At 73.3% G+C, this 56,348-nt stretch carries 50 protein-coding genes and 1 pseudogene (2 of these 51 running past the window's edge); 35 read left to right on the top strand and 16 right to left on the bottom strand.

The window, feature by feature from the left end; all coding sequences use genetic code 11:
- The 3 genes from tatC to ABTZ54_RS14310 all read left to right on the top strand — a co-directional run.
- Positions 1-496, top strand: partial view of a twin-arginine translocase subunit TatC gene (gene tatC, locus ABTZ54_RS14320; RefSeq protein WP_502997246.1) — the 3' portion only. 452 nt of this gene lie to the left of the window's left edge; 496 of the gene's 948 nt are visible here — the last part of the coding sequence; the start codon falls outside the window, past its left edge; its stop codon occupies positions 494-496.
- A gap of 139 nt (positions 497-635) precedes the next feature.
- The gene (locus tag ABTZ54_RS14315) at positions 636-3,464 is read left to right on the top strand and encodes a DEAD/DEAH box helicase (protein WP_351661898.1); all 2,829 of its coding nucleotides are present in this window, start codon (positions 636-638) and stop codon (positions 3,462-3,464) included.
- Positions 3,465-3,619: 155 nt separating this feature from the next.
- Complete coding sequence (locus ABTZ54_RS14310) at positions 3,620-5,002, top strand: cytochrome P450 (RefSeq protein ID WP_351661895.1); 1,383 nt, start codon at positions 3,620-3,622, stop codon at positions 5,000-5,002.
- A 19-nt stretch (positions 5,003-5,021) separates the two neighbouring features.
- On the opposite strand, the pseudogene ABTZ54_RS14305 reads toward ABTZ54_RS14310, so the two are convergent.
- Together ABTZ54_RS14305 and ABTZ54_RS14300 are read right to left on the bottom strand one after the other, a co-directional pair.
- Positions 5,022-5,746, bottom strand: a pseudogene (locus ABTZ54_RS14305) (ADP-ribosylglycohydrolase family protein).
- A gap of 68 nt (positions 5,747-5,814) precedes the next feature.
- Entirely contained in the window at positions 5,815-6,771 is a 957-nt protein-coding gene (locus ABTZ54_RS14300) for a hypothetical protein (protein ID WP_351661892.1), read from the bottom strand.
- A gap of 119 nt (positions 6,772-6,890) precedes the next feature.
- Here ABTZ54_RS14300 and ABTZ54_RS14295 point away from each other — a divergent pair, with 119 nt between their 5' ends.
- On the top strand, positions 6,891-7,523 hold the full coding sequence (locus ABTZ54_RS14295) for a MerR family transcriptional regulator (protein ID WP_351661889.1): 633 nt from the start codon (positions 6,891-6,893) through the stop codon (positions 7,521-7,523).
- Between the two features lie 93 nt (positions 7,524-7,616).
- On the opposite strand, the gene ABTZ54_RS14290 is transcribed toward ABTZ54_RS14295, so the two are convergent.
- Together ABTZ54_RS14290 and ABTZ54_RS14285 are read right to left on the bottom strand one after the other, a co-directional pair.
- Positions 7,617-8,453: a siderophore-interacting protein gene (locus ABTZ54_RS14290; RefSeq protein WP_351661886.1), complete on the bottom strand. Its 837-nt coding sequence runs from the start codon at positions 8,451-8,453 to the stop codon at positions 7,617-7,619.
- Between the two features lie 80 nt (positions 8,454-8,533).
- The gene (locus ABTZ54_RS14285) at positions 8,534-9,445 is read right to left on the bottom strand and encodes a 5'-3' exonuclease (protein ID WP_351662368.1); all 912 of its coding nucleotides are present in this window, start codon (positions 9,443-9,445) and stop codon (positions 8,534-8,536) included.
- A gap of 264 nt (positions 9,446-9,709) precedes the next feature.
- Between ABTZ54_RS14285 and ABTZ54_RS14280 the strand changes: the two genes are divergently transcribed.
- The 4 genes from ABTZ54_RS14280 to ABTZ54_RS14265 all read left to right on the top strand — a co-directional run bounded on the left by ABTZ54_RS14280 (position 9,710) and on the right by ABTZ54_RS14265 (position 14,023).
- Positions 9,710-10,780 (top strand): quaternary amine ABC transporter ATP-binding protein, encoded by a 1,071-nt coding sequence (locus tag ABTZ54_RS14280; RefSeq protein WP_351661883.1) that lies wholly within the window; start codon positions 9,710-9,712, stop codon positions 10,778-10,780.
- Complete coding sequence (locus ABTZ54_RS14275; protein ID WP_351661880.1) at positions 10,773-12,581, top strand: ABC transporter permease/substrate binding protein; 1,809 nt, start codon at positions 10,773-10,775, stop codon at positions 12,579-12,581. The genes ABTZ54_RS14280 and ABTZ54_RS14275 overlap by 8 nt, the downstream gene beginning before the upstream one ends.
- Positions 12,582-12,752: 171 nt before the next feature.
- Entirely contained in the window at positions 12,753-13,304 is a 552-nt protein-coding gene (locus tag ABTZ54_RS14270) for a helix-turn-helix domain-containing protein (RefSeq protein ID WP_329419158.1), read from the top strand.
- Entirely contained in the window at positions 13,301-14,023 is a 723-nt protein-coding gene (locus ABTZ54_RS14265; RefSeq protein WP_351661877.1) for a helical backbone metal receptor, read from the top strand. Before ABTZ54_RS14270 ends, ABTZ54_RS14265 begins: the two co-directional genes overlap by 4 nt.
- Here ABTZ54_RS14265 and ABTZ54_RS14260 read toward each other — a convergent pair.
- The gene (locus ABTZ54_RS14260; RefSeq protein ID WP_351661874.1) at positions 13,962-15,107 is read right to left on the bottom strand and encodes a TDT family transporter; all 1,146 of its coding nucleotides are present in this window, start codon (positions 15,105-15,107) and stop codon (positions 13,962-13,964) included. The genes ABTZ54_RS14265 and ABTZ54_RS14260 overlap by 62 nt on opposite strands.
- A 70-nt stretch (positions 15,108-15,177) precedes the next feature.
- On the opposite strand from ABTZ54_RS14260, the gene ABTZ54_RS14255 reads away from it, so the two are divergent.
- Complete coding sequence (locus ABTZ54_RS14255; RefSeq protein ID WP_351661871.1) at positions 15,178-16,107, top strand: LysR family transcriptional regulator; 930 nt, start codon at positions 15,178-15,180, stop codon at positions 16,105-16,107.
- Positions 16,108-16,321: 214 nt separating this feature from the next.
- On the opposite strand, the gene ABTZ54_RS14250 is transcribed toward ABTZ54_RS14255, so the two are convergent.
- Positions 16,322-17,941, bottom strand: a complete 1,620-nt coding sequence (locus ABTZ54_RS14250) for an amidohydrolase (RefSeq protein ID WP_351661868.1) — start codon at positions 17,939-17,941, stop codon at positions 16,322-16,324.
- 75 nt (positions 17,942-18,016) lie between these two features.
- Positions 18,017-18,652, bottom strand: a complete 636-nt coding sequence (locus ABTZ54_RS14245; RefSeq protein ID WP_351661865.1) for a TetR/AcrR family transcriptional regulator — start codon at positions 18,650-18,652, stop codon at positions 18,017-18,019.
- Between the two features lie 70 nt (positions 18,653-18,722).
- Between ABTZ54_RS14245 and ABTZ54_RS14240 the strand changes: the two genes are divergently transcribed.
- Positions 18,723-20,180, top strand: coding sequence for a purine-cytosine permease family protein (locus ABTZ54_RS14240; protein ID WP_351661862.1), 1,458 nt, complete (start codon positions 18,723-18,725; stop codon positions 20,178-20,180).
- On the opposite strand, the gene ABTZ54_RS14235 is transcribed toward ABTZ54_RS14240, so the two are convergent.
- The 3 genes from ABTZ54_RS14235 to ABTZ54_RS14225 all read right to left on the bottom strand — a co-directional run bounded on the left by ABTZ54_RS14235 (position 20,161) and on the right by ABTZ54_RS14225 (position 23,245).
- Positions 20,161-20,853, bottom strand: a complete 693-nt coding sequence (locus ABTZ54_RS14235; protein ID WP_351662365.1) for a gamma-glutamyl-gamma-aminobutyrate hydrolase family protein — start codon at positions 20,851-20,853, stop codon at positions 20,161-20,163. The genes ABTZ54_RS14240 and ABTZ54_RS14235 overlap by 20 nt on opposite strands.
- A gap of 75 nt (positions 20,854-20,928) precedes the next feature.
- Positions 20,929-22,398 carry an ethanolamine permease gene (eat, locus tag ABTZ54_RS14230; protein WP_351661859.1) on the bottom strand — a complete coding sequence of 490 codons (1,470 nt, stop codon included), beginning with the start codon at positions 22,396-22,398 and terminating at the stop codon, positions 20,929-20,931.
- A 118-nt stretch (positions 22,399-22,516) separates the two neighbouring features.
- Positions 22,517-23,245: a FadR/GntR family transcriptional regulator gene (locus ABTZ54_RS14225; RefSeq protein WP_351661857.1), complete on the bottom strand. Its 729-nt coding sequence runs from the start codon at positions 23,243-23,245 to the stop codon at positions 22,517-22,519.
- Positions 23,246-23,323: 78 nt separating this feature from the next.
- Here ABTZ54_RS14225 and ABTZ54_RS14220 point away from each other — a divergent pair, with 78 nt between their 5' ends.
- The 4 genes from ABTZ54_RS14220 to ABTZ54_RS14205 all read left to right on the top strand — a co-directional run bounded on the left by ABTZ54_RS14220 (position 23,324) and on the right by ABTZ54_RS14205 (position 28,196).
- Positions 23,324-24,688, top strand: coding sequence for a glutamine synthetase family protein (locus ABTZ54_RS14220; RefSeq protein ID WP_351661855.1), 1,365 nt, complete (start codon positions 23,324-23,326; stop codon positions 24,686-24,688).
- Positions 24,689-24,696: 8 nt separating this feature from the next.
- Positions 24,697-26,076, top strand: a complete 1,380-nt coding sequence (locus ABTZ54_RS14215) for an aldehyde dehydrogenase family protein (protein ID WP_351661853.1) — start codon at positions 24,697-24,699, stop codon at positions 26,074-26,076.
- Entirely contained in the window at positions 26,073-26,858 is a 786-nt protein-coding gene (locus ABTZ54_RS14210; protein WP_351661851.1) for a 3-oxoacyl-ACP reductase, read from the top strand. The genes ABTZ54_RS14215 and ABTZ54_RS14210 overlap by 4 nt, the downstream gene beginning before the upstream one ends.
- Positions 26,859-26,939: 81 nt before the next feature.
- A complete protein-coding gene (locus tag ABTZ54_RS14205) occupies positions 26,940-28,196 on the top strand; it encodes a haloacid dehalogenase-like hydrolase (protein WP_351661848.1) in 1,257 nt (418 codons plus the stop codon).
- Positions 28,197-28,203: 7 nt separating this feature from the next.
- Here ABTZ54_RS14205 and ABTZ54_RS14200 read toward each other — a convergent pair whose 3' ends face one another.
- Entirely contained in the window at positions 28,204-29,406 is a 1,203-nt protein-coding gene (locus ABTZ54_RS14200) for an amino acid deaminase/aldolase (protein WP_351661846.1), read from the bottom strand.
- A 122-nt stretch (positions 29,407-29,528) separates the two neighbouring features.
- Between ABTZ54_RS14200 and ABTZ54_RS14195 the strand changes: the two genes are divergently transcribed.
- Genes ABTZ54_RS14195 through ABTZ54_RS14185 form a run of 3 tightly spaced genes read left to right on the top strand, consistent with a single transcriptional unit; the run spans position 29,529 to position 32,536 of the window.
- The gene (locus ABTZ54_RS14195) at positions 29,529-30,605 is read left to right on the top strand and encodes a hypothetical protein (protein ID WP_351661844.1); all 1,077 of its coding nucleotides are present in this window, start codon (positions 29,529-29,531) and stop codon (positions 30,603-30,605) included.
- Positions 30,602-31,768 carry a type VII secretion-associated serine protease mycosin gene (gene mycP / locus ABTZ54_RS14190; protein ID WP_351661841.1) on the top strand — a complete coding sequence of 389 codons (1,167 nt, stop codon included), beginning with the start codon at positions 30,602-30,604 and terminating at the stop codon, positions 31,766-31,768. Before ABTZ54_RS14195 ends, mycP begins: the two co-directional genes overlap by 4 nt.
- A 24-nt stretch (positions 31,769-31,792) precedes the next feature.
- A complete protein-coding gene (locus tag ABTZ54_RS14185) occupies positions 31,793-32,536 on the top strand; it encodes an SseB family protein (RefSeq protein WP_351661838.1) in 744 nt (247 codons plus the stop codon).
- Here ABTZ54_RS14185 and ABTZ54_RS14180 read toward each other — a convergent pair.
- Positions 32,533-32,901, bottom strand: a complete 369-nt coding sequence (locus tag ABTZ54_RS14180; RefSeq protein WP_123955278.1) for a DUF1844 domain-containing protein — start codon at positions 32,899-32,901, stop codon at positions 32,533-32,535. The two genes, ABTZ54_RS14185 and ABTZ54_RS14180, sit on opposite strands and share 4 nt — an antisense overlap.
- 310 nt (positions 32,902-33,211) lie before the next feature.
- On the opposite strand from ABTZ54_RS14180, the gene infC reads away from it, so the two are divergent.
- The 10 genes from infC (at position 33,212) to ABTZ54_RS14130 (ending at position 44,406) form a co-directional block, all read left to right on the top strand.
- Complete coding sequence (gene infC / locus ABTZ54_RS14175; RefSeq protein WP_351662362.1) at positions 33,212-33,943, top strand: translation initiation factor IF-3; 732 nt, start codon at positions 33,212-33,214, stop codon at positions 33,941-33,943.
- A 129-nt stretch (positions 33,944-34,072) separates the two neighbouring features.
- Positions 34,073-34,267 (top strand): 50S ribosomal protein L35, encoded by a 195-nt coding sequence (gene rpmI, locus ABTZ54_RS14170; protein ID WP_351661835.1) that lies wholly within the window; start codon positions 34,073-34,075, stop codon positions 34,265-34,267.
- Between the two features lie 106 nt (positions 34,268-34,373).
- Positions 34,374-34,760, top strand: coding sequence for a 50S ribosomal protein L20 (gene rplT / locus ABTZ54_RS14165; RefSeq protein WP_043227974.1), 387 nt, complete (start codon positions 34,374-34,376; stop codon positions 34,758-34,760).
- Between the two features lie 116 nt (positions 34,761-34,876).
- Positions 34,877-35,716 carry a TrmH family RNA methyltransferase gene (locus ABTZ54_RS14160; protein WP_351661830.1) on the top strand — a complete coding sequence of 280 codons (840 nt, stop codon included), beginning with the start codon at positions 34,877-34,879 and terminating at the stop codon, positions 35,714-35,716.
- 81 nt (positions 35,717-35,797) lie between these two features.
- A complete protein-coding gene (locus tag ABTZ54_RS14155; RefSeq protein ID WP_351662359.1) occupies positions 35,798-37,033 on the top strand; it encodes a sensor histidine kinase in 1,236 nt (411 codons plus the stop codon).
- 168 nt (positions 37,034-37,201) lie between these two features.
- Entirely contained in the window at positions 37,202-38,329 is a 1,128-nt protein-coding gene (gene pheS / locus ABTZ54_RS14150) for a phenylalanine--tRNA ligase subunit alpha (protein ID WP_351661827.1), read from the top strand.
- Complete coding sequence (gene pheT / locus ABTZ54_RS14145) at positions 38,329-40,860, top strand: phenylalanine--tRNA ligase subunit beta (RefSeq protein WP_351661824.1); 2,532 nt, start codon at positions 38,329-38,331, stop codon at positions 40,858-40,860. The genes pheS and pheT overlap by 1 nt, the downstream gene beginning before the upstream one ends.
- A 278-nt stretch (positions 40,861-41,138) precedes the next feature.
- Positions 41,139-42,155, top strand: coding sequence for a PP2C family protein-serine/threonine phosphatase (locus ABTZ54_RS14140; RefSeq protein ID WP_351661821.1), 1,017 nt, complete (start codon positions 41,139-41,141; stop codon positions 42,153-42,155).
- 259 nt (positions 42,156-42,414) lie between these two features.
- On the top strand, positions 42,415-43,767 hold the full coding sequence (locus tag ABTZ54_RS14135; RefSeq protein ID WP_351661818.1) for an NsdA family TPR-like regulatory protein: 1,353 nt from the start codon (positions 42,415-42,417) through the stop codon (positions 43,765-43,767).
- A gap of 108 nt (positions 43,768-43,875) precedes the next feature.
- A complete protein-coding gene (locus ABTZ54_RS14130) occupies positions 43,876-44,406 on the top strand; it encodes an NUDIX hydrolase (protein ID WP_351661816.1) in 531 nt (176 codons plus the stop codon).
- Between the two features lie 77 nt (positions 44,407-44,483).
- Here ABTZ54_RS14130 and ABTZ54_RS14125 read toward each other — a convergent pair whose 3' ends face one another.
- The gene (locus ABTZ54_RS14125) at positions 44,484-45,344 is read right to left on the bottom strand and encodes a 3-hydroxybutyryl-CoA dehydrogenase (protein ID WP_351661813.1); all 861 of its coding nucleotides are present in this window, start codon (positions 45,342-45,344) and stop codon (positions 44,484-44,486) included.
- 169 nt (positions 45,345-45,513) lie between these two features.
- On the opposite strand from ABTZ54_RS14125, the gene ABTZ54_RS14120 reads away from it, so the two are divergent.
- Positions 45,514-46,809 carry a glycoside hydrolase family 10-like protein gene (locus ABTZ54_RS14120; protein ID WP_502997245.1) on the top strand — a complete coding sequence of 432 codons (1,296 nt, stop codon included), beginning with the start codon at positions 45,514-45,516 and terminating at the stop codon, positions 46,807-46,809.
- Positions 46,810-46,833: 24 nt separating this feature from the next.
- Here the strand turns inward: ABTZ54_RS14120 and ABTZ54_RS14115 are convergent, their stop codons facing one another.
- Together ABTZ54_RS14115 and ABTZ54_RS14110 are read right to left on the bottom strand one after the other, a co-directional pair.
- Positions 46,834-47,037: a DUF1918 domain-containing protein gene (locus ABTZ54_RS14115; RefSeq protein WP_351661808.1), complete on the bottom strand. Its 204-nt coding sequence runs from the start codon at positions 47,035-47,037 to the stop codon at positions 46,834-46,836.
- A gap of 96 nt (positions 47,038-47,133) precedes the next feature.
- The gene (locus ABTZ54_RS14110; RefSeq protein WP_351661805.1) at positions 47,134-48,063 is read right to left on the bottom strand and encodes a DMT family transporter; all 930 of its coding nucleotides are present in this window, start codon (positions 48,061-48,063) and stop codon (positions 47,134-47,136) included.
- Between ABTZ54_RS14110 and ABTZ54_RS14105 the strand changes: the two genes are divergently transcribed.
- The 4 genes from ABTZ54_RS14105 to ABTZ54_RS14090 all read left to right on the top strand — a co-directional run bounded on the left by ABTZ54_RS14105 (position 48,062) and on the right by ABTZ54_RS14090 (position 51,902).
- Positions 48,062-49,498 (top strand): aminotransferase-like domain-containing protein, encoded by a 1,437-nt coding sequence (locus tag ABTZ54_RS14105; RefSeq protein ID WP_351661803.1) that lies wholly within the window; start codon positions 48,062-48,064, stop codon positions 49,496-49,498. The genes ABTZ54_RS14110 and ABTZ54_RS14105 overlap by 2 nt on opposite strands.
- A gap of 93 nt (positions 49,499-49,591) precedes the next feature.
- Positions 49,592-50,044 carry a GNAT family N-acetyltransferase gene (locus tag ABTZ54_RS14100; RefSeq protein WP_351661800.1) on the top strand — a complete coding sequence of 151 codons (453 nt, stop codon included), beginning with the start codon at positions 49,592-49,594 and terminating at the stop codon, positions 50,042-50,044.
- A gap of 68 nt (positions 50,045-50,112) precedes the next feature.
- Complete coding sequence (locus tag ABTZ54_RS14095; protein WP_351661797.1) at positions 50,113-50,688, top strand: histidine phosphatase family protein; 576 nt, start codon at positions 50,113-50,115, stop codon at positions 50,686-50,688.
- Between the two features lie 53 nt (positions 50,689-50,741).
- Entirely contained in the window at positions 50,742-51,902 is a 1,161-nt protein-coding gene (locus ABTZ54_RS14090) for a methyltransferase (RefSeq protein ID WP_351661794.1), read from the top strand.
- Between the two features lie 9 nt (positions 51,903-51,911).
- On the opposite strand, the gene ABTZ54_RS14085 is transcribed toward ABTZ54_RS14090, so the two are convergent.
- Entirely contained in the window at positions 51,912-53,513 is a 1,602-nt protein-coding gene (locus tag ABTZ54_RS14085; RefSeq protein ID WP_351661791.1) for an ABC-F family ATP-binding cassette domain-containing protein, read from the bottom strand.
- 262 nt (positions 53,514-53,775) lie between these two features.
- Here ABTZ54_RS14085 and ABTZ54_RS14080 point away from each other — a divergent pair, with 262 nt between their 5' ends.
- The 3 genes in view from ABTZ54_RS14080 to ABTZ54_RS14070 are tightly spaced (at most 56 nt apart) and all read left to right on the top strand, a layout consistent with a single transcriptional unit that may run on beyond the window.
- The gene (locus tag ABTZ54_RS14080; protein ID WP_351661788.1) at positions 53,776-54,282 is read left to right on the top strand and encodes a helix-turn-helix transcriptional regulator; all 507 of its coding nucleotides are present in this window, start codon (positions 53,776-53,778) and stop codon (positions 54,280-54,282) included.
- Positions 54,283-54,292: 10 nt separating this feature from the next.
- Positions 54,293-54,712, top strand: coding sequence for a VOC family protein (locus ABTZ54_RS14075; protein ID WP_351661785.1), 420 nt, complete (start codon positions 54,293-54,295; stop codon positions 54,710-54,712).
- 56 nt (positions 54,713-54,768) lie between these two features.
- On the top strand, positions 54,769-56,348 hold the 5' portion of the coding sequence (locus ABTZ54_RS14070) for an ATP-binding cassette domain-containing protein (RefSeq protein ID WP_351661782.1). Its footprint extends 784 nt past the window's final position; the window shows 1,580 of its 2,364 coding nt (coding positions 1-1,580); it begins with the start codon at positions 54,769-54,771; its stop codon lies off the right edge, out of view.

Raw genomic sequence — 56,348 nt, 5'->3', positions numbered from 1 at the left:
CCTGATCAGTCTCACGCCGGAGGGCTCCGCCAACATCCTCGGGCTGAACGACGTCCTCGACTTCACCCTCCGGATGGTGCTGGTCTTCGGCCTCGCCTTCGAGCTCCCGCTGGTCCTGGTGATGCTCAACCTCACCGGCGTCCTCAGCGGCCGCCGGATGGCCCGCTGGTGGCGCGGCGTGATCATGGGCGTCTTCATCTTCGGCGCCGTCATCACCCCGACCACCGACCCGGTCGGCATGCTGGCCCTCGCCGGGCCGATCACGGTCCTGTACCTGGCGGCCGTCGGCTTCTCGCTGCTCAACGACAAGCGGCGGGCGCGCAACAACCCCGACGCCGAGCTCGACGACGACGAGGCCTCGCAGCTCGACCTCACCCCCGAGCCCGTCGGCGGGCCCGAGACCGTCAGCGCCGCCCGGGCCCTGCCCGAGCAGGCCACCGGCGAGTCGGACGGGGCCAGGTCGCAGCGGTTCAACGGGTACGACGACATCACCTGAGAACGGCACGACAGCGCGTGAAGGTCCCCCCTGACTCCGTCCGGGGGGACCTTTCGCGCTCCCTGGGGCGGGGGCCCGCCCGATCCCGTCGATAAAGATCGCGTCACTGTCAGAGGTGGCGGGTAGGCTCGACGACAAGATGACAGAGGACCTCACACCAGCCGAAGCGTACGCAGCCGCCCTCGCCCGCAACGCCGAGCAGGCCACCGCTCTGGCCCCCTTCCGCGAGATGTACGAGTTCGGTCTGGACCCGTTCCAGATCGAGGCCTGCAAGGCCCTCGAAGCGGGCAAGGGCGTGCTCGTCGCCGCCCCCACGGGCTCGGGCAAGACCATCGTCGGCGAGTTCGCCGTCCACCTCGCCCTCCTCCAGGGGCGCAAGTGCTTCTACACGACGCCCATCAAGGCGCTCTCCAACCAGAAGTACGCCGACCTCGTCAAGCGGTACGGCCACGACAAGGTCGGCCTGCTCACCGGTGACAACAGCGTCAACGGCGACGCCCCGATCGTCGTCATGACCACCGAGGTCCTCCGCAACATGCTCTACGCGGGGTCCCAGGCGCTCTCCGGCCTCGGCTACGTGGTCATGGACGAGGTGCACTACCTCTCCGACCGCTTCCGCGGCGCCGTCTGGGAGGAAGTGATCATCCACCTCCCCGATTCCGTCACCCTGGTGTCGCTCTCCGCGACCGTCTCCAACGCCGAGGAGTTCGGCGACTGGCTCGACACCGTCCGCGGCGACACCGAGGTGATCGTCTCCGAGAGCCGCCCGGTGCCGCTGTGGCAGCACGTGCTGGCCGGCCGCCGGATGTACGACCTCTTCGAGGAGGAGACCGACCACGGCGGCCGCGGCGCCTCCCGCCGCGAGGTCAACCCCGACCTGCTGCGCCTCGCCCGTACCGAGAACTCGCGCACGTACAACCCGCGCGACCGGCGCCGGGGCAAGATGGTCCGCGAGGCCGACCGCGAGCGCGAGCGGCGCCAGCGCTCCCGGATCTGGACCCCGGGCCGCCCCGAGGTCATCGAGCGGCTCGACGCCGAGGGCCTGCTCCCCGCCATCACCTTCATCTTCAGCCGGGCCGGCTGCGAGGCCGCCGTCCAGCAGTGCCTCTACGCGGGCCTGCGGCTCAACGACGAGGACGGGCGCCGCCGCGTCCGCGAGATCGTCGAGGAGCGCACCGCCGCCATCCCGGACGAGGACCTCCACGTCCTCGGCTACTACGAGTGGCTGGAAGCCCTGGAGCGCGGCATCGCCGCGCACCACGCGGGCATGCTCCCGACCTTCAAGGAGGTCGTCGAGGAGCTCTTCGTCCGCGGCCTCGTCAAGGCCGTCTTCGCCACCGAGACGCTGGCCCTCGGCATCAACATGCCGGCCCGCACGGTGATCCTGGAGAAGCTGGTCAAGTGGAACGGCGAGCAGCACGCCGACATCACCCCCGGCGAGTACACCCAGCTCACCGGCCGTGCCGGACGCCGGGGCATCGACGTCGAGGGCCACGCCGTCGTCCTGTGGCAGCGCGGCCTCGACCCGGCCCACCTGGCCGGACTCGCCGGCACCCGGACGTATCCGCTCCGCTCCAGCTTCAAGCCGTCGTACAACATGGCGGTCAACCTGGTCGACCAGTTCGGGCGGCACCGCTCCCGCGAGCTCCTGGAGACCTCCTTCGCCCAGTTCCAGGCCGACCGCTCGGTCGTCGGGATCTCCAAGCAGGTCCAGAAGAACGAGGAGGGCCTGGAGGGCTACCGCGAGGGCATGACCTGCCACCTCGGTGACTTCGAGGAGTACGCGCGGCTGCGCCGCGACCTCAAGGACCGTGAGACGGACCTGGCCCGGCAGGGCGCCCACCAGCGGCGCGCCGAGGCCGCGGCCTCCCTGGAGCGGCTCAAGCCCGGCGACGTGATCCACGTGCCGACCGGCAAGTTCGCCGGACTCGCCCTCGTCCTCGACCCCGGCATCCCGGCCGGGCGGACCAACGGCCACCGCGGCTTCGAGCACCACGACGGGCCGCGCCCGCTGGTCCTCACCGCCGAGCGGCAGGTCAAGCGGCTCGCCTCGATCGACTTCCCGGTGCCGGTCGAGGCGCTGGACCGGATGCGGATCCCGCGCTCCTTCAACCCGCGCTCCCCGCAGTCCCGCCGTGACCTCGCTTCGGCCCTGCGCACCAAGGCCGGGCACATCAACCCGGAGCGGCACCAGAAGAAGCGCGCCGCCGCCGCGGACGACCGCGAGATCGCCCGGCTGCGCACCGAGATCCGGGCGCACCCGTGCCACGGCTGCGACGAGCGCGAGGACCACGCCCGCTGGGCCGAGCGCTACCACCGGCTGCAGCGCGACACCCAGCAGCTGGAGCGGCGCATCGAGGGGCGCACCAACACCATCGCGCGCACCTTCGACCGGATCGTCGCGCTTCTCACGGAGCTCGACTATCTGCGCGGCGACGACGTCACCGAGAACGGGAAGCGGCTCGCCCGGCTGTACGGCGAGCTCGACCTGCTCGCCAGCGAGTGCCTGCGCGAGGGCGTGTGGGAGGGGCTGAGCCCGGCCGAGCTCGCGGCCTGTGTCTCCGCGCTCGTCTTCGAGGCCCGGCAGTCCGACGACGCCGTCGCGCCGAAGCTGCCGGCCGGCAAGGCCAAGGCCGCGCTCGGCGAGATGGTGCGGATCTGGGGGCGGCTCGACTCGCTGGAGGAGGAGTTCAAGCTGCACCAGGCCGAAGGCGTCGGCCAGCGCGAGCCGGACCTCGGCTTCGCCTGGGCGGCCTTCCAGTGGGCCTCCGACAAGAGCCTGGACGAGGTGCTGCGCGAGGCCGAGATGCCGGCGGGCGACTTCGTCCGCTGGTGCAAGCAGGTCATCGACGTGCTGGGTCAGATCGCGGCGGCCGCGCCGAGGGAGAACAGCACGGTCGCGAAGAACGCCCGCAAGGCGGTCGACTCGCTGCTGAGGGGAGTCGTGGCCTACAGCTCGGTCGGCTGAGGCCGACTGGGCCGGCAGGGGTCGCCTGACGGTGATCTGACAAGGGTTATCCACAGGGGTGGCGGGAGGGTGCTTCCTTCCGCTTCCATGAACTCGTACGGAAGAACGAGTACTTGGGGCGCACCGCCGCGCAACTCCTGCGGAAGGAAACGCACGTGACCACGCAAGCCGGTCCGTCCGCCGTCGCCACGACGGCGGACGGACGGAAGACAGTGCAGGGGCCGCGAGGCGTGCCCCTGCTCGGGAATCTGCCGGAGTTCGGCAAGGACCCGCTCGCCTTCTTCGAACGGCTGCGTGAGCGAGGGGACTTCGTCCGCTGGCGCTTCGGGAACAGCCCCGCGCTGTTCATCGCCCACCCGGAGTCCATCGGCGAACTCCTCACCGAGGTCGAGCGGACCTTCGACCAGCCCGACCTCGGCATCGCCTTCCGCACCCTGCTCGGCGACGGGGTCGTGGTCGCCAAGGGGGCCGACTGGCGGCGCAAGCGCTCCCTCGTCCAGCCCTCCGTCCGGCCTCGGCAGGTCAAGTCCTACGCCGCCACCATGGCCGAGTGCGCCGTCGACCTCGCCGAGCGGTGGAGCGACGGGCAGCGGGTGGACGTCAAGAAGGAGATGGCCGCCCTCACCCAGCTCATCGCCGTCCGCACCATCTTCGGCGTCGACACGGCGGCCGACGCCGAGGCCATCGGCCGGGCCATGGACATCGCCCAGCAGGAGATCGGCGCCGAGTTCAGCGGCATCGGCGCCCTCCTTCCCGACTGGGTGCCGACCCCGGGCCGGGCCAGGATCAAGCGGGCCACGGCCGTCATCGACGCCGAGGTCTCCCGGGTCGTCGCCCGTCACCGCGAGGGCGACACCGAGCGGCCCGACCTGCTCAGCCGCCTTCTCGCCGCCCAGGACGAGACCGGCGCCCACCTCTCCGACCGGGAGATCCGCGACGAGACCGTCACGCTCTACATCGGCGGGCACGAGACCACCAGCTCCACCCTCGTCTGGGCCTGGTATCTGCTCTCGCGCAACCCTCGCGTGTCCGAGGCGCTCGCCGCCGAGCTCGACCGGGTCCTCGGCGGCCGGGACCCCGGCTTCGACGACTACGCCGAACTCGCCTACGCCCAGGCCGTGGTGAAGGAGACCCTGCGCCTCTTCCCCACCATCTGGCTGCTCACCGGCATCGCCAAGGAGGGTGCCGTGCTCGGCGGCGCCCCGGTCCCCGCCGGCACCCGGGTGTGGAGCAGCCAGTGGGCCACCCACCGCGACGCCCGCTGGTACGGGGACCCGCTGGAGTTCCGCCCCGAGCGCTGGCTGGCGCCCGCGGAGGGCGAGGCGGCGGAGGAGATACCCGAATACGCCTGGTATCCGTTCGGCGGCGGCCCCCGGGTCTGCCTCGGCACCCGCTTCGCGATGGTGGAAGCCGTCCTCGTCCTCGCCGTCCTGGCCCGCCGCTTCCGCCTCGACCTCGACCCCGGCGAGATACGCCCCGTGCCGAGCCTGACCCTTCAGCCGGACCGGGAGGTGCTGGCGACGGTGCGGGCGCGGTAGCCGCCGCCCGGCGAGGCCGTCAGGCGGCCGTCAGCCTCACCGCGAGGTCGCGGAGGTCGTCGGCGCGCAGGACGCGGTCGCCGAAGCCCGGCAGCGGGACGTGCAGGGCCGACGTCCAGCGGGTGGGGATCGCGTCGGGGCCGTGGACCGCGCCCGCGAGGATGCCCGTCACGGCGGCGACGGTGTCGGTGTCCCCGCCGAGGTCGACGGCCGCGCCGACGGCCTCCTCGTAGGAGGCGGTGGTGCGCAGCGCCCACACGGCCGAGCCCAGGCAGGGCCAGACGGCGCCGTTGAACTCCGTGGCGTCCCCGGGCTCCCAGCCGGGGTCGAGCACCGTCGCCCACCGCTCCCGCTGGGCAGGCGCGACCTCGGCGAGGGCGGCGGGTACGGCGGCCAGGGGGTCCCCGCCGAGCAGGGCGACACGGACCCGCCGCCGAGGAGCACGGCCTCGGTCTGGAGGCCGATGTCCTTCGGTTCGGCGGCGGCCCAGCGGCGGAAGCGGGCGAAGACGTCCGGGAGGTCGAGCCCGCCCCGTTCGAGCAGCGACTCGCCGATGAGCACGCCCATCTGCGTGTCGTCGGTCGCCTCGCCCGGCTCCCATCCGCCGCCCCCGCACATCTCGCCCACGCCGTCCGGGAAGCGCTCCCGGAACACCCCCGGCAGTCCGAACTCGAAGGGTGCGCCGAGGGCGTCCCCGGTGGCGGAGCCGAGGAGGGCGCCGATGGCGCGGTCGGTGGAGTGCATGGGGTGTCAGGCCCTCTGTTCCTGGGGGTGCGGGTGAGGCGCGGAGGCCACCTCAGAGGGGAAGACTGTCATGCCGCGAGTTCCTGGCGGGGAGTGGACGGGGTCGGGGTGCGGAGGGACAGTGCGGTGGTCGCGAGGGTGAAGGCCGCTATGGCCGCCGCCGCGGTGAGGGTCGGGGCGTCGGGGGAGAGGAGTGGCTGGCCGCGGAGGGCCTGCCAGGTCAGGAGGGCGAAGGTCGCCGCGTACGCGGCGGAGGCGACGAGGACCAGGCGGAGCCGGATCCGGGCGTCGGCGAGCCGGACGAAGCGGGGGGCGAGTGCGGAGAGGAGCAGGAGGAGCAGCGGGATCAGCTGGAGCGCGTGCATGCCGAAGAAGTGCGCGATGCGGAGGTCGCCGCCGGTGGTGGACCAGCCGGTCAGCGGCATGCCGGGCCCGCCGTCCGGTACGCCGACGCTGTGCGCGCCCAGGGTCGGCTGGTCCTTCCGCGCGAGCTGCTCGGCGGTCGGCTTGACCATCGCGTAGCCGACGGCCGCTCCGGCGAGCGCGATGAACGAGGAGATCCGGACGGCCCAGGCGGTGGCGCGGTCGAGGATCCGGGCGCGCAGCAGCAGGACGGCGATGACGAGCGCGGCCAGCCAGAGCACGACGACCGTCATGCCCATCGTCTGGAAGAGGGCGGCGTCGAAGGGTGTCGCGTTGTTGAAGTGGCTCTGCCTGCCGCGGACGACCTGCGTGGTGATGAGCACCATCTCCAGGAGGCTCGCGGCGGCGAGGACGGTCCCGGCCCACCATCCGACCCGGCGGGCGCGGGCCCCCGGCAGCAGGGAGAGCATCCAGGCGAGCGTCAGCGCGTACGCGATGAAGGAGACCGAGAACTTGAAGGGCTTGGCCCAGATGGGGGCGTTGACGAGGACGCGGTCGTCGAAGAGGAGTCCGCCGACGGATATGAGGGCGAGCACCCCCATCGACGCGGCGAACCAGACCAGAGGCCGGTGGAGTGTGCGCAGGCGCTGTGCCGATGACATGACGATCCCCCCGTTGGGATGGAATGGATAGTGGCGCTTTCCACTATCCGATAGCGCCACTATCTATGATGGTGGTGCCGGTGGCAAGGCCGGAGTGCGATCTGGAAGGTGAACGCGCGGTGCGTATTGGAGAGTTGAGTCGTAGGGCTGGGGTGTCCGTGCCGACGATCAAGTACTACGTGCGGGAAGGGCTGCTGCCGGCCGGGCGACTCACGAGCCCGAACCAGGCCTCGTACGAGGAGACGCACGTCCAGCGCCTCCGCCTGATCCGCGCGCTGCTCGATGTGGGCGGGCTCTCGGTCGCGGGCGTCAGGGAGGTCATCGCGGCGATCGGCGACCCCGAGCGGCCCCTGCACAAGGTGCTCGGCGCGGCCGCGGACCGGGTGGTGCCGCGGTACGAGGGGGAGCGGGGCGACGACCTGCACGCGGCCCGCGAGGCGGTCGCCGGCCTGATCGCCCGCCGGGGCTGGCGCACCTACGAGCGGGCCCCCGCCGCCGAGGCCCTCGCCGTCGCCCTCGCCGCCCTGGAGAGCGTCGGCCACGGGGACTTCGCCGAGGTCCTCGACGCCTACGCCGACGCGGCGGAACAGGTGGCCCGGGTGGACCTCGACTACGTCGCGCGCAACGTGGAGCGCGAGGAGCTCGTCGAGAGCGTGGTCGTCGGCACGGTGCTGGGGGACGCCATGTTCGCCGCGCTGCGCCGGATGGCCCATGTGGACGCCTCGGACCAGGTCTTCGGCACGGGGGCGTAGCCCGGGGCCGGGGTCCTGCCACGCCGAAGGGGCGGGAGCCCTCGGCTCCCGCCCCTTCGCGGTGTCGTCGTCCGGTGTGCCCGGAGCGGCGCGTCAGCTCTCCTGCTCGCGCTCCACCTGGTCGTTCCAGTCGCGCTTGATCGCGCGCCAGGCCTCGTCCGTCTTGCCCAGACGCCAGTAGCCCGAGATGGACAGGCGCTCGCGCGGAACGGCGCGGTCCATGCGGAGATGGCGGCGCAGCTCCTTCACGAAGCCGGCCTCGCCGTGGACGAAGGCGTGCACGTCGCCCGCCGGGAAGTCGAGCGTGCGGACCGCCGTCAGCAGTGCCTCGCCGGTGGGGCGGTCGCCGCGGTGCAGCCAGGTGACCTCGACGCCCGCCGCGGTCGCGAACTTCTGCTCCTCCGAGGCGTCCGTGACCTCCAGGAAGGCGTGCACGACCGAGCCCTCGGGCAGCCGCTCCAGGGCCACCGCCACGGCCGGCAGGGCGCTCTCGTCACCGACGAGCAGATGCCAGTCGGCGGCCTCGTCCGGGGCGTAGCCGCCGCCCGGACCGAGGAACCGCACCGTGTCACCGGCCTGCGCCCGCGCCGCCCACGGGCCCGCGAGGCCCTCGTCGCCGTGGACCACGAAGTCGACCGTCATCTCGCGCTGCGCCGGGTCCCAGGCCCGTACCGTGTACGTCCGCGTCGTCGGCCACTGCTCGCGCGGGAACTCCGCGCGGATCCGCTCCATGTCGAACGGCTCCGGATAGCTGACGCCCTCCGGCGCGAAGAGCAGCTTCACGTAGTGGTCGCTGTACTCGCCGAGCTCGAACGCGTCGAGCCCCGGGCCGCCGAGGACCAGGCGCACCATGTGCGGGGTGATCCGCTCGGTACGCACCACCTGGGCCTCGTGGGCCTTCGGTGCCTTGCGCGCGGGCTGTTCTGCCACGACGTTCTCCCCGTTCCCGATCCAAAAACTTAGGTTTGCCTAAGTTAGCACCCCGGCCGGACCGGCTCCAGAGGCCTTCCTCAGCGGCCCGCCCCGAGCACCGGCAGCAGGCGCCCCACCGCCCCGCCCAGGCCCCACCGCTCCACCAGCGCGGCCAGCGCCGCCGGGTCACGGGGCGCGGACGGCAGCGCGGCGGAGAACTCCGGCAGCGGCACGTCCTGGGCCACCCGGACCACCGTCGGCGCCACGTCCAGATACTCCGCGGCCTCCACGATGCCCCGCCGCTTCGCCGGGGTCAGCTTCGACGTCCGGTCGGCCGCCGCCGCCCGGACGCCCGCCAGGTCCCCGTACTCCGTGATCAGCTGCGCGGCCGTCTTCTCGCCGATGCCCTTCACACCGGGCAGCCCGTCGCTCGCGTCCCCGCGCAGCGCCGCGAAGTCCGCGTACTGCCCGGGCCGCACGCCGTACTTCGTCAGGATCAGCTCGTCGTCCACCAGGTCGCAGTCGCCGACGCCCTTCCTCGGATACAGCACCCGCACGCCGCGCCCGTCGTCGACCAGCTGGAACAGGTCCCGGTCGCCCGTGACGATGTCCACCGGGCCCTGGGCCCGCGCGGTCAGCGTGCCGATCACGTCGTCCGCCTCGAAGCCCTCGGCGCCCACCCGGGCGATCCCCAGCGCGGCAAGGACCTCCTCGATCACCGGCACCTGCGGCGACAGGGTGTCCGGGATCTCCTCCTCGTCCGGCCCGGACTCGGTCACCTCGGCCACCCGGTGCGCCTTGTACGAGGGGATGAGGTCCACCCGCCACTGCGGCCGCCAGTCCTCGTCCCAGCAGGCCACCAGATCGTCCGGGCGGTGGTCCTGGACGAGCCGGGTGATGAAGTCGAGCAGCCCTCGCACGGCGTTGACCGGCGTCCCGTCGGGCGCGCGGACGGAGTCCGGCACGCCGAAGTACGCGCGGAAGTAGAGGCTGGCGGTGTCGAGGAGCATCAGGCGTCGCGTCACACCCCGATCATGCCGCACCCCACCGACATCGCCCCGGCCCCGCCCGCGCGGCACTCCCCGAGTGACCCCCGTCACCTTCGTGTTTGCCCCGTAAAGGCCGGGGCAGGCGCGAGCTCGGAGCGGGCCCGGTACGGGATTCGGCAACGGATGACGTACGCGACGGGCCGAGCGGACAGAACCCGCCCCGCTCCACGGCCCGGCTGCTGCGGGGGTAGCGGGCCGTTTTTCGTTGCTACCCGTGAGGTGCATGTGTCCACGCTCCAAGCCGACCACCTGTACAAGGTGTTCGGCAGGCGACCCGACGAAGCCGTCCGCAAGCTGGCCGCCGCGGAAGGCGCCGCCGACCGCGACGCCCTGCGCGCCGCCGGCACCACCGCGGCCGTCGTCGACGCCTCCTTCACCGTCGAACCCGGCCAGATCTTCGTGGTCATGGGTCTGTCGGGCTCGGGCAAGTCCACCCTTCTCCGCATGCTCAACGGCCTGCTCGAACCCACCGCGGGCCGCGTCCTGTACGACGGCGCCGACCTCACCGCGCTCTCCCCGCGCGAGCTGCGCGCCGTCCGCTCCACGAAGATCAGCATGGTCTTCCAGCACTTCGCGCTCTTCCCGCACCGCAGCGTCCTGGAGAACGCCGCCTACGGCCTGGAGGTCCAGGGCGTCCCGCGCGCCGAGCGCGAGAAGCGCGCCGCCGAGGCCCTGGAGCTGTGCGGGCTCGGCGGCTGGGAGAGCTCCTGGCCCGACGAGCTCTCCGGCGGCATGCAGCAGCGCGTCGGCCTGGCCCGCGCCCTCGCCACCGACGCCGACCTGCTGCTCATGGACGAGTCGTTCAGCGCGCTCGACCCGCTGATCCGCCGCGACATGCAGGACCAGCTCCTCGTGCTCCAGCAGAAGCTGAAGAAGACCATCGTCTTCATCACCCACGACCTCAACGAGGCCATGCGCCTCGGCGACCGCATCGCCGTCATGCGCGACGGCCGGATCGTCCAGCTCGGCAGCGCCGAGGACATCCTGGTCCGCCCCGCCGACGCCTACGTCGCCTCCTTCATCCAGGACGTCGACCGCACCCGGGTGCTCACCGCCGCCGCCGTCATGACCGACGGCGCCGTCGACCCCGGCGACTGCCCGGCCGACTGCTCCTGCCGCGCCGTCGCGCCCGACACCCTCCTCGCCGACCTGTGCGCCGTCTCCGCGCTGGCCCCGCACCCCGTGGCCGTCGAGGACGCCGACGGCACCGTCCTCGGAGTCGTACCGCAGGACCGTCTCCTCGCCGCCATGGGCAGCCTCACCGGATCCGCCCAGGAGGTGACCGCCCGTGCCTAGGCTCCCCCTCGGCGAGTGGGTCGACAGCACCGTCGACTGGCTCCAGGCCCAGCTGTCCTGGCTCTTCGACGCGATCACCACCCTCGTCACCGGCCTCTACGACGGCATCGACGCCGTCCTCTCCGCGCCCCAGCCGCTGCTCTTCGCGGGCATCCTCGCGATCGTCGCCTGGTGGCTGCGCGGGCTCACCGCCGGTCTGCTCGCCTTCGCGGGCTTCGCCCTCGTCGACTCCATCGAGCTGTGGGACGACGCCATGTCGACCCTCTCCCTGGTGCTCGTCGCCACCCTCGTCACACTCGTGATCGCCGTGCCGCTCGGCATCTGGGCGGCCCGCTCCAAGACCGTCAGCGCCGTGCTGCGCCCGGTCCTGGACTTCATGCAGACCATGCCGGCGATGGTCTACCTCATCCCCGGCATCATCTTCTTCGGCGTCGGCGTGGTCCCCGGCATCATCGCCACCATCGTCTTCGCGCTGCCGCCCGGCGTCCGCATGACCGAGCTCGGCATCCGCCAGGTCGACGGCGAACTCGTCGAGGCCGCCGAGGCCTTCGGCACCACCCCGCGCAACACCCTGCTGCGGGTCCAGCTGCCGCTCGCGCTGCCCACGATCATGGCCGGCGTCAACCAGGTGATCATGCTCGGCCTCTCCATGGTCGTCATCGCCGGCATGGTCGGCGGCGGCGGGCTCGGCGGCGCCGTCTACCGGGCCATCGGCAACGTCGACATCGGCCTCGGCTTCGAGGCCGGCATCTCCATCGTGATCCTGGCGATGTACCTCGACCGCATGACCGGAGCGCTGGGCCGCCAGGTCTCCCCGCTGGGCCGCCGCGCCCTCGCCAAGGCCCGCGCGGCGAGCGCCGCCCGCGCCGGCGCGCGCCTGTGGGACCACCGCCCGCAGCCCGTCACCGCCCTCGTCGGCGTCGTCGTCCTGGCCCTCGTCGCCGGCGGCATGGGCTTCCTCGGCTCCGGCGGCTCCTCCTCCACCACCGCGTCAGGACCGAACACCGGCCACGGCAAGAAGATCAGCCTCGGCTACATCCCGTGGGACGAGGGCATCGCCTCCACCTTCCTCTGGAAGGAGCTCCTGGAACGGCGCGGATACGAGGTCGACGCCAAGCAATTGGAGGCCGGCGCTCTCTATACCGGCCTGGCCGGCGGCCAGATCGACTTCCAGACCGACTCCTGGCTGCCCGTCACCCACGCCCAGTACTGGGACAAGTACAAGAACGACCTGGAGGACCTCGGCTCCTGGTACGGCCCCACCTCCCTGGAGCTCACCGTCCCCTCGTACATGAAGGACGTGAACTCCCTCGCCGACCTCAAGGGCAAGGCCGGGCAGTTCAAGGGCCGGATCGTCGGCATCGAGCCGAGCGCCGGAATGATGGGGATCCTGAACGACAAGGTGCTCAAGGAGTACGGCCTGGAGGGCGAGTACAAGGTCGTCGACGGCTCCACGCCCGGCATGCTGGCCGAACTCAAGCGCGCGTACGACAAGAAGGAGCCCATCGCGGTCACCCTCTGGTCGCCGCACTGGGCCTACTCCACCTACGACCTCAAGAAGCTCCAGGACCCCAAGGGCGCCTGGGGCACGGGCGACGGCATCCACACCCTCGCCCGCAAGGGCTTCGCCGCCGAGAACCCCGAGGTCGGCGCCTGGCTGAAGAAGTTCGAGCTCAGCGAGGCCGAGCTCACCGGTCTTGAGGCCGTCATCCAGGAGACCGGCAAGGGCAAGGAGCAGCAGGCCGTGCGCACCTGGCTCGACCGGAACCCCGGTCTCGCGGAGCGCCTCGCCCCGCAGTAGACCCGCCTCCCCCTGAGAGGGGAACGACTCCTGTCCGAAAAGGGGTGGTCGCCGAGCGTGTTCGGCGACCACCCCTTTTCGCCACGACGCGAAACCCCGGCCCAAAGCTGCGTAAGGTTCAGTTAACCGACCAGTACGCGTAAGGCACGAGACACGAGGGAGGGGGCCGACATGGACGACAAGGAGTCGCTGCGCGTGGGCGCGGCCGTCAAGAGGCGCCGCAGGGCGCTCCAGCTCACGCTGGCCGTCGTCGCGCAGCGCAGCGGCCTGTCCGTACCCTTCCTCAGCCAGGTCGAGAACGAGCGGGCCCGCCCCAGCGACCGCTCGCTCCAGCTGGTCGCCGTGGCCCTGGAGACCACCGCCGCCGAACTGCTCGCCGCCGCCGAGGCCGCCCGCACCGTGGACGTCGTCCGCTCCGACGAGGAGCTGTGGGAGATGCCGCCGGGCGTCCGGCCGCTGGTCCGCGGCCGGCACCAGCTCCAGGCCCTGGAGTTCACCGGCGAGCAGGACGCGGGCCGCGAATTCCTGCACCGCAACGACGAGTTGCTGTACGTGGCGGACGGCGCCGCCGAGATCGAGGCCGAGGGCCGCGCGTACCGCCTCGGGCGCGGCGACACGCTCTACCTCTCCGGCGGGGTACGCCACCGCTGGCGGGCCACCCTGCCCGGCACCCGGCTGGTCTTCGTCTCCGTCGCCGACCACATCGAGGCCGCGGAGGCATGAGCGGGACGCGGGTCGTCTCACTCGTGCCCTCCCTCACCGAGGCCGTCGCCGTCTCCGCGCCGCCCGGCACGCTCGTCGGCGTCACCGACTGGTGCGCGCACCCCGCCGACCTGGGCGACGCGGTGCGGATCGGCGGCACCAAGAACCCGGACACGGCCGCCGTCGCCGCCCTCCGCCCCGACCTGGTGATCGCCAACGAGGAGGAGAACCGGGTGCGGGACCTCGACGCGCTGCGGGCCGCCGGGATCGACGTCCTCGTCACCGAGGTCCGCACCCTGGACCAGGCCTTCGCCGAGCTCGACCGGGTCCTCGCCGCCTGTGGGGTACGGGCCCGGCCCGGCTGGCTGGACGCGGCCGAGGCCGCCTGGGCGGCCGTCACCCCGGACGGGCCGCCCCGCACCGCCGTCGTACCGGTCTGGCGCCGCCCCTGGATGGTGCTCGGCCGCGACACCTTCGCCGGGGACCTGCTCGCCCGGCTCGGCGTCCGCAACCTCTACGCCGGGCACCCCGAGCGCTACCCGCGCATCCCGCTCGACGAGCTCAACGCGGCGGCGCCCGAGCTCGTCGTCCTGCCCGACGAGCCGTACCGCTTCACCCGCGAGGACGGCCCCGAGGCGTTCCCCGGGGCCGTCGCCGCGCTCGTCGACGGGCGGTGTCTCACCTGGTACGGGCCGTCACTGGCCGAGGCGCCCCGGGTGCTGCGAGCAGCGCTCCGCTGAACAGCCCGCGCAGGGTGTGGGTCGCCGCCACCAGCCAGGCGGTGACCAGGAGCGCGTACAGTCCGATCGCCAGCCAGCGGAAGAGGGCGAGCCCGGTGTGCTGGGCCAGGCCCTCGGCGCCGGTCACGCAGGTGCCGACGGGGAAGGTGAAGGCCCAGAAGGTCATTGCGAAGCCCATGCCCCGGCGCCGCGCCCGCACCACCAGGGCGCCCGCGAACACCAGCCACAGCAGCGCGAAGCCCATCACGGGGACGCCGTACAGGACCGCGAAGGCGGTGAAGCCGTGGGCGTACGAGGAGGGCAGCACGCCCTGCGCGGCGTCGGCGAACTTGTTGGCGGCGGTCGTCGACTGGCCCAGGGGGCCGAGCACCAGGAACAGCGTGGGGGTCAGCGCCAGGGGCAGCGGGCCGTCGGTGACCAGCCGGTTGAAGACCAAGGGAAGCATCACCAGGGTCGCGAGCAGGCTGACGCCGAACATCGCGTAACAGAGGAGCAGCAGCGTCTCCTGGGCCTGGCCGGCCGCCACGTGGGGCACGAGCAGCGGGCCGACGGCGGCGGAGACCATGGGGGCGACGACGGGCAGCAGCCACACGGGGGACGCGCCCTCGATGCGGTGGCGGGCCACCATCAGGTACGGGATCCCCGCCGCGGCGGCGAGGCCGATCACCGTGCCCGTGGTGAACAGCACGGTGTCGAGGGCGATCGCCGCGGGCAGCCCGATCCAGTCCCGGCCGACGACCATCGCGCCGCCGCCGACCGCCAGCAGCGCCATCGACAGACAGCCGTAGAACGGGGCCATCGCGGGGTCGAGGAGGTGGGCGCGGGCCTGGTCGCGGTGGTGGATCCAGTGCATGCTCCGGGCGCCGAGCAGCGTCAGGAGCATCAGCAGGGACAGCGCCCACACGGCGGTGCAGACGGTGCGCAGTCCTGGGACGTCCACGGGGAGGGTCGCTCCCGCCGTACCGACGATGGCGGTGCCCATCACGGAGGCGTACCAGTTGGGACCGAGGTGCCGCACCGACGTCCACCGGGCGCCGGGGGTGGCGGCGACGGGGGCGGTGCGGGAGGGAGCGATTGTTGCCATGGCTCGACCTTCTCTCCGTCGCACGCCCCCCACCAGGGACATCGTGGCTATGAGCCCATAAGCTGGCTTTATGAGCAGCGAGCCGAACGACATCCCGCACCCCCTGTCCCACCGGGTTCCCGACCTCGGCGCGCTCGAACTGCTCCTCGCCGTCGCCCGGCACGGCAGCCTCGGCCGGGCCGCCCGCGAGGTCGGCATCACGCAGCCCGCCGCCAGCAGCCGCATCCGCTCGATGGAGCGGCAGCTGGGTGTCGCGCTCGTCGACCGGTCCCCTCGCGGGTCGCGGCTCACCGACGCCGGGGCGCTCGTGACGGACTGGGCGCGGCGGATCGTCGAAGCGGCGGAGGCCTTCGACGCGGGGGTCCAGGCGTTGCGGGGGCGGCGGGACTCGCGGCTCCGGGTCGCCGCGTCCATGACGATCGCCGAGTATCTGCTGCCCGGCTGGCTCGTCGCCCTGCGGGCCGGGCGGCCCGACACGGCGGTGTCCCTCCAGGCCGGCAACTCCGCGGCCGTCGCCGAGCGGCTGCTCTCCGGGGAGGCGGACCTGGGCTTCGTGGAGGGCCTGGCGATACCGGAGGGTCTGGACGGGGCGGTCGTCGCGCACGACCGGCTGACCGTCGTCGCCGCGCCCTCCCATCCGTGGGCGCGGCGCCGGGCGGCCCTCGATCCGGCGGAGCTCGCCGTCACGCCGCTGGTCCTGCGCGAGCGTGGCTCGGGCACCCGGCAGGTCCTCGACGCGGCCCTCGCCGGGCACGGGGGGCTTGCTCAGCCGCTCCTTGAGCTCGCCTCCACGACGGCGGTGAAGGCGGCGGCGGTCTCGGGCGCCGGGCCCGCCGTCCTGAGCGAGCTCGCCATCACGGAGGAGCTCGCCTCGCGGCGCCTGGTCGCCATCCCCGTCGCCGGGGTCGTCCTGCGGCGTGACCTGCGGGCGGTCTGGCCGACGGGGCATCGGCCGACGGGGCCGGCGCGGGATCTGTTGTCGCTTACGCGGGCGGGGTAGGGGGCGGGGGCGGTGTTGGCGGCCGCGGGCCGGTGGGGGTGCGCCCGGCCTTCGGCCGGGCTGGGTGTTCCCACCCGCACCGCCCGTGCGGGTGGGTGGGGAAGGGTGCGGGTCTTCCCGTGGGGAGTGCCGGCCGTTGGCGGCTGCGGGCCGGTGGGGCCTTTGGCCGGCCGGCTGGTCCGCCGGAGGGCTCACCTCGTCTCAGCCCACCCCGTCACGCCCTGAACGTCACCCGTCCCGCCACCACCGTCAGCAGTACCGTCAGGTTCGGCAGGTCCGTCGCCGAGGTCTTCAAGGGGTCGTCCGACAGGATCGTGAGGTCGGCCTGGTGGCCCAGGGTCAGGCGGCCTGCCTGGTGCTCGTTCTGGGACGCGTACGCCGTGTTCACGGTCATCGCGCGGAGGGCCTCCAGGGCCGTCAGTGCCTGGTCCGGGCCGTGGGGTGGCAGGGTCAGGTCGTGGCTCGGGCGGCGGTGGCGGGCGCCGGCCATCACGCCCAGGGGCGGGAACGGGGCGATCGGCCAGTCGGAGCCCAGGACGACCGTGGCGCCCGAGTCCCACAGGTCACGGCAGCGCCAGGCCCGCGACGCGCGCTCCTCGCCCAGTCGCCGCGACCAGTTGTCGGTGTGGTCGGCGCGCGTGAAGTCGCAGCAGTGAGTGGGCTGCATCGAGGCCAGGACGCCCAACTCCGCGAAGCGGTGCAGCGTGTCGTCCGGCACCGTCTCGATGTGCTCGATCCGGTGCCGCACCGCCCGCCCGCCCGAAGCCGCCGCCTTCTCCACCGCGTCCAGCGCGTGCCGTACCGCCGCGTCGCCGATCGCGTGCGTCGCCGTCGGCACCCCGGCCCGGTGCAGCTCACCGATGACGCGCGTGTACGCGGCCGGATCGGGCCAGAACGCGTGCGTGGACTCCCCGTGGCAGTCGGGCCGTTCCAGCCACGCCGTGCCGTTGTCGATCGTGCCGTCCATGAACAGCTTCACGCCGTCCACGCGCCACAGCGCACCGCCCGTCCCCTGCTGGGCGATCAGCTCCCGCACGCCCTCCGCGTCCGTGCCCGGCTGGCACCACGGCGCCACCCGCAGCCGCAACGGCAGCTCGCCCGCCTCGTCGAGCTCGGCCAGCAGCGCGAGGCTCTCCCCGTTCGCGTCCATCACGTGCCCGCCGGTCAGCCCCGCCGCCGCCATCGCGCGCAGCGCCGCCGCGAGCCGCTCCCGCCGCTCCTCACGCGTGGGCTGCGGCGCGACCCGCTCGACCAGCTCGCACGCGGCGTCCTCCTGGAGCAGTCCGGTGGGGCGCCCGTGCGCGTCGCAGACGACCTCCGCCGACGCCTGGTCGAACGTACGCGGCCCGTCCACCCCCGCGAGCTCCAGCGCCCTCCGACTCGCCAGCGCCGAGTGCGCGTCGAAGAGGAGCAGAAAGGCCGGGATCCCGTCGAGCACCGCGTCGAAGGGGGCGATCCCCACGGGGGCGTCACCGAAGACGTTCGGGTCCAGGCCCCAGCCGAACAGCCAGTCGCCGCGCCCGAGTTCCCGTACCGCCGCCGCCAGCGCCGCCCGTACCTCCGCCACGTCCGCGCAGCGCGACAGGTCGAGCCCATGCGTCAGCTCCGCCCCGCTGACCGGGTGCAGATGTCCGTCCACGAGCCCGGCCGTGACCACGGCGCCCTTCAGGTCGACCACCTCCGTCCCGGCGTCCGCGAGCCCACGCATCTCCCGGTCGTCGCCGAGCGCCGAGATCCGTCCGTCCTCCGCCACGGCGAGCGCCGTCTGCGGCAGGAACGTGCCGGTGCCCGGGTCCAGCAGTCGGGCGGAGGACAGGACGAGACGGGTACGCACAGGGGCTCCAGGGAGGGGAGGGGAGGGGAGACAGGGGCGGTATCAGGTGGGTGGGCGGTCACGGCGGGCTCCGGGTCACCCCGCCCCCGCCTCCAGCGCCCCCCGCTCCAGCCCCAGCTCCCGCTCCGCCGTCGTCACGGCCATCCGGGTCACCCTCGCCGGCCGGTCGGTGCGGTCGGTGTTCGCGTGGGCGCCCAGGCCGTCCAGGACGACCAGGATCTGGATGGCCGTGGCCCGGGGGTCGTCCGTGCGGAACTCGCCGCGCTCGACGCCCTCGCGGATGAGGGTCTCCAAGCGCTCGTCGGAGGCGAGTTCCATCTCGGCGACCCGGTCGCGCAGGACGGGGCGGTAGCGGCTGAGGTGCCGGGCGTTGATCCAGAGGCGGCTGATGTCGTCGTAGGCCTCGCCCGTCGAGAGGGCGAAGTAGCGGGCCAGGTACTGCGTGGGCGTCCCGTCGGGGCGCTCGGCGGGGAGCAGCGAGTCCAGTTCGCCGAGGGCCGCGACGGCGAACGCCTCGGCCACCAGATCCTCCGCCGAGGGGAAGTAGTGGCTGATCAGACCGGGGCGTACCGCCAGCTCCTCGGCGATGCGGCGCAGGGTCACGCATTCGAGGCCCTCGGTCAGGGCGACCCGGGCCGCGGCCTCCACGATCTCCGCCCGACGGGCCTCCGGAGACTTGCGAACTCGTGTGCGCTGAACGCTTGACGACATACCGGTGATGCTATTGAGTGTGCGACCAATAAGCAACCAGGTGTGCACGACACGTTCAACGGAGGGCCGCATGGCTTCCACGTTTCCCGACCCGCGCGCCAGCGCCCCCGCCGCGCGGTCGGCCACGGACCGGCCCACCCGGATCGAGTCGCACGGCATCGACCACATCCCCGACGACGAGCGCCACGGGCACCCCCGCGAGCTGTTCGCGGTCTGGGCCGCGGCCAACGTGAACTACCTCAGCCTGGTCGTCGGCGGCGCCCTCGTCCTCATGGGGCTCAGCCTCCTCCAGGCCCTCGCCGTGATCGTCGTGGGCAATCTGTTCTGGCTGCTCACGGGCGTGCTCGCGGTCTCGGGCCCCGCCGCCGGCGCGCCCAGCGAGGTGATCACCCGGGCCCTGTACGGCGTGCGCGGCAACCGCGTGAACAACGCCGTCACCGGCTGGGCGATCTCCGTCTGCTACTTCGCCCTGAACCTGGCCGCCGCGGCCGGCGCCGCCTTCGCCCTTGTCGAGAAGACCGGCCTCCACGCGGGCACCGGCGTCAAGATCGCCGTCGTCCTGCTCATCGCCGCCGCCACGCTCACCATCGGCGTCTACGGGCACGCCCTCATCATCCGGCTGTACCTGCCGATCACCCTCGCGCTGACCGCCGCCTTCGGTGTCGTCGGCTACGCGGTGCTGCGGCGCGCGGACTTCGGCTACACCCCGGACGCCCCGCTGACCGGCGCCCCTCTGTGGGCGGCCCTGATCGGCGGCGTCACCCTCATCGCCTCGGGCCCGCTCTCGTACACGACCAGCGCCGACTTCTCCCGCTATCTGCCGGCCACGACCTCCCGGCGGGCCGTCGTCGGGTGGACCGCGCTCGGCGGCTTCCTGCCCAGCGTCGTGGTCTGTTCGCTCGGCGCCCTCGCCGCGACCGTCGTCGACACGACCGACCCGCAGACCGCCCTGGAGGCCATGCTGCCGGGCTGGTTCACACCGGTCTTCCTGCTCTCCCTGGTCCTGGGCACGATCGCCATCAACGCCATGACCGCCTACAGCGCGGGCCTCGCCCTCCAGGCCGTCGGCCTCCGCGTCCGGCGCTCCCTCAGCGTGCTCGCCGACGGCACCGTCGCGGTCGCCCTCACCCTCTACGCCCTGCTCGTCTCCGACTTCCTGGACACCGTCGGCAACGTCCTGGAGCTCACCGTCGTCCTGCTCGGCCCCGCCATGACCGTCTACGCCGTCGACATCCTGCTGCGCCGGGGCCGCTACGACGGCCGCGCGCTCATGGACGAGACCCGGGACAGCGCCTTCTGGTACACGGCGGGCGTCAACCCGGCGGGCGCCCTGGCCGTGGCCGGAGGCGCCGTCGCCGCCGCGCTGTGCGTCAACACCGCGTACACGGGCCCGATCGCCCACGCGCTCGGGGGAGTGGACCTGGCCCTGCCCGCCGGCATGGCGGTGTCGGGGCTGCTCTACGCCCTCCTCACCTTCCTCATGCGCGGCCGGACGCCCGGCGCCCCCGTCACGCCCGCCGTCGGCTAGCCGCCGCCACCAACTCCCTCGTCACCCGCAGGTCCTCACCCATCTCCGGGTGCCACTGCACCCCGAGCACCCAGGCGGGGCCGGGCAGTTCGATCGCCTCGACCGTGCCGTCCAGCGCGTGCGCGGAGGCGGTCAGGCCCTTGCCGAGGACGTCGACGCACTGGTGGTGATAGGTCGGCACCTCGGCCCGCTCGGGGACCAGGGACGCGTACAGCGTGCCGGGCACCGGGTCGACCGGGTGGCGGCCCATCACGCCGACCGCCTCCGTGTGCCCGTCCAGGTGCTGGACGAGCGTGCCGCCGAGGGCCACGTTGAGGAGCTGCATGCCCCGGCAGACGCCGAGCAGCGGGGTCCCGGCGGCCAGGGCGGCCTCGATCAGGGCCAGTTCCCAGCCGTCCCGGGCCCGGGCGGGCGGACCGGTGCGGGGGTCGGGCTCGGCCCCGTACCGTACCGGCTCGACATCGGCGCCGCCCGCGACCACCAGGCCGTCGAGCCGCGCCACCGCCTCCGCCGCGGCCGACGGATCGTCCGGCGGCAGCATCACGGCGAGCCCGCCGCTCGCCTGGACGAGCCGCGGGTACGCGGCCGGCAGCAGCGCGGCGGGCAGGTCCCACACCCCCCAACGGGCCTGGTCCAGATAGGTCGTCACCCCGATCAGCGGCCTGGGCGGCATGGGCGGCGTGGGCGGCGTGGGCGTGGGCATGGGCTTCTCCTCCGGTACGGATTCCAGGTGGCGGCGTCCGCCGCCTCAGCGTTCGAGTTCCGCCTCGGCCGCCGCGAGCGCGGCGAACTCCTCCTCCGGCGCCTTCGCCACCAGGTGGTGGCGACTGTAGAGCGCGAAGTAGGCGAGGGCGATGACGTAGACCCCGAGGGCGATGAGGGCCGCGTCCTTGTCCACCAGGAAGGTCGCGACCAGGGCCGAGAGCGCCAGGACGAAGGCCACCGAGGAGGTGACCACCCCGCCCGGGGTGCGGTACGGCCGGGCGAGCCCCGGCTCACGGCGGCGCAGCACGATGTGGGAGAGCGCCATCAGGGCGTACGAGATGGTGGCGCCGAACACCGCGATGTTCAGCATCCGGGCCCCGTTCCCGGTGCCCGCGGCGAGCGCGAAGCCGAGGGCGCCGGGGATGAGCAGCCCCAGGTAGGGCGACTTGCGGCGGCTGGTGAGGGAGAGGAAGCGGGGCAGGTAGCCGGCCCGGGACAGCGCGAAGAGCTGGCGGGAGCCCGCGTAGATGAGGGAGAAGAAGGAGGCGACCAGGCCCGCGAGTCCCGCGTAGTTGACGAAGCGGCTGAGCGCGGTCGGCTCCCCGTCGCCCTGCAACGCCACCACCAGCGGGTTGCCCGCCTCCTGGATGGCGGCCGAGCCGCGCGCCCCGGTGGCCGCGAAGAAGGTCACCACCGCGAGCAGCACCAGGATGCCCATGGACAGGGCGAGCGCCCTCGGCATCGAGCGCACGGGGTCCTTGGCCTCCTCGGCGGCCAGCGGCACGCCCTCGACGCCGAGGAAGAACCACATGCCGAAGGGGAACGCGGCCCAGATCCCGAGGAGTCCGAACGGCAGCCAGGAGTTGGCGCCGACGGCCCCCTTGTCGACCGGGATGTCGTCCAGACCGGCCACGTGGAAGTCGCTGAGCGCGCCGAGCGCGAAGACCAGCAGCGCCGCCACGGCGACGGCGGTGACGATCAGGCTGAAGCGCAGCGCCTCGCCCACGCCCCACAGGTGGATGCCGATGAAGAGCGCGAAGCAGACCAGGTAGACCGGCCACCCCGACTCCAGGCCGAAGAGGCCGAGGGACTCGACGTAGTCGCCGATGAAGATGGAGATGGCGGCGGGCGCCAGGACGTACTCGATGAGGATCGCGGTGCCGGTGAGAAAGCCGCCCCAGGTGCCGAGCGCCCGCCGGGCGAAGCCGTAACCGCCGCCCGCCGTGGGCAGGATGGCGGAGAGCTCGGCGAGCGAGAAGACCAGGCACGCGTACATCGCGCCCATCAGGACGGTCGCGATGGCGAGGCCGCCGAAGCCGCCCTTGGACAGGCCGATGTTCCAGCCGGAGAAGTCGCCGGAGACGACATAGGCGACGCCGAGCCCGGTCAGCAGCAGCCAGCCGGCGCTTCCGCGACGCAGGGTGCGCCGCTCCAGGTAGTCGTCGGTGGTGCTTCCTGTGGTGCCTGTGTTTCCTGTGGTGCCTTTTGTGCCTGAGGTGTCGTCCAGCGTCATGGCAGCGGTCAGCTCCCCGCAAGGGTCCCAATGGATTGGTGCCATACCTTTGCGTCGGACAAGGGGGCGACGCAAGTCCCGTGCGTTACTTTCCGGTTACGTGGTGGGGGCCGCCCCCTCAGGTCAGGAACCCCCGCAGCAGCGCCGCCGTCCCCCCGCAGTGTTCCCGCATCACCTCGCGCGCCGCGTCCGCGTCCCCGTCGAGCACCGCCTCCACCAACGCGGTGTGCTGGTGCTGCGAGTGCTCCAGGTTGCGTACGAGCAGGGGGATGCAGTCGAGCAGGTCGTTGACGGTCGCCCGCACCGCCGCGTACTGCGCGGTCAGCGTCGGCGAACCGGACAGCTCGGCCAGTGTGAGGTGGAGCAGCGTGTCCTGGCGCCGGTAGTCGCCGAGCGGGGCGTCGTGGGTGGCCGTCAGCGCCGTGCGCAGCCGCTCGGCGCCCTCGTCGTCCAGGCCGTGGGCGGCGCAGAGTCCGGCCGCGCCGACCTCCAGGACCTCGCGGAAGCGCAGCGTGTCCTCCACGTCGACGGCCGCGATCCGGCGCCGCAGCTCCGCCTCGTCCGCCGTCTGCGGGCGCTGGAGCACGAAGGTGCCGCCGTACCGCCCGCGCCGGCTCTCCACCAGGCCCTGCTCCTGGAGCACCTTCAGGACCTCGCGCAGGGTGACCCGGCTGATCCCCATCCGGTCCGCCAGCTCCCGCTCGGCCGGCAGGCGCTCCCCGCCGGGCACCAGGCCGAGCCGGACGATCTGGAGGATCTGCTCCAGCGCCTCCTCGAACCCGTTGCCCGCGCGTACCGGCCGCAGCACCGGCGTCAACCGGTCGGTCGATTCATTCGTCTGGGTCACGTCGCGGTTTCCCCTTCCCAAGCAATGGTCCTGAGCAATACCTTATGGCTCCCGGCAGGCCCAAGGAGGAACAATCCCGTGGCAGACCGCACACCCCCGCTCGCCGTCGACGAGCTCCGCGCACTCGTCGCGAGCGGCGAGATCGACACCGTCGTCCTGGCCTTCACCGACATGCAGGGACGCCTCCAGGGCAAGCGGTTCGCCGCACCGTTCTTCCTGGACGAGGTCCTCGGCCACGGCACCGAGGGCTGCAACTATCTTCTGGCCGTCGACACCGAGATGAACACCGTCGACGGCTACGAGATGTCGTCCTGGGACCGCGGCTACGGCGACTTCGCCATGCACCCCGACCTCGCCACCCTGCGCCGCGTGCCCTGGAACGAGGGCACCGCGATGGTCATGGCCGACCTCGCCTGGAACGACGGCGCCCCGGTCGTCGCCGCCCCCCGGCAGATCCTCCGCCGCCAGCTCGACCGGCTCGCCGCCCACGGCTTCACCGCCCACGTCGGCACCGAGCTGGAGTTCATCGTCTTCAAGGACACCTACGAGCAGGCCTGGGACGCGAACTACCGCGGTCTCACCCCCGTCAACCAGTACAACGTCGACTACTCCGTCCTCGGCACCGGACGCGTCGAACCCCTCCTGCGCCGCATCCGCAACGAGATGGCCGGCGCCGGGCTCACCGTCGAGTCCGCCAAGGGCGAGTGCAACCCCGGCCAGCACGAGATCGCCTTCAAGTACGACGAGGCCCTGGTCACCTGCGACCAGCACGCCGTCTACAAGACCGGCGCCAAGGAGATCGCCGCCCAGGAGGGCTGCTCGCTCACCTTCATGGCCAAGTACAACGAGCGCGAGGGCAACTCCTGCCACATCCACCTCTCCCTCCAGGACGCCGACGGCCGCAACGTCATGGCGGGGGACGGGCCCGACGGCATGTCCGACGTCATGCGCCACTTCCTGGCCGGACAGCTCGCCGCCCTGCGCGACCTCTCCCTCCTCTACGCCCCCAACATCAACTCGTACAAGCGGTTCCAGCCGGGCTCCTTCGCCCCCACCGCCGTCGCCTGGGGCGTCGACAACCGCACCTGCGCCCTGCGCGTCGTCGGCCACGGCCGCTCGACCCGCTTCGAGAACCGCCTCCCCGGCGGCGACGTCAACCCCTACCTCGCCGTCGCCGGACTGATCGCCGCCGGACTGCACGGCATCGAGCAGGGCCTGGAGCTCCCGCCCGCCTGTACGGGCAACGCGTACACCGGCGGCTACGAGCACGTCCCCACCACCCTGCGCGAGGCCGCCGAGCTCTGGGAGAACAGCGAGATCGCCAAGGCCGCCTTCGGCCCCGAGGTCGTCGCCCACTACCGCAACATGGCCCGCGTCGAACTCGACGCGTACGACGCCGCCATCACCGACTGGGAACTGCGCCGCTCCTTCGAACGCATGTGAGGAAAGACTTGCTCCAGGTACTGAACCCGGCGACCGAGGAGGTCGTCGCCACCGTCCCCGCCGCCACCCCGGCCGACGTGGACGCCGCCGTCACCCGCGCCACCGCCGCCCAGCGCTCCTGGGCCGCCGCCGCGCCCGCCGAGCGGGCCCGGATCCTGCGCCGCTTCGCCTCCGCCGTCGACGCCCACGTCGAGGAACTCGCCCTCCTGGAGGTCCGCGAGGCCGGCCACACCCTCGGCAACGCCCGCTGGGAGGCCGGCAACGTCCGCGACCTGCTCGACTACGCGGCCGGGGGAGTCGAGCGCCTGAACGGGCGCCAGATCCCGGTCCCCGGCGGCCTCGACGTCACGATCCTCGAACCCCTCGGGGTCGTCGGCGTCATCGCGCCCTGGAACTTCCCCATGCCGATCGCCGCCTGGGCCACCGCCCCCGCCCTCGCCGCCGGCAACGCCGTGATCCTCAAGCCCGCCGAGACCACCCCGCTCACCGCGCTGCGGCTCGCCGAACTCGCCCTGGAGGCAGGCCTCCCCGAGGGGCTCTTCCAGGTCCTCCCCGGCGAGGGCCCGGTCGCCGGGAACGCACTCGTCGAACACCCCGGCATCGCCAAGATCGTCTTCACCGGCTCCACCCGGGTCGGCAAGTCGATCATGGCCAAGTGCGCCGACCAGGTGAAGCGCCTCACCCTCGAACTCGGCGGCAAGAGCCCCAACATCGTCTTCGCCGACGCGGACCTGGAGGCCGCGGCGGCGGCCACCCCGATGTCCTTCCTCGACAACAGCGGCCAGGACTGCTGCGCCCGCACCCGCATCCTCGTCCAGCGCGGTGTGTACGAGCGCTTCCTTGAGCTCCTCACCCCCGCCATCGAGGAGATCGTCGTCGGCGACCCCCTCGACGAGCGCACCCAGATGGGCCCGCTGATCTCCCGCGCCCAGCTCGACCGGGTACGGGGACACGTCGAAGGGGCCACGGGGACCACGGGCGTCGAGGTCATCCGCGGCAAGGCCCCCGAGGGCCCCGGCTTCTGGTTCCCGCCCACCGTCCTCACCGGCCTCCCCGAGGACGCGCCCTGCGCCGTCGAGGAGGTCTTCGGCCCCGTCGCCGTCGTCCTCCCCTTCGAGGACGAGGCCGACGCGATCCGCCTCGCCAACGCCACCGAGTACGGCCTGTCCGGCTCGATCTGGACCCGCGACGTCGGCCGCGCCCTGCGCGCCTCCCGCGCCGTCCGGGCCGGCAACCTCTCCGTCAACTCCCACTCCAGCGTCCGCTACTGGACCCCGTTCGGCGGCTTCCGCCAGTCCGGGCTCGGCCGTGAACTGGGACCCGACGCCCTGACCGCCTTCACCGAAACCAAGAACGTCTTCATCAGCACGGAGGGCCCCGCACTGTGAGCACCGAAGAGATCGTCTGCCGCCGCCTCGTCGGCCGTACCGCCGTCATCACCGGAGCCGGCAGCGGCATCGGCCTCGCCACCGCCCGCCGCCTCGCCTCCGAGGGCGCCAACGTCGTCTGCGGCGACATCGACGAGCGGGCCGGCAAGGCCGCCGCCGAAGAGGTCGGCGGCACCTTCGTCAAGGTCGACGTCACCGACCCGGAGGAGGTCGAGGCGCTGTTCAAGACCGCCTTCGACACCTACGGCTCCGTCGACATCGCCTTCAACAACGCCGGCATCTCGCCCCCCGACGACGACTCCATCCTGGAGACCGGCCTGGAGGCCTGGAAGCGCGTCCAGGACGTCAACCTGACCTCGGTCTACCTCTGCTGCAAGGCCGCCCTGCCGTACATGCGGCGCCAGGGCAAGGGCTCCATCATCAACACCGCCTCCTTCGTCGCCATCATGGGCGCGGCCACCAGCCAGATCTCGTACACCGCCTCCAAGGGCGGCGTGCTCGCCATGTCCCGTGAACTCGGCGTCCAGTTCGCCCGCGAGGGCATCCGCGTCAACGCCCTGTGCCCCGGACCCGTCAACACCCCGCTGCTCCAGGAGCTGTTCGCCAAGGACCCGGAGCGCGCCGCGCGCCGCCTGGTGCACATCCCGGTCGGCCGCTTCGCCGAGGCCGAGGAGATCGCCGCCGCGGTCGCCTTCCTCGCCAGCGACGACTCCTCCTTCGTCAACGCCGCCGACTTCCTCGTCGACGGCGGGATCTCCGGCGCGTACGTGACCCCGCTCTAAGCGTTCACCGCGTATCCATCCCCCCGACAGCCGGGCGTCGCGAGGCGCCCGGCTGTCGTGCGTACATCCAGGAGAGTGTTCATGACCAACAAGCTCCGCACCCCCGCCGTCGCGGCCGCCCTCGCCCTCGCCGCGACCGGCCTGCTGCCCGCTGCGGGCGCCCAGGCCACGCCTCGCGAGCCCCGCGCTTGCGCCGGTCTCACCCTCTCCGAGGGCTGGTACGGCGACAACAAGGCCCGCCTCGAAGGCCTGATGGCCGACCACTGCCGTACGAAGGGCGACAAGCCGGTCGCCGTCTTCGACTGGGACAACACCGTCATCAAGAACGACGTCGGCGACGCCACCTTCTACTGGCTGCTCCGCAACGACCGCGTCCGGCCCCCGCGCCACGGCGACTGGTCCACCACCAGCCGCTACCTCACCCCCGAGGCCGCCGCAGCCCTCGGCGCGGCCTGCCCCGCCGACGTCCGCACGCTGCCCACCGCCACCGACACCGCCTGCGCCGACGAACTGCTCTCCGTCTACGGCAACGGCACCACCACCGGCGGGAAGAAGGCCTTCGACGGCTACGACCACCGGCGCATCGAGCCGCAGTACGCCTGGCTCGCCCAGCTCCTGCACGGCTGGACCCCCCGTCAGGTCCGCGCCTTCGCCACCGCCGCCCGCGCCGAGAACCTCGCCGCCCCGCAGGGCGCGACCCAGCAGGTCGGCAGCTCCAAGGTCACCGGCTGGGTCCGCTACTACGACCAGCAGCGCGACCTGATCCGCGCCCTCAAGGCGTCCGGCTTCGACGTGTGGATCGTCTCCGCCTCGCCCGAGCCCGTCGTCGACGTGTGGGCCCGGGGCGTCGACGTCGCACCCGACCACGCCGTCGGCATCCGCAACACCACCGAGCACGGGCGGCTCACCAGCCACCTCAAGGGCTGCGGAAGCGTCCGTGACGGCGAGGACCGGATGATCACCTACATCGACGGCAAGCGCTGCTGGATCAACCAGGAGATCTTCGGCGTCCGCGGCCCCGCCGCCGAACGCGTCCAGCCCGCCGCCCGCCGCCAGGTCTTCGCCGCCGGGGACTCCGACACGGACATCTCCTTCCTGCGCGACGCCACCGGCCTGCGGCTCGTCCTCAACCGCAACAAGAACGAACTCATGTGCCGCGCCTACGACAACGGCGACGGACGCTGGCTCGTCAACCCCATGTTCATCGAGCCGAAGAAGCGGAAGACGAGCGCCTACCCCTGCGCCACCACGGGCTACACCGCCCCCGACGGCACCGCCGCACCGGTCCGCCGCACCGACGGCAGCGTCATCGCGGACCAGCAGGACACCGTGTACTGAGCCGCCGTCAGAGGAAGGTCCGGCCCTCGCCCCGGTACGTCGGGACGGCGGCCGTGACCCTGTCGCCCTCCACCAGACGCAGGGTGTCGAACCGCTCGCACAGCTCGCCGGCCTTCGCGTGCCGGAACCAGACCTTGTCGCCGATCCGCAGATCGTCGGCCGGCGAGCCCAGCAGCGGCGTCTGCACCTCGCCGGGACCCTCCTGCGGGTCGTAGCGCAGCCCTTCCGGGAGATACGGCACGGGCAGCCGGTCCGCGCCCGCGACCCCCGACGCCGGGTAGCCGCCGCCGAGCACCGTCACCACGCCCACGCCGGGGCGCCGCACCACCGGCAGCGCGAACAGCGCCGCCGGACGCCCCGAGAACGCCGTGTAGTCGTCGAACAGACGCGGCTGGAAGAGCCCCGAACCCGCCGCGATCTCCGTCACCGCGTCCTCGGCCGCCGTGTGCTGCACACTGCCCGTGCCACCGCCGTTGACGAACTCCAGCTCCGGCGCCACCGCCCGCACCGCCCGGACCACCGCCGCCCGGCGGGCCGCCAGCTCCCTGCGGGCCGCCGACTGCATCAGCCGGACCGCCCGCGAGCGCAGCGGCCGCCCGGCCACCGCGTCCCCGACGCCCGCGACATGCCCCTCGTACGCCATGAGCCCGACCAGCCGGAACCCTGGACGGCGCGCCACCGAACGGGCCAGCTCCGCCAGTTCGGCGGGCTCCCGCAGCGGCGAGCGGCGCGCCCCGAACCGGACCCGGCCGCCCAGCAGACGCAGCGAGGTGTCCAGCTCCAGACAGACCCGCACCTCCTCGGTGCCGCCGGCCCGTGCCGCGTCGATCAGATCGAGCTGCGCCACGTCGTCGACCATCACCGTCACCGCGGCGGCCAGCTTCGCGTCGCCCGCCAGCTCCCCGAACCCCGCCCGGTCCGCCGACGGATAGGCAAGGAGTACGTCCTCGATCCCGGCCCTCGCCAGCCACAGCGACTCGGCCAGCGTGAACGACATGACCCCGGCGAAACCGTCGCGCGCGAGCACCCGCTCAAGCAGCGCCCGGCACCGCACCGACTTGCTCGCCACCCGGACCGGCTTCCCGCCCGCCCTGCGCACGAGATCCGCCGCGTTGGCGTCGAACGCCTCCAGATCGACGATGGCCAGGGGCGCGTCGAGAGAGGCGGTGGCCCGGTCGTACCGGGCCCGGTCGGCCGCACGGGGAGTCATGGCCCGAGCTTGCCAGACGGGTTTACGCGTGGGTAGCCCCTGCGTTCCCGCACCCGGGGGAACAGCCCGTAGAGTGACCGCCATCGCGTGAGGGAACGACCGGGGGGACCAGGGGGACGGGGATGACCACCGAGCCGCAACCCCCCACGTCCCGCATCACCGACGCCCTCCTGCCCGCGCCGGGAGCCAGGCCCGCGCCCCCGGAGCGGCAGTCTCCGCAGCCCCCGACGCACCCCCCGGCGGCGAAGCCGGGCCTCTCGGTTCCGCTCCCGCCGGCCGTGCCCGCGCGGCCGGTGCCCGTCGTCGAGACCACCACCCGGCTGCGGCCGGTCCGTGACGCCGGGCCCGGTCCGGTGCCCGCACGCCCGGTCGTCGCCCCGCACCCGTACGGCGTCGACCGCTGGGCCCTGCCCGACGAGACGCCCGCCGAGACCACCACCCGGCTGCGGCCCGTGCAGGAGCGGCGGCCCGGGCGGGTCCTGGCCGCCGCGGGCTGCGCCGTCCTCGGGCTCGGGCTCATCGGCGGCGCCCTCGCCGGAGCGGTCCTCGCCGAGAGCGGGGCCGGCGAGCCCGCCGAACCGGCCGGCTACTCCCAGGCCAAGCGCGTCTGGCACGACGCCCCCGTCGACACCCTCTTCCCGCGCACCCTGTCGGGGCCCGGCGCGGGACCCGGCGGCGCCGCCCGCACCTGGACCCGGATCGTCGTCGCCCCCGACACGCCCTGCACCGCGGCCGTCCTCCCCAAGGGGCTGCTCACCGCCCTGAAGGTGCCCGGCTGCGAACGCGTACTGCGCGCCACCTACACCGACGCCACCTCGTCCCACGTCACCACCGTCGCCCTCGTCTTCACCGAGGCCGACCCCGCCACCATGCGCACCCTCGGCTCCCGCGCCGAGGACGACCCGCCGCCCGCCCTCGCCGCCCCCGCGACCGTCGCGGCGAAGTTCGGCGACGCCCAGCGGGCCAGCTGGTGGCGGCACGTGCTGCCCGACCTCCCCGTCGTCGTCACCGCCGTCTCCGGCTTCGCCGACGGCCGCACCGTCGCCGAGGCCGAGCCCGCCACCCGCGCCATGACCGCCAAGCGCACCACCGCCGTCGCCCAGGCCGGCCTCGGCCACGAGGCGAAGGGCGTCGGCGACGGCGTCGAACGCGCCCTGCGCAAGACCGTCGCCGCCACCCTCAAGGAAGACGCCCGGTGACCCGCCGCCCCCGTGCCGCGGCCGCCGCCCTGCTCGCCGCCGCCTTCGCCGTCCTGCCCGCCACCACCCCCGCGTACGCCGACACCATCCGCGCCCGCCAGTGGGGCCTCGACGCCCTGCACACCTCCCGCGCCTGGCAGACCACCCGCGGCGAGGGCATCACCGTCGCCGTCCTCGACACCGGCGTCGACGCCACCCACCCCGACCTGACGGGCTCCGTCCTGCCCGGCACCGACCTCGTCGGCTTCGGCGCCTCCCGCGGCGACCGCGCCTGGGCCCGGCACGGCACCGCCATGGCCGGGATCATCGCCGGACACGGCCACGGGCCCGGCGACCAGGACGGTGTCCTCGGCGTCGCGCCGAAGGTACGGATCCTGCCCGTACGGGTGATCCTCGAAGGCACCGACAAGTCCCGCGACAAGGCCCGCAAGACCCGGGGCACCGCCCTCGCCGAGGGCATCCGCTGGGCCGCCGACCACGGCGCCGACGTCATCAACCTCTCCCTCGGCGACGACTCCGAGTCCGCCCACCCCGACGCGGGCGAGGACGCCGCCGTCCAGTACGCCCTCGCCAAGGGCGTCTCCGTCGTCGCCTCCGCCGGCAACGGCGGCGAGAAGGGCGACCACATCTCGTACCCCGCCGCCTACCCCGGCGTCATCGCCGTGACCGCCGTCGACCGCTACGGCACCCACGCCTCCTTCTCCACCAGCCGCTGGTACGCCACCGTCAGCGCCCCCGGCGTCGACATCGTCATCGCCGACCCGGACCGCCGCTACTACGAGGGCTGGGGCACCAGCGCCGCCGCCGCGTTCGTCTCCGGCGCCGTCTCCCTGGTCCGCGCCGCCCACCCCGACCTCACCCCCGCCCAGGTCAAGCGACTCCTCGTCGACACCGCCCGCAACCGCCCCAAGGGCGGCCACAGCGACCAGAAGGGGTACGGGACGGTCGACCCGGCCGCCGCCATCGAGGCGGGGAGCGCGCTCAAGGGCGCCGACCCCAAGGCCGCCGTCGCCGGCTACGGCGGGCAGTACTTCGGCCCCGGACCACAGGCCGAGCCCGAGGCGGGCCGCCCCCTCGGCCTGCTCGCCCCCATCGCCGGAGGCGTCGGCGTCCTGCTGCTCGCCGCCGCCGTCGCCCTGTGGCGGGGCAGCCGCAGCCACTGACCGCCCGGCGGTTAGGCTCAAGGGGTGGCGCTCAAGAACATCCCGGACCCCGGTTTCTCCGACGACGACGGCACCGCCGACCCCCGGCTCGGCGCGGCCCTGGCCGCCTGGGCGGAGGACCGGACCGCACACGGCCCGGTCTTGACCGCCCTGCGCGACGCCCGGCTGCTCGTCCCCGTCGTCGCCATCCTCGGCGAGGTGGAGATCGACCCCGTGACCGGGCTCAAGCAGGAGAAGACCAGCGACATGGCGGTCCCCACGCTGACCGCGGGGGACCGGCGGGCCCTGCCCGCCTTCACCTCGATCGCCGCCCTGGCCCTGTGGGACCCGGCCGCCCGGCCGGTCGCCGTCCCCCTCCACCAGGCGCTCGCGGCCCTCGCCCACGAGAAGGCCGACACCCTCGTCCTCGACATGGCGGGGCCCGTGCCCTACCAGGTGACCGGCTCCGCCCTGCTGGCCCTCGCCGAGGGCCGCGACAGCGCCGACCCGCTGGACGACCCGGCGGTACGGGACGCGGTCCGCGCCGCCGTCGCCGCCGAGCCCGCCGTCCTCCGCGCCCACCTGGGCCCCGGCACGGCCGACGGCACCCTGGCCCTGGTCCTCACCGAGGACGCGGCCCCCGCGGAGGCCGCCCAGCGCGTCGCCCGCCTGCTCGCCGCCGACGAAACGCTGAGGGCCCGCCTGGTGCGGGGCCTCGACCTGGCACTCCTGCCGGCCTCGGCCACACCTCCCGGCGAGCCCTTCTACGTACGGAACAACCAGATCTAGCCGTACACCGGCCCCGTGTACTTCTCGCCAGGACCCTGGCCCGGCTCGTCCGGGACGAACGACGCCTCGCGGAAGGCCAGCTGGAGGGACTTCAGGCCGTCCCGCAGCGGGGCCGCGTGGAAGGACGAGATCTCCGTCACGCCGGCGTCCAGCAGGCCCGCGAGGGCGTGGATCAGCTTGCGGGCCTCGTCGAGGTCCTTGTGCTCGTCGCCCTCCTCGGTGAGCCCCAGCTTCACCGCGGCGGCGCTCATCAGGTTGACGGCGACGGTCACGATGACCTCCACCGCGGGGACCTCGGCGATGTCGCGGGTCATGGCTTCGAAGTCGGGGGTCTCGGGAGACTCGGTGTCGGGCGTTTCGCTCATGCCCACACGATAAGCGGACGTACGGTTCGCGCCGACCGGCGGGTCCTGCTAACCTTGTGTAACGACCGGCCGGACACCTATGTGCCCGGCCCACAAGTGGAGGCTCCGTTCTCCCACCTGACCACCCTCGCGGGTGGCGGGTCACCGGTCAGGTGGTCCCCATCGTTCCGTACGGACGATGGAGCCGCCCGATGTGCGCCCCGCGGTTGACCGCGGCGGTGTTCCGGTTTTCCATGGAGCCCCGCCTGTGTCCCGTCCGGGGCTTTTTTCATGTACCGGCTCGGTTGGTCTCAACAGTTCTACCGTGAACGTGTCCGTCCGCCAGGCGGTCGCGTGGTGCTACCGAGGAGGATCCATCAGCGCCGAGCCCCGCATCAACGAGCGGATTCGCGTTCCTGAGGTGCGTCTTGTCGGCCCCAGTGGCGAGCAGGTCGGCATTGTGCCGCTTGCCAAGGCCCTGGAGCTCGCGCAGGAGTACGACCTCGACCTGGTCGAGGTCGCCGCCAACGCCCGTCCGCCCGTGTGCAAGCTCATGGACTACGGGAAGTTCAAGTACGAGTCGGCCATGAAGGCCCGTGAGGCGCGCAAGAACCAGGCGCACACGGTCATCAAGGAGATGAAGCTCCGGCCGAAGATCGACCCGCACGACTATGACACCAAGAAGGGTCACGTCGTCCGGTTCCTCAAGCAGGGCGACAAGGTCAAGATCACGATCATGTTCCGTGGTCGTGAGCAGTCCCGTCCGGAGCTGGGCTACCGCCTGCTCCAGCGCCTTGCCGAGGACGTGCAGGACCTGGGCTTCATCGAGTCCAACCCGAAGCAGGACGGCCGGAACATGATCATGGTTCTGGGCCCGCACAAGAAGAAGACCGAGGCCATGGCCGAGGCTCGCGAGGCCCAGGCCGCGCGCAAGGCCGAGCGCCAGGGTGTCGCGTCCGACGCGGTCGAGTCCGACGTGGTCGAGGCCGAGGCGCCCGTCGCCGAGGAGGCTCCGGCCGAGCAGGCTTCGGCCGACACGTCGGCCGAGAACGCCGAGGCGTGATCCCGGGGGGCTGCCGTTCCCCGGCAGCCCCAGGGGTTCCGCCCGGAACCACTCAAACGAAGAATTGACGCTCCCGGTTGTCCGGTGCCCGCACCGGGGGAGCGCCACTGACGAGGAGATAACGGCGCTATGCCGAAGAACAAGACGCACTCCGGTGCCAAGAAGCGCTTCAAGGTCACCGGCACCGGCAAGATCATGCGCGAGCGCGCCGGCAAGCGCCACCTGCTCGAGCACAAGTCGTCCAAGCTGACGCGTCGCCTCACCGGCAACGCCGAGATGGCCCCGGGTGACTCCGCCAAGATCAAGAAGATGCTGGGCATCTGATCTGATCTCCCGCCCTCGGCGACGAGGGCTTCCGGTCGAGACCGGGACCCATCCGTTTTCCGGGTCGTGTGAGCACCACCACGGCCCCGCTACAAGGAGTTAAGAAGTGGCACGCGTCAAGCGGGCAGTCAACGCCCACAAGAAGCGCCGGGCGATCCTCGAGGCGGCCTCCGGCTACCGCGGTCAGCGTTCGCGCCTGTACCGCAAGGCCAAGGAGCAGGTCACCCACTCGCTGGTCTACAACTACAACGACCGCAAGAAGCGCAAGGGCGACTTCCGTCAGCTGTGGATCCAGCGCATCAACGCCGCTGCCCGCCAGAACGGCATGACGTACAACCGCCTCATCCAGGGTCTGAAGGCCGCCAACATCGAGGTGGACCGCAAGATCCTCGCCGAGCTGGCCGTCAACGACTCCAACGCGTTCGCCGCGCTGGTCGAGGTCGCGCAGAAGGCCCTCCCGGCCGACGTCAACGCCCCGAAGGCCGCCGCCTGATCTTCCAGGCCGCAGTACTTCCGCCGGACCCGCAGGCCTCGCGCCTGCGGGTCCGGTGCGTTGACACCCCCTTCCCCTCCGCCGCCGAACCCGACGAGTCAGAGAGCCGCAGGCACATGTCCGACCCCGAGCTGATCTCCCCGCGTTCCCCGCGCGTCGTCGCCGCCCGACGGCTCGCCAAGCGCACCTTCCGGGGCAAGGACCGCCTCTTCATCGCCGAGGGCCCGCAGGCCGTCCGCGAGGCCGTCGAGCACCGCGGCGCCACCGGACAGCCCACCCTCGTGGAGCTCTTCACCACCGTCGAGGCCGCCGAGCGGTACGCGCCCATCATCGAGGCCGCCCGCGCCGCCGGAGCCCGCGTCCACCACGCCTCCGACGCCGTGCTCGCCGAGGTCTCCCAGACCGTCACCCCGCAGGGGCTCGTCGGCGTCTGCCGCTTCCTCGACTCGCCCTTCGAGGACATCCTGGCCGCCCGCCCGAAGCTGGTCGCCGTGCTCGCGCACGTCCGCGACCCCGGGAACGCCGGCACCGTGCTGCGTTGCGCCGACGCCGCCGGCGCCGACGCGGTGATCCTCACCGACGCCTCCGTGGACCTGTACAACCCCAAGTCCGTGCGCGCCTCCGTCGGCTCCCTCTTCCACCTCCCGGTCGCCGTCGGCGTCCCGGTCGAGCAGGCCGTGGCCGGGCTCAAGGGCGTCGGCGTGCGGATCCTCGCCGCCGACGGGGCGGGCGAGGACGACCTCGACGCCGAGCTGGACGCGGGCACCATGGGCGGCCCCACCGCCTGGGTCTTCGGCAACGAGGCCTGGGGGCTGCCCGAGGAGACCCGGGCGCTCGCCGACGCCGTCGTCCGCGTCCCGATCCACGGCAAGGCCGAGAGCCTCAACCTCGCGACCGCCGCCGCGGTGTGCCTGTACGCCTCCGCGCGCGCCCAGCGCCCCCGAACCACCGCCTGAGGGGTCCACCGGAGCCGCCGCGCCTAGTAGGGTGACGCACTCGGGGCCCACTGAGTGACACGGAGAGGTGGGATGACGGGGATGACGGTCGGCACGGGCAGTCCCGCACAGGCACGGAGCAGCGCGCCGCGCGCCGCGCAACCGCCGCCCCCGCCCGACCCGGGCGCGCCGCCCGCCCCGTACCGCCGGGACACCGACCCCGCCGAGGGGCCCGCGGGCGACCAGGGCCCCGGCCTCGACACGACTCCCGGCTTCGACACCGGCCTCGGCATCGGCCCCGACGACCTGCCCGACGGGCTGGTCGTCGCCGACGAGACCGGCCGGATCGTCTGCTTCAACGCCGCCGCCAGCCGCATCACCGCGCTGCCCGGCCGCGAGGCCCTCGGCCGCCCCCTCGACCAGGCGCTGCCCCTGGAGGACCTCAAGGGGCGCCGCTGGTGGGCGCTCACCGACCCGTACGGCGGGCTCGCCACCCGCCGCGGCCAGCCCGAGCGGCATCTGCTGCTGCCCGGCGGCCGTGAGGTCCTGGTCTCCGCCCGCTACGTCCGCGTCCACCCCACCGGGCCCGTCCGCCGGGTGGTCGTCTCCCTGCGCGGCACCGAGGCCCGGCGGCGCAGCGAGCGCAGCCACGCCGAGCTGATCGCGACCGTCGCCCACGAGCTCCGCTCGCCGCTCACCTCCGTCAAGGGCTTCACCGCCACCCTGCTCGACAAGTGGGAGCGGTTCACCGACGACCAGAAGCGGCTGATGCTGGAGACCGTCGACGCCGACGCGGGCCGCATCAAGCGGCTGATCGCCGAGCTCCTCGACATCTCCCGGATCGACTCCGGCCGTCTTGAGGTGCGCCGCCAGCCCGTCGACATCGCCGCCGCCGTCGGCCGCCACATCCAGGCCCACACCACCGGCGGCCAGTCCCCGGACCGCTTCTTCGTCCGGGTCCGCCCCGACCTGCCCGAGCTGTGGGCCGATCCCGACAAGATCGACCAGATCCTCGGCAACCTCCTGGAAAACGCGGTGCGCCACGGCGAGGGAACCGTCACCATCGAGGTGGCACCCACCACGGCCACCACCGACGGGGAGAAGGGGACGGAGGTCACCGTGAGCGACGAAGGCCCCGGCATCCCCGAGGAGTCGATGGGCCGCGTCTTCACCCGCTTCTGGCGGGGCAGCAAGCGCGGCGGCACCGGCCTCGGGCTCTACATCGTCAAGGGCGTCGTCGAGGCCCACGGCGGCACGATCACCGTCGGACGGTGCCCCCGAGGCGGGGCCGAGTTCCGATTTATCCTGCCCGTCGGCACCCCGGCCCACCTCCTCTGAGGTCGCCCGTACGGTCTCATCAGGCGAGACCGTACGGAATCAGGAGCCGTCCGGGCCGCCCACGGGCTCATTCGCGTCCCCGCGCCCCGTTAGACTCGTCCTTTGGCACGTTTGCGCCCTTGACGTCGAGCGGGGCCGCCCAGCCAGCCAACGGAAGCACGGGAAGAGATGTCGGCACCGAATAAGTCGTACGACCCGGTCGAGGTCGAGGCCTTGAAACCGGAAGAGATCGAGCGCATGCGGGACGAGGCGCTCGCCGCCTTCGCCGCCGCAGGCGACCTCGACGCGCTCGCCCACGCGAAGACCGCGCACACCGGCGGCACCTCGCCGCTGGCGCTGGCCAACCGCGAGATCGGCGCCCTGCCCCCGCAGGCCAAGGCCGCCGCCGGCAAGCTGGTGGGCCAGGCCCGCGGCGTCGTCTCCAAGGCGCTGGCCACCCGCCAGACCGAGCTGGAGGCCGACCGCGACGCGCGCGTCCTCGTCGAGGAGGCCGTCGACGTCACCCTGCCGTATGACCGGATCCCGGCCGGTGCCCGGCACCCGCTGACCACCCTCATGGAGCGCGTCGCCGACGTCTTCGTGTCGATGGGCTACGAGGTCGCCGAGGGCCCCGAGGTCGAGGCCGAGTGGTTCAACTTCGACGCCCTGAACTTCGTGCCGGACCACCCGGCGCGGCAGATGCAGGACACCTTCTTCGTCCAGGGCCCCGAGGGCACCACGGGCGACGAGTCGGGTGTCGTGCTCCGTACGCACACCTCGCCGGTCCAGGCCCGCACCCTCATCGACCGGGAGCCCCCGGTCTACGTGGTGTGCCCCGGCCGCGTCTACCGCACCGACGAGCTCGACGCCACGCACACCCCGGTCTTCCACCAGATCGAGCTGCTGGCCGTCGACGAGGGCCTGACCATGGCCGACCTCAAGGGCACCCTCGACCACATGGTCCAGGCGCTCTTCGGGTCCGACATGAAGACCCGGCTCCGCCCGAACTTCTTCCCCTTCACCGAGCCGTCCGCCGAGATGGACATGCTCTGCTACGTCTGCCGCGGCGAGTCCGTCGGCAACCCGGACCGCCCCTGCCGCACCTGCGGCAGCGAGGGCTGGATCGAGCTCGGCGGCTGCGGCATGGTCAACCCGAAGGTGCTCGTCGCCTGCGGTGTGGACCCCGAGAAGTACAGCGGATTCGCCTTCGGGTTCGGCATCGAGCGGATGCTGATGTTCCGCCACAACGTCGAAGACATGCGAGACATGGTCGAGGGTGACGTCCGTTTCACCCGGCCGTTCGGGATGGAGATCTGATGCGGGTCCCGCTTTCTTGGCTGCGGGAGTACGTCGACCTGCCGGTCACGGAGACCGGCCGTGACGTGCAGGCCAAGCTCATTTCGGCAGGCCTTGAGGTCGAGACCGTCGAGCGGCTCGGCGCCGGCCTGACCGGCCCGCTGGTGGTCGGCAAGGTCCTCACCATCGAGGAGCTGACGGAGTTCAAGAAGCCCATCCGCTTCTGCACCGTCGACGTCGGCCAGGCCAACGGCACCGGCGAGCCGCAGGAGATCATCTGCGGCGCCCGGAACTTCGCCGAGGGCGACAAGGTCGTCGTGGCCCTGCCCGGCGCCGTGCTGCCCGGCGACTTCCGGATCGCCGAGCGCAAGACCTACGGCCGGGTCTCCCGCGGCATGATCTGCTCGGGCGGCGAGCTCGGCATGGGCGACGACGGCACGCACGGCATCATCGTGCTGCCGCCGGAGCACGAGGTCGGCCTCGACGCCACGGTCCTCCTGGAGCTGTTCGACGAGGTCCTCGACATCGCCGTCACCCCGGACCGCGGCTACTGCCTCTCGATGCGCGGTGTCGCCCGCGAGCTCGCCATCGCGTACGGCCTGCCGCTGCGCGACCCGGCGCTGCTCGACGTGCCCGCGCCGAACTCGTACGGCTACCCGGTCCAGATCGCCGACCCCATCGGCTGCGACCGCTTCACCGCCCGTACGGTCGTCGGCCTCGACCCCGAGGCCCGCAGCCCGATCTGGCTCCAGCGCCGCCTCCAGAAGGCGGGCATGCGCCCGATCTCGCTGGCCGTCGACATCACCAACTACGTGATGCTGGAGCTCGGCCAGCCGCTGCACGCCTACGACCGCACCCGCGTCGACGGGCCCATCGGGGTCCGCCGCGCCGCCGCCGGCGAGAAGATCACCACGCTCGACGGCACCGCGCGCGTCCTCGACTCCGGGGACCTGGTCATCACCGACAACCGCGGGCCCATCGGCCTCGCGGGCGTCATGGGCGGCGCCGACACGGAGATCGCCGACCCGGTGACGGACCCGGAGACCGGCATCGTCACCGGCACCACCGAGGTCGTCGTCGAGGCCGCGCACTTCGACGCGATCTCGATCGCCCGCACGGCCCGCCGCCACAAGCTGTCCTCCGAGGCGTCCAAGCGCTTCGAGCGCGGTGTCGACCCGCAGGCCGCCGCCGCCGCCGCGCAGCGCACGGTCGACCTGCTGGTGCTGCTCGCGGGCGGCACGGCCGAGGCCGGTGTCACCGAGGTCGTCGCCCCGTCGGCGCCCCGCACCATCGCCATGCCGGCCGACCACCCGGACCGGGTCGCGGGCGTGGCCTACGGCCGCGAGACCGTCGTCCGCCGCCTCCAGGAGATCGGCTGCGACGTCTACGGGCAGGACGAGCTCGTCGTCACCGTCCCGTCCTGGCGCCCCGACCTCTACGTGCCGAACGACCTGGCCGAAGAGGTCATCCGCCTGGAGGGCTACGAGAACCTGCCCTCCACGCTGCCCAAGCCGCCCGCCGGCCGCGGCCTCACCGAGCGCCAGCGCACCCACCGCCGGGTGGGCCGCGCGCTGGCCGGCGCCGGTTACGTCGAGGCGCTGAACTACCCGTTCATCGGCGAGCAGGTCTTCGACCAGCTCGGTCTCGACGCGGACGACGCCCGCCGCCGGGTCGTCAAGCTGGTCAACCCGCTCTCCGACGAGGAGCCCGCGCTCCGTACGACGCTGCTGCCGGGCCTGCTCGGCGCGCTGCGCCGCAACGACGGGCGCGGCAGCCACGACCTGGCCCTCTTCGAGACCGGTCTGGTCTTCCGGCCGACCGAGGGCCAGCCGGGCGTCGCCGTCCGCCTGGGCGTCGACCGCCGCCCGACCGACGAGGAGATCGCCCGCGTCAACGCCGCGCTGCCCGCGCAGCCGCGCCGCGCCGCCGTCGTCCTCGCCGGCGCGCGCGAGCAGGCCGGCTGGTGGGGCAAGGGCCGTCCGTCCGACTGGGCGGACGCGATCCAGGCCGCCCGCGTGGTGGCCGCCGAGGCCGGTGTGGGTCTGCTGATCGACGCCGACCAGCACGCCCCCTGGCACCCGGGCCGCTGTGCCGCCTTCCACGTCGTGATCGACGGCGTGAAGACGCTGGTCGGTCACGGTGGCGAGCTCCACCCGCGCGTCGTGAAGGCGCTGGGCCTGCCGGCCCGCACCTGCGCGATGGAGCTGGATCTCGACCTCCTGGAGCAGGCGAACGAGGGGCCCCTGAAGGCCCCGCGCATCTCCTCGTTCCCGGTCGCCACCCAGGACGTCGCCCTGGTCGTCGACCAGGACGTCCCCTCGGCGATGGTGGAGTACTACCTGGCCGGCGGCGCGGGTGAACTCCTGGAGTCCATCCGTCTGTTCGACGTCTACACCGGCGACCAGATCGACGCGGGCAAGAAGTCCCTCGCGTACGCCCTGAAGTTCCGCGCCCCCGACCGCACCCTGACGGTCGAGGAGGCCACGGCCGCCCGCGACGCGGCGGTCGCCCTGGCGGCGGAGCACACGGGAGCGGTGCTGCGCGGCGCGTGACGCGCCCGGCGTGCTGAAAGGAAGGGGCCCTGCCCCGGGTGATCACCCGGGGCAGGGCCCCTTCCCCGTGTCCGCCGCACTCCCGTACGGGGCCGCTCACTCCTTCGGGTGAGATCCCCGGCGGATGTTCCCGCGTGTCCTCTTCGCCCGCGAGAATCGACGCGGCCACAGGGGCGGGCCTGTGTGCCGCAGGGTCTTCGGGCGCTGGCGGGCCTCGGGAAGGGCCGTGGATGTTCCGTGACAGCTCACTGGTTGCCGAAGGCTCCCGGATCCGGCGGATGGCTCCGCTGGCGGCTCCGGTCGTGTGGGGGCTCGTCGCCGTCGCCTGGAAGGTGGGGTGTCCGCTGGCGCGGGATCCCGGAATGCCGATGCGGGTCGCGAGCGGCGCCGTGTTCTTCGCCGTCGGGACCGGTCTTGTGCTCGGCGCCCGGCGCGGCCTCAAGCGGGAGCTCGCGCGGGTGCGGGCCGTGGCCGACGCGACCCAGCAGGTGCTGCTGCGCCCGCCGCCGCCCCGCCTCGACGGGCTCGCGGTGGCCGCCGGGCAGCTCTCCGCGTCCCGTGGCGCCGTCGTCGGCGGCGACCTGTACGAGGCGACGGCCACCCCGTACGGGGTGCGGATCGTCATCGGCGACGTGCGGGGCCACGGGCTCGCCGCGCTCGGGGCGGTGGTCGCCGTCCTGGGCAGCTTCCGCGAGGCCGCCCACGACGAGCCCGAACTCGCGGGCGTGCTGCGCCGCCTGGACCGGGCGCTCGGGCGCCACCTGTGCGAGCGGGCCCGGGACGAGCATCCGGCCAGGGCCGGCCGGGCGCCCGAACACCCGGCGGCCGAGGAGTTCGTGACGCTGCTGCTCCTGGAGATCCGCGCCGACGGGCTCGTCCACGTCCTGGACTGCGGCCACCCCGGCCCGTACCGCCTCGGCCACCGGGTCGAGGCCGTGCCCGTCGGCGAACCGCTGCCCCCGCTCGGCGCCTTCCCGCTGCCCGCCGACCTCGTGCCGTACCCCGCGACCCGGCTGCTGCCCGGCGAGACGCTGGTCCTGTTCACGGACGGCGCGGAGGAGGCCCGGGACCGCCGGGGCCGGTTCTTCGCCCTGGACGCGGCCCTCGCGGCGGGGGCGGGCGAGACGCCGGCCGAGCTGGTCCGCCGGGTGCACACCGCGCTGCTGCGCCACACGCGCGGCCGGCTCACCGACGACGTCGCCCTGCTCGTCGTACGCAACGACCGGGTGCGGGTACCGGCGCAGCCCGCCGAACCCGGGCTGCGCCGTACCCGGCCTGCGCCCTCCCCCCACTAGTGGGTCGGGCCTGGAGGCCGGCGCCGTCCGCGCTGCCACGGAGTGTCGGGCAGATCAGCGGCGCGGACGGCGCGGACCGGGCGGCCGCACTGTTCGAGGGGGAGCCGGCGGCGGCCCGGACCTCGCCCTGCGGCGAGGGAGTTCAGTCAAGCGGTCCGGAGGTACCGGTGACAGTGCGTGCGGACCGGAAGAACGAGTACTTCGTTCACACCCCGTGTGAACCCGCGCGAAAACGCCCCCGATCCACCGGAGCGGTCCCATGCAGCCCCACCCCCAGCCCAACACCCTCCTGGACGCCCTGCTCGACGAGGCGGGGATGTCCCACACCGGCCTCGCGACCCGGGTGAACCAGGCCGGCCGGGCCCGCGGTCTCGCCCTGCGCTACGAGCACACGGCCGTGGCCCGCTGGCTGAAGGGGCAGCGGCCGCGCGGCCAGGTCCCCGACCTGATCTGCGAGGTGCTCGCGGGCCGGCTGCACCGGGCCGTCACCCTCGACGACATCGGCCTCGGCGTGCCCGGCGCGGGGCTGCCCACGGCCGGCTCCCCGCTCTCCGGCTTCGTCGAGCGGGCCACCGCCCTGTGGCGCTGCGACGAGCAGCAGCGCCCGCACGTCCTGGTCGCCCAGGCGGTGACCGGCACTCCGGCCGTGATGCCGGTCTGGGAGTGGGAGAACCCGCCGGAGGACGTGGACGTCTCCCGCGCCGGCCGCACCCGGGTCTCCGCCGCCGACGTGCAGCTGCTGAGCGCGGCCCGGGCGCACTACGAGCAGATGTACCGCAAGGCCGGCGGCATGGCGACCCGCGCCCGCGTCGTCGGCTTCCTCAGCGCCGAGACCGCGCCGCTGCTGCGCGGCGGCTACGGCGACTCCCTGGGGCGGCGGCTGCACCGCGCCACCGGCGGGCTGGTGGCGGTGGCCGGGATCTGCGCGTACGACTCCGACGCCCAGGGGCTCGCCCAGCGCTACTTCCACCAGGCGCTGCGCCTCGCGAAGGCGAGCGGGGACCGGGGGCTCGGCGCCTATGTGATCGCGCTGCTGGTCAACCAGTCGCTGTTCATGGCGGAGTTCCGGCAGGCGGTCGCCTTCGCGGAGGCGGCGCTGCGCGCGGCCGGGCGGCAGATCACGCCCGCGCTCGCCGCCGATCTGACGGCGATGCAGGCGAAGGCGTACGCGCATCTCGGCGACGGGTCGGCGGCGCTCGCCTGCATCCGGCGGGCGGAGACGGAGGCGGCGCGGATCAGCCCGGGGGCCGAGCCGGCCGAGACCGGGTACGTCCAGCCGGGCCTCGTCAACGTGCAGGTCGCGGAGGCCCTCCTCAGTCTGGGTGATCTGACGGCGGCCCACGAGCACGCGGCGGCGGCCGTCGAGACCCCGGCGCACGACCGGGGGCGGGTGCACCGGCTGGCCATGCTGTGCCAGATCGAGCTGCGGCAGGGGGAGACCGAGCGGGCGGCGCGCACGGCGGTGGAGATGACCGAGCGGGCCCGCGGGATGGAGTCGCAGCGGCTGCGGGACCGGCTCCGTGAGGTGCGGGAGCATCTGCTGGCCAGTGGGGCGGGAGATGCCAGGGAGGCGGCCGAGCTGATCGACGGTGCGCTGCGCGTGCCCCTGTGAGCGGTGCCATGATCCGGTCCGTACCCCGGTGAGCTTTGCCTTGCGGGCCGCTCCCTGCTGCGATATTGCCACCAAGCAATCACCGACCGGTCGGAAGGTGGCAGAAACGTGCAGTGGACGAAATTAAGTGAACAGCCCGTCTATGAGAACCGCTGGTTCCGGGTGAATCTCGCGGACGTCGAACTCCCCGACGGCCGCCGCCTCGACCACTACCTCATCCGGCTCCGCCCCGTCGCCGTCGCGACCGCCGTCAACGACGCCGACGAGGTCCTGCTGCTCTGGCGCCACCGCTTCATCACCGACAGCTGGGGCTGGGAGCTGGCCGCCGGTGTCGTCGAGGACGGCGAGGACGTCGAGACCGCCGCCGCCCGCGAGATGGAGGAGGAGACCGGCTGGCGCCCGGGCCCGCTGCGCCCGCTCCTCACCGTGGAGCCGTCCAACGGCCTCACCGACGCCCGCCACCACCTCTACTGGTCGGACCAGGCCACCTGGACCGGGCCGCCGCGGGACGCCTTCGAGTCCTCCCGGGTCGAATGGGTCCCGCTCAAACTCGTCCCCGACCTGATCGCCCGCGGCGAGGTCCCCGCCGCCAACATGGCCGCGGGGCTGCTGATGCTGCGGCACCTGAGGCTCGGCTGAGCCCGTACGGGAACGGGGGACGGCCCGTACCTGTGCGGTGTACGGGCCGTCCGGGGTGCGCGGGGAGCCGCGCGGGATCAGGAGTACGGGTAGAAGCCCGAGCCCGTCTTGCGGCCGAGGCGGCCCGCGTCCACCATCCGCTGGAGCAGCGGCGGGGCCGCGTACAGCGGCTCCTTGTACTCGGTGTACATCGAGTCGGCGATCGAGACGATCGTGTCCAGACCGATCAGGTCCGCCAGCTTCAGCGGGCCCATCGGGTGGGCGCAGCCGAACTCCATGCCGTTGTCGATGTCCTCGCGGCTCGCGATGCCCGACTCGAACATCCGGATCGCGGAGAGCAGATACGGCACGAGCAGGGCGTTCACGACGAAGCCCGAGCGGTCCTGGGCGCGGATCGCGTGCTTGCCCAGGGTCTTCTCGGCGAACAGCTGCGCCCGGCTGATCGTGCCCTCGGAGGTGGTGAGGGCGGGGATCAGCTCGACCAGCTTCTGCACCGGCGCCGGGTTGAAGAAGTGGATGCCGACGACCTGGTCCGGGCGCGAGGTCGCGACGGCCAGCTTCACCAGCGGGATGGAGGAGGTGTTGGAGGCCAGGATGGCGTCCGGCCGGGTCACCACCTGGTCGAGCACCTTGAAGATCTCGGTCTTGACCTGCTCGTTCTCGACGACCGCCTCGATCACGAGGTCGCGGTCGGCGAACTCGCCCAGGTCGGTGGTGAAGCTGAGCCGCGCCAGCGTGGCGTCGCGCTCCTCCTCGCTGATCTTGCCGCGTTCGGCGGCCTTGTTCAGCGAGTTGTAGAGCCGCGTGCGGCCGATCTCCAGCGCCTCGCCGGTGGTCTCGGCGACCCGCACCTCAAGACCGCTGCGGGCACACACCTCAGCGATGCCCGCGCCCATCTGGCCGCAGCCCACCACTCCGACGCGCTCAATGTCGGCCATGGAGTCCGTCACCTCGTGCCTTTCGCTCTTTCCTGGCGGCGGGCCCGTGTGATTCCGGGCGTCCGCCTCGACTCCACGACGTTACTCCCGACGGAGCGGATGATCGATCGTTCTGGGCGGGGCATGCTCTTCGAGAGGCTGTGACGTATCCGATAGCGAGGGGTGACAAATGCCGCCGATCGATAGAAGAGGGTTCGTGGCGGGGGTGGCTCTGGGCGCGTGGGCGGCGGGCTCCGGGGCGTCGGCGGGAGCGGCCGACGCGGCCGGTTCCGTGTCGCGGGGGCCGGGTCCCGGGGGCTGGCGGTACAGCGGCGAGGGAGCCAGGCGGGGCGGCCGGCGCGCGGTCGGCGCCTTCCGGGGCATGTGGGTCGCGACGGTCTTCAACCGCGACTTCCCGTCCCGGAGCGGTCTGACCGCCGCCGCGCAGCGGGCCGAGCTGATCGCCCTGCTCGACCTGGCCGTGAAGCGCCGGATGACCGCCGTCCTGCTCCAGGTCCGGCCGTCCGCCGACGCCCTGTGGCCCTCCCCGTACGAGCCGTGGGCCCAGTGCCTCACCGGCGTGCAGGGCGGCGACCCGGGCTGGGACCCGCTCGGCACGGCGGTGGCGGAGGCGCACGCCCGCGGTCTGGAGCTGCACGCCTGGTGCAACCCGTACCGCGTCGCCACGAACACCGACCGGACGAAGCTGGCCCCGGGCCACCCGGTGCGGCTCCACCCCGAGTGGGCGGTGGCGTACGGCGGGAAGCTCTACTACGACCCGGGCCTGCCCGAGGTCCGCCGGCATGTCCAGGACGCCATGCTCGACGCCGTGCGCCGCTACGACATCGACGCCCTGCACTGGGACGACTACTTCTACCCGTATCCGGTGGCGGGGGAGAGCTTCGCCGACGACGTGGCCTTCCAGAAGTACGGGGCCGGGTTCGCCGACCGGGCGGCCTGGCGGCGGAACAACATCGATCTGCTGGTCTCCGAGACCTCCGCCCGGATCAAGGCGCTCAAGCCGCACGTCGCCTTCGGCATCAGCCCCTTCGGCGTCTGGCGCAACGCCTCCGCCGACCCGCTCGGCTCCGACACCCGGGCCCTCGCGAGCTACGACGACCAGCACGCCGACAGCCGCAAGTGGGTCAAGCAGCACTGGATCGACTACGTGGTCCCGCAGCTCTACTGGCACATCGGCAACAGCGCCGCCGACTACGCCAAGCTGGTGCCCTGGTGGGAGGCCGTGGTCAAGGACACCGGCGTACGCCTCTTCCTCGGCGAGGCGCTCTACAAGGTCGGCGACCCCGCGCAGCCCGCCGCCTGGCAGGACCCGCAGGAGCTCGTCCGCCACGCGCGGCTCGCCCGGAGCCGGCCGGGCGTCGGCGGGCACTGCTACTTCGCGGCGAAGGAGGTGGCCACGGACCCGCTCGGGGCGCTCACCGCGGTGCTCGCCGACGACACCTCGCGCGGGGCGCGACGGGTGTGACGGGGGTGGTCAGGGGCTGCGCGGTCAGTCGGCCCCCACCTCCAGGTGATGGCGTACGACGGTGTCGGGGCCCGGTGACATCAGGGACTCGTGACCGTCGTCCTCGTACTTGACGCGGTACGGGGGAGTGCCGTTCTCCCCCAGTACCTGGACGACCTCGGCCGTACGGTCGTGCTGACCGACGGTCCGGCCGTGCACCAGCAGTTTGTCGCCCACGTTCGCACGCATCGGGGTGACCTCCTCGCGGCCGGCCTTGTCCTACTCGGAGTCTACGTCTGTCATTGTGACCCCGGTCACTCGCACCGTCGCGCGGGGCGGCCGGGGTCAGCTCCTCGCCCGCTGGGTCACCGCGATGCAGACCAGCACCGCGCCCGCAGCGACCGGGGCGGCCGGCGACAGCCGCTCGCCGAGCACGGTCACCGACCAGAACAGGGTGAGCAGCGGCTGGGCGAGCTGGAGCTGGCTCGCGCGCGGGATGCCGATCGCGGCCATGCCCCGGTACCAGACGTACAGGCCGAAGAAGGTGGACCCGGCGGCCACCCAGAGCAGCCCCGCGACCCCGTGTGCGGTCAGGTGCACCGGCTCGTACGCCAGCGCCACGGCCGAGCCCGCCACCGTCAGCGGCAGACAGAGCACCAGCGCCCAGCCGATCACCTGCCAGCCCGGCATCAGCCGGGCGAGCCGGCCGCCCTCGGTGTACCCGGCGGCGCAGACGAGCAGGGCGCCGAAGAGGTAGAGGTCGCCCTGGGAGAGCGCCCCGCCGCTCTCCTTGAGCGTGAAGCCCAGCACCACGACGGCTCCGGCGACCGCCGCGATCCAGAACGTACGGGACGGGCGCCGCCCGGTGCGGACCGCGGCGAAGGTCGCGGTGGTGAGCGGCAGCAGTCCGACGACCACGGCCGCGTGCGAGGTGGTGGAGGTCTTCAGCGCCAGCGTCGTCAGGAGCGGGAAGCCGATGACCACGCCGCCCGCGACGACCGCGAGCCCGGCCCAGTGGCGCCGCTCGGGCAGCGGGACCCGGCCCACGAGGAGGAAGGCCCCGGCGATCACCGCGGCAAGCACCGAGCGCACGGCCACCAGCGACCAGGGGCCGAAGCTCTCCAGGCCCCAGACGGTGGAGGGGAAGGTGAGAGAGAAGGCGATCACGCCGAGCGCGGCGAGGAGGGTGCCGCGACGGGCGGCGGGCGCGCTGTCGGTGCCGGTCTCGGCGACCGCTATCGCGTCCGGAAGGGTAGCGCTATTCTGTGCTCTCATGAATGAGAGTAGCAGTGTGGTCGAACTGGCGAAATCCCTGAAAGCGGAGCTCGACCGCTACTCGATCGGAGAGAAGCTGCCGTCGAGCCGGACCCTCGTCGAGCGCTACCGCGTCTCCCCGGTCACCGTCACCCGGGCCCTCGCCCAGCTCGCCGCCGAAGGCCTGGTCGTCACCCGGCCCGGCGCCGGGGCCTACCGGGCCGAGCCGCGCGCCGCCGCCCCCGCCGCCGGGGACACCTCCTGGCAGCAGCTCGCCCTCAGCGCCGACGCCGCCGCCGAGCTCGTCCCCCGGGCCGTCGACGCCTCCGGCGTCCTCGTCACCCTCTCCGCGCCCCAGCCCGGCGTCATCGAGTTCAACGGCGGCTACCTCCACCCCTCGCTCCAGCCCGAGCGCGCCCTCTCCGCCGCCCTCGCCCGGGCCGGCCGCCGCCCCGGCGCCTGGGGCCGGCCGCCCACCGACGGCCTGCCCGAGCTGCGCGAGTGGTTCGCCCGCGAGATCGGCGGCGGCGTCACCGCCGCCGAGGTCCTCATCACCGCGGGCGGCCAGCCCGCCCTCACCACCGCCCTGCGCGCCCTCGCCCCGCCCGGCACCCCCGTCCTCGTCGAATCGCCCACCTACCCGGGCATGCTCGCCATCGCCCGCGCCGCCGGACTGCGCCCCGTCCCCGTCCCCACCGACGCCGACGGCGTACGGCCCGAGCTCCTCGAAGCCGCCTTCCGCGCCACCGGCGCCCGCGTCTTCGTCTGCCAGCCGCTCTTCCAGAACCCCACCGGCGCCGCCCTCGACGCCGCACGGAGCGCCGCCGTCGTCCGGATCGCCCGCGCGGCCGGTGCCTTCGTCGTCGAGGACGACTTCGCCCGACGGCTCGTCCACGAGGACGCCGGGCCGCTGCCCGCCACGCTCGCCGCCGACGACCCCGACGGCGTCGTCGTGCACGTCTGCTCGCTGACCAAGCCGACCTCCCCGAGCCTGCGGGTGGGCGCGCTCGCCGCCCGCGGACCCGTCCTGGAACGGCTGCGCGCCATCCAGGTCGTCGACAGCTTCTTCGTCCCCCGCCCCCTCCAGGAGGCCGCCCTCGAACTCGTCGGCTCCCCGGCCTGGAGCCGCCATCTGCGCGCCCTCGCCGCCGAGCTGAAGAGCCGCCGCGACACCATGGCCGGCGCCGTCGCCCACCACCTGCCCGAACTCGTCCTGCCCCACGTCCCCTCGGGCGGCTACCAGCTCTGGCTCCGCCTCCCCGACACCCTTCCCGAGGCGGCGCTCGTCTCCGCCGCCCTGCGCAACGGCGTCGCGCTGGCGCCCGGCCGGCCGTACTTCTGCGCCGAGCCGCCCGCCGGCCACATCCGGCTGAGTTTCGCGGGTGTCGCGGGCCCCGCGGAGATCGTCGAGGGGCTGCGGCGGCTGCGGACCGCCGTCGACGGGCTCCTCGGCTGACCCGGGAGCGGGCCGGGGCGCGCCCGCCCGCCCCGGCCCTGGCCCCCGGCAAATTCACCTGACAAGGGACTGCCGGGCTGCCAGCCTTCGCCCATGACCGACACCACGAGCGCGACCGGCGCCGTCATGCACGGGGCGTACGAGATCTCAGCCGACCCCGCCCGGATCGACGCGGCCCGCGTCCACCACTGGCTCTCCACCGACGCGTACTGGGCCCTCGGCCGACCTCGGGAGAAGCAGGACCGGGCCATCGCCGGCTCGCTCAACTACGGCGCCTACCACCGGGGGACGGGCGAGATGGGCGCCTACGCCCGTGTCGTCACCGACTACGCCACCTTCGCCTGGCTCTGCGACGTCTACGTCGACCGCCCGGCCCGGGGCACCGGACTCGGCACCGCCCTCGTCACCGCCGTCCGTGACGACCTGGAGGCGTACGGGCTGCGCCGGATCATGCTCGCCACGGCCGACGCGCACGGCGTGTACGAGAAGGTCGGTTTCACGCCACTGCGGAATCCGGACAAGTGGATGGCACTCGGACAGCAGTGAGCACCGCCCCTCCCGGGCCCCGGATCAACCCCTTGACCAGCGGGGCTCCCGGCCTCACGATCGCCGCCATGGGTCTTCGGGTCACGCTCGTCGCGGCGGCACGCAGCTCCTCCCTGCTGGCCGAACGCTTCGACGACGACCGGCCGCTCGACGAGGCCGGCTGGTACGAGGTGCAGCTCGCCGCGCCACGGCTGATTCCGCTCGGCGCGGCCGAGCTGCGCTACTGCTCCCCGACGCCCCGCAGCCGCGCCACCGGCACGGCCCTCGGCTACGCGCCGCTGGTCCAGCCGGCCCTGCGCGACTGCGACATGGGGCGCTGGCGGGGCCTCACCCTGGCCGAGGTAGCCGCGCTCGAACCCGGCGCCGTCGACACCTGGCTCCGCGACCCGCGCACCGCGCCGCACGGCGGCGAAACGCTTCTCTCCTTCATCACCCGGGTCGGCGGCTGGCTCGACACCCGGCCCGCCGACGACGGCGCCATCGTCGCCGTCGCCGAGCCCGCCGTCGTACGGGCGGCCCTGGTCTACGCCCTGAAGGCGCCGCCCGCCACCTACTGGAACGTCGACGTCCGCCCCCTGTCGACCGTGACCCTCACGGGCCGCCCCGGACTCTGGCACCTCCAGCTGGCGGCGGCGGTGGGGTGAGGCGGGGAGCGGGCGCGGCATGTGTCCGTCCCGGCGGCTAGCCTGGGGGCACGATGAACCGTTTGACCACGTCCTGGGGCGACTTCCCCCTCACCCGTTTCCCCGCCGACCCGCGCGACCCCCTCCGCGCCTGGGACGCCGCCGACGAGTACCTGCTCGCGCACCTCGCCGAGAGCGGCACCGACCTGTCCGGCTCCGTCGCCGTCGTCGGGGACCGCTGGGGCGCCCTCGTCACCGCGCTCGCCGCCGCCGGGGCCGGGGAGCTCACGCAGATCTCCGACTCGTACCTCGGCCGCCGGGCCACCGGCGACAACCTCGACCGCTCGGGCGCCGCGCCCGGCGCGGTCCGGCTGCTCACCACCCAGGACCCGCCGCCGGAGCGGGTCGACGTGCTGCTCGTGCGCGTGCCCAAGAGCCTCGCGCTCCTGGAGGACCAGCTCCACCGGCTGGCCCCCGCCGTGCACGAGGGGACCGTCGTGGTCGGCACCGGCATGGTGAAGGAGATCCACACCTCCACGCTGAAGCTCTTCGAGCGGATCCTGGGCCCGACCCGCACCTCCCTCGCGGTGAAGAAGGCGCGGCTCATCCACACCACCCCCGCCGCCGTGGAAGGGGGACGGCCCGCCAACCCCTGGCCTCTCCGCTACGCGCTGCCCGCCGACGCCCCGGCCGGGCTCGCCGGACGCACGGTCGTCAACCAGGCCGGAGTGTTCTGCGCCGACCGCCTGGACATCGGCACCCGCTTCCTCCTCCAGCACCTGCCGACCGGCGTCGGGCGCTCCCGCGTGGTCGACCTCGGCTGCGGCAACGGCGTCGTCGGACTGGCCGTCGCGCTGGCCGAACCCGAGGCCGAGCTGCTCTTCACCGACGAGTCGTACCAGGCCGTCGCCTCCGCCGAGGAGAACTTCCGCACCCTCGTCGGGGACACCCGCACCGCCGAGTTCGCCGTCGGCGACGGCCTGGCGGACCTCGCCCCCGGCTCGGTGGACCTGGTCCTCAACAACCCGCCGTTCCACAGCCACCACGCCACGACCGACCGCACCGCCCGCCGGATGTTCGCCGAGGCCCGCCGGGCCCTGCGGCCCGGCGGCGAACTGTGGGTGGTCGGCAACCGGCACCTCGGCCACCATGTCAGCCTGCGCCGCATCTTCGGCAACAGCGAACTGGTCGCCGGAGACCCGAAGTTCGTGGTCCTGAGGGCCGTGAAGCGGTAGCGCCGGGGCCTACGCCAGGGACACCAGCTCCCGGTGGTCCTCGTTCCACAGGTCCTCGCGCCCGTCCGGCAGCAGCAGCACCCGCTCCGGACGCAGCGCGTCGATCGCGCCCTCGTCGTGCGTGACCATCACGATCGCGCCCGGGTACGTGCCGACGGCGGCCAGCACCTCGTCGCGCGAGGCCGGGTCGAGGTTGTTGGTCGGCTCGTCGAGCAGCAGGACGTTCGCGCCCGAGTGGACGAGACCGGCCAGCGCGAGCCGGGTCTTCTCGCCGCCCGAGAGGACCCCGGCGGGCTTGTCGGCGTCGTCGCCCCGGAACAGGAACGCGCCGAGCACCCGCCGGACCTCGCCGTCCGTGAGGTGCGGGGCGGCCGCCGCCAGGTTCGCGCGGACGGTACGGGCGGGATCGAGCGTCTCGTGCTCCTGCGCGAAGTAGCCGAGCCGCAGCCCGTGCCCGCGCACCACCCGCCCCGAGTCCGGGGCCTCGACGCCCGCGAGCAGGCGCAGCAGTGTCGTCTTGCCCGCGCCGTTCAGCCCGAGCACGACGAGCCGGGAACCCCGGTCCACCGCGAGGTCCACCCCGTCGAGGACCGGGCGCCCGCCCCCGTACCCCTTGGTCAGCGAGACCGCCCCCAGCGGCATGCGGCCGCAGGGCTCGGGCTCGGGCAGCCGGATCCGCGCCACCCGCTCCGCGCGCCGGACCTCCTCAAGGCCGTCGAGCATCCGGTCGGCGCGCCGCGCCATGCTGCGGGCGGTGACCGCCGTCGCCGACCGGGCCTTCATCCGGTCCGCCTGGGCGTGCAGCGCGGCCGCCTTCCGCTCGGCGTTGGCCCGCTCGCGCGTCCGGCGCCGCTCGTCGGCGTCCCGCTGGGCGAGGTAGGCGGCCCAGCCGGTGTTGTGGACGTCGACCGTCGCCCGCAGCGGATCGAGATGGAAGACCCGGTTGACGGTGGCGGCGATCAGATCCAGATCGTGGCTGATCAGGACGAGACCGCCCTGGTACGAGGCGAGGAACCCGCGCAGCCAGCCGACCGAGTCGGCGTCCAGGTGATTGGTCGGCTCGTCGAGCAGCAGGGTGCCGTCACGGCCGTGCCCGGCGAAGAGGATCCGGGCCAGCTCCACCCGGCGCTTCTGCCCGCCGGACAGCGTGCCGACCGGCCGCCCCATCAGCTCGGCCGGCAGCCCGACCCCGGCGGCGACCCGCGCCGCCTCGGCCTCGGCCGCGTATCCGCCGCAGGCCTCGAACGCGGCCTCGGCACGGGCGTACGCGTCCATCGCCCGCTCGTCGGCGCACGCGCCGAGCCGGTCGGCGGCGCCCTGCAGCCGCCGGACGGCGATGTCCATGCCCCGCGCGGACAGGATCCGGTCGGTGACGGACACGGCCGGATCGGCGGCGCGCGAGTCCTGCGCCAGATACCCCGGCGTACCGCTCCGAAGGACGCTGCCGGCGGCCGGGGCACGCAGCCCGGCGAGGGTGTCGAGAAGAGTCGTCTTCCCCGCGCCGTTCCGGCCGACCAGACCGATCCGGTCGCCGGGCGCGATGTGGAAGGAGACATCGGACAGGAGGAGACGGGCGCCGACGCGCACGTCGACACCACGAAGGGTGATCATGAGAAAACGCTCCGAACAAGCTGAAGGACACACGGGTGGCGTGGAAGCGGGTCCTTGAGCTAGGAAATTCGGGGCGTAGACATGAGGCCGAGGGTAGGGGAGGGCGCGGGGGCGCGCATCCGGTTTTCGGGGGAGGGGGAGGGGGAGGGACCGTGGGGCGGACGCGCGTGCACGGGATCCAGGGGCTCCGGGGCGCGGGCCCCCAGGCCCGCGAGGACGTGAGACAGGCCGTCCCACGGGGCCCGCGTGGGATGCTGTGGGCATGAACCTGGAGGACCTCGTCCGCCTGCGTCGCGCCAAGGACGCCATGGACCGCGACTACGCCGAGCCGCTGGACGTCCCGGCCCTCGCGCGGGTCGCGCTCATGTCCGCCGGGCACTTCTCCCGCAGCTTCCGCGCCGCCTACGGGGAGACCCCGTACAACTACCTGATGACCCGCCGCGTCGAGCGGGCCAAGGCGCTGCTGCGCAGGGGCGACCTGAGCGTCACCGAGGTCTGCTTCGCGGTGGGCTGTACGTCGCTGGGGTCGTTCAGCTCCCGCTTCACCGAGCTCGTGGGCGAGAGCCCCAGCGCCTACCGGGCCCGCAGCCACGAGACGGGCGCCCCGATCCCGGCGTGCGTCGCCAAGGCGGCGACCCGGCCGCTCAAGAACGGGCGCCCGGAGCCGGCCCCCGCGACGCCCGTCGCCGACGCCCCGGGGGCGACCCCCGACGCCCCCGCCGGGCAACCGATCAGTATCGGAGAAGCGGAATCCGCCCCGGCCTCGTAGGTTCGGAGGCATGAACAGCATCAACCTCTCCCAGTGCTTCATCGCCGTCGACGACCACGACAAGGCGCTCGTCTTCTACCGTGACGTCCTCGGCCTGGAAGTCCGCAACGACGTGGGTTTCGAGGGCATGCGGTGGGTGACCGTCGGCTCGCCGGACCAGCCGGACGTGGAGATCGTCCTCGAACCGCCGCTCGCCGACCCCACGGCCCCCGCCGCCGACCGCCAGGCCATGGCCGAGCTGCTCGCCAAGGGCATGCTGCGCGGCGTGATCTTCTCCACCGACGACGTGGACGCCACCTTCGAGCGGATCCGGGCGGCCGGCGGCGAAGTCCTCCAGGAGCCGGTCGACCAGCCGTACGGTGTGCGGGACTGCGCCTTCCGCGACCCGGCCGGCAACATGCTCCGCTTCAACCAGCCGCGCAAGCGGTAGCAGTTGGCACCGCCCGCCGCGCAGCCCGCCCGCACGACAGAGGAGATGACCAGAAGATGAGCAAGGCCAGCGAGCCGCACGCCGCCGACAGCCACGAGGTGATCCGCGTGCTCGGGGCGCGCGAGAACAACCTCAAGGACGTCAGCATCGAGATCCCGAAGCGCCGCCTCACCGTCTTCACCGGCGTCTCCGGATCGGGCAAGAGCTCGCTGGTCTTCGACACGATCGCCGCCGAGTCGCAGCGGCTGATCAACGAGACGTACAGCGCCTTCGTGCAGGGCTTCATGCCGACGCTCGCCCGCCCGGAGGTCGACGTCCTCGACGGGCTGACCACCGCGATCACCGTCGACCAGCAGCGGATGGGCGCCGACCCGCGCTCCACGGTCGGCACCGCCACCGACGCCAACGCGATGCTGCGCATCCTCTTCAGCCGCCTCGGCGACCCGCACATCGGCCCGCCCGGCGCGTACGCCTTCAACGTCCCCTCGGTCAGGGCGAGCGGGGCGATCACCGTCGAGCGCGGCGACAAGAAGACGGTGAAGGCGACCTTCCACCGCACCGGCGGCATGTGCACCCGCTGCGAGGGCCGCGGCAGCGTCACCGACCTCGACCTCGGCCAGCTCTACGACGCCGCGAAGTCCCTCGACGAGGGCGCGCTCACCATCCCCGGCTACAAGCCGGGCGGCTGGAACTACCGCCTCTACAGCGAGTCCGGCCTCTTCCCCTCCGACAAGCCGATCGGCCGGTTCACCAAGAAGGAGCTGCACGCCTTCCTGCACCACGAGCCGGTCCGGATGAAGATCGCGGGCATCAACATGACCTACGAAGGTCTGATCCCGCGCATCCAGAAGTCGATGCTCGCCAAGGACAAGGAGGGCATGCAGCCGCACATCCGGGAGTTCGTCGACCGCGCGGTCACCTTCACCGCCTGCCCCGAGTGCGAGGGCACCCGCCTCAGCGCCGAGGCCCGCTCGTCGAAGATCGGGCGGATCAGCATCGCCGACGCCTGCGCGATGCAGATCAGCGACCTGGCGGAGTGGGTCCGCGGCATCGAGGAGCCCTCGGTGGCGCCGCTGCTCACCGCGCTCCAGCAGACCCTGGACTCCTTCGTCGAGATCGGCCTCGGCTACCTCGCCCTCGACCGGCCCTCGGGCACGCTGTCCGGCGGCGAGGCGCAGCGGGTCAAGATGATCCGGCACCTCGGCTCCTCGCTCACCGACGTCACGTACGTCTTCGACGAGCCGACCACGGGGCTGCACCCGCACGACATCCAGCGCATGAACGACCTGCTGCTGCGCCTGCGCGACAAGGGCAACACCGTCCTGGTCGTCGAGCACAAGCCGGAGGTCGTCGAGATCGCCGACCACGTCGTCGACCTCGGCCCCGGCGCGGGCACGGCGGGCGGCGCGGTCTGCTTCGAGGGCACGGTCGCGGGGCTGCGGAAGAGCGGCACCGTCACCGGCCGCCACCTCGGCGACCGCGCCTCCCTGAAGGACGCGGTACGGGAGCCCACCGGCGTCCTGGAGATCCGCGGGGCGCGCACGCACAACCTGAAGGGCGTGGACGTGGACGTCCCGCTCGGGGTGCTCACCGTCGTGACGGGCGTCGCGGGCTCCGGCAAGAGCTCGCTCGTCCA

The organism is Streptomyces sp. NPDC094032 (assembly GCF_040303965.1).
GTDB lineage: Bacteria > Actinomycetota > Actinomycetes > Streptomycetales > Streptomycetaceae > Streptomyces.
The sequence above is the reverse complement of the archived record's forward strand: the minus strand, read 5'-3'. Positions and strand labels throughout refer to the sequence as shown.

What these genes read in the sequence shown, in the direction of transcription:
- ABTZ54_RS14315 (WP_351661898.1), top strand. Translation starts at nt 636, where the DNA reads ATGACAGAGGACCTCACACCAGCCGAAGCGTACGCAGCCGCCCTCGCC.
- ABTZ54_RS14300 (WP_351661892.1), bottom strand. Translation starts at nt 6,771, where the DNA reads ATGTCATCGGCACAGCGCCTGCGCACACTCCACCGGCCTCTGGTCTGG.
- ABTZ54_RS14285 (WP_351662368.1), bottom strand. Translation starts at nt 9,445, where the DNA reads ATGCTCCTCGACACCGCCAGCCTCTACTTCCGCGCGTACTTCGGCGTG.
- ABTZ54_RS14270 (WP_329419158.1), top strand. Translation starts at nt 12,753, where the DNA reads ATGGACGACAAGGAGTCGCTGCGCGTGGGCGCGGCCGTCAAGAGGCGC.
- ABTZ54_RS14265 (WP_351661877.1), top strand. Translation starts at nt 13,301, where the DNA reads ATGAGCGGGACGCGGGTCGTCTCACTCGTGCCCTCCCTCACCGAGGCC.
- ABTZ54_RS14260 (WP_351661874.1), bottom strand. Translation starts at nt 15,107, where the DNA reads ATGGCAACAATCGCTCCCTCCCGCACCGCCCCCGTCGCCGCCACCCCC.
- ABTZ54_RS14255 (WP_351661871.1), top strand. Translation starts at nt 15,178, where the DNA reads ATGAGCAGCGAGCCGAACGACATCCCGCACCCCCTGTCCCACCGGGTT.
- ABTZ54_RS14245 (WP_351661865.1), bottom strand. Translation starts at nt 18,652, where the DNA reads ATGTCGTCAAGCGTTCAGCGCACACGAGTTCGCAAGTCTCCGGAGGCC.
- ABTZ54_RS14240 (WP_351661862.1), top strand. Translation starts at nt 18,723, where the DNA reads ATGGCTTCCACGTTTCCCGACCCGCGCGCCAGCGCCCCCGCCGCGCGG.
- ABTZ54_RS14235 (WP_351662365.1), bottom strand. Translation starts at nt 20,853, where the DNA reads ATGCCGCCCAGGCCGCTGATCGGGGTGACGACCTATCTGGACCAGGCC.
- eat (WP_351661859.1), bottom strand. Translation starts at nt 22,398, where the DNA reads ATGACGCTGGACGACACCTCAGGCACAAAAGGCACCACAGGAAACACA.
- ABTZ54_RS14205 (WP_351661848.1), top strand. Translation starts at nt 26,940, where the DNA reads ATGACCAACAAGCTCCGCACCCCCGCCGTCGCGGCCGCCCTCGCCCTC.
- ABTZ54_RS14200 (WP_351661846.1), bottom strand. Translation starts at nt 29,406, where the DNA reads ATGACTCCCCGTGCGGCCGACCGGGCCCGGTACGACCGGGCCACCGCC.
- ABTZ54_RS14195 (WP_351661844.1), top strand. Translation starts at nt 29,529, where the DNA reads ATGACCACCGAGCCGCAACCCCCCACGTCCCGCATCACCGACGCCCTC.
- ABTZ54_RS14180 (WP_123955278.1), bottom strand. Translation starts at nt 32,901, where the DNA reads ATGAGCGAAACGCCCGACACCGAGTCTCCCGAGACCCCCGACTTCGAA.
- rpmI (WP_351661835.1), top strand. Translation starts at nt 34,073, where the DNA reads ATGCCGAAGAACAAGACGCACTCCGGTGCCAAGAAGCGCTTCAAGGTC.
- ABTZ54_RS14160 (WP_351661830.1), top strand. Translation starts at nt 34,877, where the DNA reads ATGTCCGACCCCGAGCTGATCTCCCCGCGTTCCCCGCGCGTCGTCGCC.
- ABTZ54_RS14155 (WP_351662359.1), top strand. Translation starts at nt 35,798, where the DNA reads ATGACGGTCGGCACGGGCAGTCCCGCACAGGCACGGAGCAGCGCGCCG.
- pheS (WP_351661827.1), top strand. Translation starts at nt 37,202, where the DNA reads ATGTCGGCACCGAATAAGTCGTACGACCCGGTCGAGGTCGAGGCCTTG.
- pheT (WP_351661824.1), top strand. Translation starts at nt 38,329, where the DNA reads ATGCGGGTCCCGCTTTCTTGGCTGCGGGAGTACGTCGACCTGCCGGTC.
- ABTZ54_RS14140 (WP_351661821.1), top strand. Translation starts at nt 41,139, where the DNA reads ATGGCTCCGCTGGCGGCTCCGGTCGTGTGGGGGCTCGTCGCCGTCGCC.
- ABTZ54_RS14135 (WP_351661818.1), top strand. Translation starts at nt 42,415, where the DNA reads ATGCAGCCCCACCCCCAGCCCAACACCCTCCTGGACGCCCTGCTCGAC.
- ABTZ54_RS14125 (WP_351661813.1), bottom strand. Translation starts at nt 45,344, where the DNA reads ATGGCCGACATTGAGCGCGTCGGAGTGGTGGGCTGCGGCCAGATGGGC.
- ABTZ54_RS14120 (WP_502997245.1), top strand. Translation starts at nt 45,514, where the DNA reads ATGCCGCCGATCGATAGAAGAGGGTTCGTGGCGGGGGTGGCTCTGGGC.
- ABTZ54_RS14115 (WP_351661808.1), bottom strand. Translation starts at nt 47,037, where the DNA reads ATGCGTGCGAACGTGGGCGACAAACTGCTGGTGCACGGCCGGACCGTC.
- ABTZ54_RS14105 (WP_351661803.1), top strand. Translation starts at nt 48,062, where the DNA reads ATGAATGAGAGTAGCAGTGTGGTCGAACTGGCGAAATCCCTGAAAGCG.
- ABTZ54_RS14110 (WP_351661805.1), bottom strand. Translation starts at nt 48,063, where the DNA reads ATGAGAGCACAGAATAGCGCTACCCTTCCGGACGCGATAGCGGTCGCC.
- ABTZ54_RS14100 (WP_351661800.1), top strand. Translation starts at nt 49,592, where the DNA reads ATGACCGACACCACGAGCGCGACCGGCGCCGTCATGCACGGGGCGTAC.
- ABTZ54_RS14095 (WP_351661797.1), top strand. Translation starts at nt 50,113, where the DNA reads ATGGGTCTTCGGGTCACGCTCGTCGCGGCGGCACGCAGCTCCTCCCTG.
- ABTZ54_RS14090 (WP_351661794.1), top strand. Translation starts at nt 50,742, where the DNA reads ATGAACCGTTTGACCACGTCCTGGGGCGACTTCCCCCTCACCCGTTTC.
- ABTZ54_RS14085 (WP_351661791.1), bottom strand. Translation starts at nt 53,513, where the DNA reads ATGATCACCCTTCGTGGTGTCGACGTGCGCGTCGGCGCCCGTCTCCTC.
- ABTZ54_RS14080 (WP_351661788.1), top strand. Translation starts at nt 53,776, where the DNA reads ATGAACCTGGAGGACCTCGTCCGCCTGCGTCGCGCCAAGGACGCCATG.
- ABTZ54_RS14075 (WP_351661785.1), top strand. Translation starts at nt 54,293, where the DNA reads ATGAACAGCATCAACCTCTCCCAGTGCTTCATCGCCGTCGACGACCAC.